The organism is Isoptericola hypogeus (genome assembly GCF_039531145.1).
Classification (GTDB): domain Bacteria; phylum Actinomycetota; class Actinomycetes; order Actinomycetales; family Cellulomonadaceae; genus Isoptericola; species Isoptericola hypogeus.
The window spans coordinates 1,557,621-1,615,291 of record NZ_BAAAPM010000003.1 but is presented as its reverse complement, the minus strand read 5'-3'; the positions used below and the strand labels follow the sequence as shown (position 1 = coordinate 1,615,291).

Here is a 57,671-nt window from a genome sequence, read left to right as displayed (position 1 = left end):
CGTGCGCGCCCACCTCGGCGGCGGCGAGCACGAGGTCGCGGTGGCGGGCGTTCTCCGCGCAGATCACGACGGCGTCCGGACCCCAGGCGAGCGCCTCCTCGTACGTCTCGACGTAGGCGGCGCCGTGCCTTGCGGCGAATCCGCGCCCGCGCAGCTCGTCGGCGGGGGCGGTCGCGAAGTCGGGGTCGGCGGTGAGCAGCTCGACGTCTGTACGGTCGTGCAACAGCGAGATGTACGACGCGGCGTGCTCATGGGCGAACGACAGCACCGCGACCCGCAGCCCGTTCACGCCGGGCTCCCGGCGCTCGTGCGGTCGACGACCGCGAGGGTGGCGCCCGACGGGGGCTCCGGCGTCCCGCCGAGACCGCGCACGCGGGCGGCGGTGTCCAGCGCGACAGGCGCTCCGGACGCGACGGAGGCGAGCGCCGCCTCGGCGAGCTCGACGGCGATCACGCCGTCGACGGCGCTCACCCGTGGGTGCTGGGGATGGTCGTCAGGCAGCGCCGCCGACGACGACGTGAAGGCCCGCGCGACCTCCCGGATCTCGGTGAGGTAAGGGCTCTCCCCCGCGGCTGGCTCGGGCCGCTCCTGCCCGCCCGACGCGACGGCCGCCAGGTCCGTCCGCACCCCGCCCGCGTCCGCGGAGTCGAAGCGCAGCACGCCGTAGTCGCCCGCCACGTGGAACGACGTGGCGAACGTCGTGTGCGACGCACCCCATGACCCTCGGACGTGGCTGATCGCGCCACCCGCGTGCGTCAGGACGACGTGCGCGAGCGCGTGCGGCGCGCCGTCCGCAACCACGGAGCGGCGGGTGGCGAACACCGACGTGATCTCCCCCGCGACCCACCGGGCGACGTCGAGGTCGTGGATCATGAGGTCCAGCACGATGCCCCCGGACTGCGCCTCGTCGGCGAACCAGGGCGACCAGGCGGGAAACGCCCCGCCGCGGGCGAACCGCAGCACGGCCGGGGTACCGACGTCTCCGGCGCGCACGGCGCCACGTAGGACCGCGTACTCGGGGAAGTACCGCACCACGTGGCCCGGGTAGAGCTGACGGTCCGCCGCGCGGGCGGCGCCGAGCAGGGCGGCGGCGTCGGACGCGGTGCGCGCGAGCGGCTTCTCGCACAGCACGTGGCGGCCGGCCGTGAGTGCCGCGGCGGCGACGTCGAGGTGCGTGGATGTGGGGGTGGCGACGTCGACCACGTCGGCCACGTCGAGGAGCTCGTCGAGCGTGCGGGCCACGCGACCGCTGTGCGCGGCGGCGAGCTCGGGCGCGCCGTCGAGCGAGTGGACGACGAGGTCGGCGCCGAGCGCGCGCCACGCGGGCGCGTGCGCATGGGCCATGAGCCCGGACCCGACGAGGCCGACCGTGAGCGGGGACGTGAGCGGGGACGTGAGCGGGGTCGGGCGATCGGGCATCGTGCTCCCTCCGTGGCTCCCGTCATCATCGTCGTGTGACCGGCGTCGCGCTCCCGGGGGGACGACCTCAGGGTGGACGGGCACGGCGAGCACCTAGGCTGACGCGGTGAGTGCGGGGGCGGGTGTGATGTCGGAGCTGCGGGCGCTGCTGCGCCTGGAGGGATTCCGCAAGCTGTTCGCCGTCCGGCTGGTGTCGCAGGCGGGCGACGGCATGTTCCAGGTCGGGCTGGCGTCGCTGCTGTTCTTCTCGCCCGAGTCGGCGGGGACGGCCACCGCGATCGCCGGGGCGTTTGCGGTGATGCTCGCGCCGTTCACGATCGTCGGCCCGTTCGCGGGCGTGCTCCTGGACCGGTGGTCGCGCCGGCAGGTACTCGCGTGGGGCAACGCGGTGCGCGTCGTGATCACGCTCGGGATGGCGGGGTTCATGCTCACCGGCGGCGTGACGTGGTGGATCTACGCCCTCGGGCTGGCCGCGCTGTCCGTGAACCGCTTCCTCCTCGCGGGCCTGTCCGCGGGCCTGCCGCGCGTCGTCGACGGCACGCTGCTGCTCACCGCCAACTCGCTCACGCCGACGCTGGGCGCGGGGGCGGCGTTCGTCGGCGGCGGCGTCGGGTACGTGCTCGGGCTGGGCTTCGAGCCCGGCCGCGTCAAGGACTCCTCGGCCCTCGTGTGCGCCGCCCTGGTCTTCGGCGTCGCGTCGCTGCTGGCGCTGCGGCTGGGGCGCACGCAGCTCGGGCCGGAGCAGCCCGCCGAGGCCGCGATCCGCAGCGAGATCGCCCGCGTCGCCCGCGGCCTGGCCGACGGCGCGCGCTACCTCGTCGCGCGCCGCACGCCGGGGCAGGCGCTCCTCGTCATGGCGGCGCACCGCTTCCTGTACGGGGTGGTGTTCATCGCGTCCATCCTCATCTCGCGCAACCTGCTCGAACCGAGGGACCAGGCGGCCGGCATGGCGACGTTCGGCGTCGTCGTCGCCCTCACCGGCGTCGGCGGGGCGGCCGCGATGGTGCTCACGCCGACGCTGTCGCGGCGCACCGGGCCGCAGGGGTGGATCGCGATCATGCTGCTGCTCGCCGCCGCGAGCCAGCTGCTCATGGTGACGACGCCGGCGCGTCCGGTCGTGCTCGCGGGGGCCGCGCTCCTCGGGCTGGCGGCGCAGGGCGCCAAGATCGCCGTCGACACCATCGTGCAGCGCGACGCCGAGGACGCCTACCGCGGCCGGGCGTTCGCGTTCTACGACGTCCTGTACAACGCGGCGTTCGTCGGCGCCGCCGCGCTCGCCGCGTTCACGCTGCCGGACACCGGGTGGTCACGCGGCGTCTTCGCCGGGCTCGCCGTCGCGTACGTGCTCGTCGCGCTCGTGCTGTGGACGCGCGGTGCGCGCACGCCGTCCGACGTCGCTCCCGCCGGCGCGGGGCTCGCCAGCCCGGCGCCCGGCGCGACGGCGGCCGGCGACGTCGCCACCATCGCCTGACCCCGCGCGGCCAGGAATCGCGCCGCCCGGGCGCCGATGAGTCCGGGCGCGAAAAAGAGTCGTCCCGATCGCGGGAATATCGCAGGATGGCGAATGGTCGTACACAGTACGGTCCGGCCTCCGGGCGACCGCACCGAGGGTGACCGATCCCCGGTTCACGACCCGACACGACGACGTCTGCGCCTGACCGGCGCCGGCAGTCCCATGCCCTCAGCCGGGCGCGCCCGGCCACCGACGTGAGCGGAGACCCACCGTGGCAGCCACCCCATCGACCGATACGACCGCACCACCGGGAACGAACGCCGCGCAGGGCGCCCCATCGGCCGCGCCGGCCGACGGCCACCTGTCCCGGCAGAACTTCGTCGTCATCGCCCTGCTGCTCGGGTCGGGCTTCGTCGTCATCCTCAACGAGACGACCATGGGCGTCGCGCTGCCCGCGATCATGGCCGAGATGCACGTCACCGAGGCGACGGGCCAGTGGCTCACCACGGCGTTCCTGCTGACGATGGCCGTCGTCATCCCCGCGACGGGGTGGCTGGTGCAGCGTCTCGGCACGCGGGGGGCGTTCATCCTCGCGATGTCGTTGTTCAGCGCGGGAACCCTGATGGCCGCCCTCGCGCCCGCGTTCGGGCTGCTCGTCACGGCCCGCGTCGTGCAGGCGTCCGGCACGGCGATCATGATGCCGCTGCTCATGACGACGATCATGCTGCTCGTCCCGCCCGCCCACCGCGGCCGGGTGATGGGCAACGTGTCGATGGTGATCTCCGTCGCGCCCGCCCTGGGCCCGACGATGTCCGGGCTGGTCGTGACGTCGCTCGGCTGGCGCGCGGTGTTCTGGATCGTGCTGCCGATCGCGATCGTGTCCCTCGCCGTCGGCACCGTCCTCGTGCGCGACGTCGCGGACCGCTCCCGCCAGCGCCTGGACGCGCTGTCGCTCCTCCTCGCCACGGTCGCCTTCGGTGGCCTCGTCTACGGGCTGTCGAGCTTCGGCGAGGCCGCGCAGCACGACGTCGCGGTGCCGCCGGCGGCGTCGGTCGGCGTCGGCGTCGTGGTCCTGGCCCTGTTCGTGTGGCGCCAGCTGGTGCTGCAGCGCACCGACGCCGCGCTGCTCGACCTGCGCGTCTTCCGCGCCCCGGGCTTCGCGCTCGGGATCGGGCTCATGGCCCTGAGTTTCGGCACGATGCTCGGCACGTTCATGCTGCTGCCGATCGTCACGCAGAAGGCGATGGGGATGTCGGCCGTGACGACCGGCCTGATCATGCTGCCCGGCGGGCTCGCCATGGGCCTGCTCGGCCCGGTCGTCGGCAACCTGTACGACCGGCACGGGCCGCGCGTCCTCGTCCTCCCCGGCCTGGGCGCGGTGGCGGCGGGGATGGTCGTGTTCGCCCTGCTCTCGCCGTCGACCCCGGTCTGGGTCGTGCTGGCCGGTCACATCGTGGTCAGCCTGGGGTTGGCGCTCGTGTTCACCCCGACGTTCACCTCGACGCTCGGCGGGCTGCAGCCGCGGCAGTACTCCCACGGATCGGCGGTGCTCGGCACCGTCCAGCAGCTCGCGGGCGCGGCCGGCACCGCCCTCCTCATCGCCCTGATGACGGTGCGGTCGATCACGCTCGCCGACGGCGGCGCGTCCGAGGCGGAGGCCATGTCCGGAGGGGCCCGGCTGGCGTTCGTCGCGGCCGCGGTGCTGGCCGTCGCCGCCTTCGCCCTCGCCACGCGGATGCGCAAGCCGGCCACGGTCGAGGCGGGCGTGCCCGCCCACTGACCGTCCCCGTCCCGGCCCCGTCGACGGAGGCCGCCGGCGGGGACCGCCCGGCCGCCGTCACCTCCGGCCGGGCACCCGGGGGGGGNNCCCCGGGCATGTCCCGCCGCGTCAGGACGCGGCTGTCGTGGCCGACGCCTCCCGCGCCGGCGCCGCCGCCACGCGGAAGGCCGGCGCGAGCGCGACCACCCCCAGCGCGAGCACGGCCGGCACGGCGAAGGCCAGGCGCAGGCTCAGCACCTCGGCGACCCCGCCGATCAGTCCGGCACCGACGACGAAGCCCACGTAGTTGAAGAGGTTGACCCGCGCCACGGCCACGCCCGTGCCCTCGGGGTCGAGGCGGCCCGCGACGGAGAACGACAGCGGCACGACCACGCTGAGGCCGAGGCCGGTCAGCGCGAAACCGGCCACGGCCGCCCACGGCCCCGGTGCGAGCGTCACCGCCGCCAGCCCCGCCGCCCCGACGATCCCGCCGACGGCCACGGGCACCACCGGCCCGAACCGGTTGACCTGCCGGTCGGCCGCGAGCCGACCGAGGAGCTGGCACCCCAGGTACGCGGCCAGCCCGAGCGGTGCGACGTTCGCGGGCGCCCCCAGGGCGTCCTGGATGTACTTGGTGGACCAGTTCGACGTCGCCGAGTCCGCGACGTAGACGATGGTCACCGCGAGGCCCACCAGGATCAGCGGCCCCCACGGCGGCCGCGCCGCGGGCGTCGTCGCCTCGCGTGCCGGCTCGCGTGCCGGCTCGCGTGCCGGCCCCCGGGCCGGCTCGGGCACCGGCGCGAACGACGGGCGCCGCTCCGTGACGGCCAGGCCTGGCACGGTCGCGCCGCCGTCCGCCTCACCGCGCCCGCGACCCGCCAGCCCCGCCGCCGCGAGGTCCACGGCGACACCGACCGCGGCCACCAGACCCAGCCCGCCCGCCAGCGACCACCCCAGCGAGTGCGCCAGCACCGCGGCCAGCGAGCCGAGGATGCCGCCCACGCTCCACGCGCCGTGGAACGAGTTGAGCAGGCTGCGGCCGTACCGCCGCTCGACCTCCACGCCCTGCATGTTCATGCTCGCGTCCACCAGGCCGAGGAGCAGCCCCACCGCCGCGACCGTCGGGTAGAGGACGGTGACGCTCGGCGCGAGACCTGCGCCGAGCACGGCGAGCGCCACCAGCGGGCCGCACACGTGCAGCAGCCGTGCGCTGCCCACACGCGGTGCCAGGGCCCCGGCCAGCACGCTTCCCAGCCCGGCCATCACCGGCACGAGCAGGAGGACCAGCGTCAGGGTGCCGTCCGAGATCCCCAGGTCGTCCTGCAGCGTCGGCACCTGGGCGAGCAACCCAGCGAAGCACATGCCCTGCACCAGGTAGAACGCCGCCACGACGAGGCGCGCCCGCGGGTCGCTGCCCCTGACGGTCCCCACGGCAGCTCCCACGGCGCACCCTCCCGAGTCGGCCCCGCACCGGCGCGAAGACCCGGGCGTCACCCTAGGGGCCCGTGGCTCCCGGCAACAGAGCCCCGGCGGATCTCGCCCCGGGAGGGCTCAGCCCTGGCGCGCCTCCCACCAGGCCTTGAGCTCCGCGGTGGCGGCCTCCTCGCCGAGCGGGCCGCGCTCCATGCGCAGCGCCAGCAGATGCTTGTAGGCCGTGCCGACGTCGCGCCCGGGCGCGATGCCGAGGATCGCCATGATCTGCGTGCCGTCGAGGTCGGGGCGGATCGCGTCGATCTCCTCCTGCTCGCGCAGTGCGGAGATGCGGTGCTCGAGGGCGGTGTACGTGTCGGCGAGCCGCTGCGCCTTGCGCTTGTTGCGCGTGGTGGAGTCGGCGCGCGTGAGCCGGTGCAGCCGCTCCAGCAGCGGCCCGGCGTCGGTGACGTACCGCCGCACGGCGGAGTCCGTCCAGGCGCCCTCGCCGTAGCCGTGGAAGCGCAGGTGCAGCTCGACGAGCCTCGCCACGTCCTTGACCACCTGCTTCTCGTACTTCAGCGCGCGCAGCCGCTTGGCCACGAGCTTGGCCCCGACGACCTCGTGGTGATGGAAGCTCACCCCGCCGCCCGGCTCGAACCGCCGCGTCGCGGGCTTGCCGACGTCGTGCAGCAGGGACGCCAGGCGCAGCACGAGGTCGGGGCCGGGCACCGGACCGTCGGGGCCGGTCTCCTGCGCGATCGCCTGCTCGAGCACCGTGAGGGAGTGCTGGTAGACGTCCTTGTGCCGGTGGTGCTCGTCGATCTCCAGGCGCAGCGCCGGCAGCTCGGGCAGCACGTGGTCGGCCAGGCCCGTGTCGACCAGCACCTCGAGGCCGGCCCGCGGACGGTCGGCGAGCAGCAGCTTGGTGATCTCCGCCTGCACCCTCTCGGCCGAGACGATCTCCACGCGGCCCGCCATGTCGACGATCGCGGCACGCGTCGCCGGCTCCACGGTGAAGCCGAGCTGGGCCGCGAACCGGGCGGCCCGCATCATGCGCAGCGGGTCGTCGTCGAACGACCGCTCGGGCGCGATCGGCGTGCGCAGCACACCCCTGGCCAGGTCCTCGAGGCCGCCGAACGGGTCGACGAACGTGAGGTCCGGCAGCCGCACCGCCATCGCGTTGACGGTGAAGTCTCGGCGCGACAGGTCGCCGTCGAGCGTGTCGCCGAACGCGACCACGGGCTTGCGCGACGCCGGGTCGTACTCGTCGCTGCGGTACGTGGTGATCTCGACGACGACGTCGGCCGCGTCCGGTCCGCCGCGGCCGGAGCGCGCGAACCGGCGCGCGCCGATGGTGCCGAACTCCTTGCCGATGTCCCAGTGCGCGTCGCCCCAGCGCGCCAGGATCGCCTGCGTCTCGTCAGGGGTGGCGGACGTCGCGAAGTCGAGGTCGTTGCTCGCCCGTCCGAGGAAGGCGTCGCGCACCGGGCCGCCGACGAGCGCCAGCTCGTGCCCGGCGTCTCGGAAGATCTCGCCCAGCTCGACCGCGGCCGGGGCCATCTCGGTCAGGACGGTGAGGGCGCGGTGCAGGAGGGCCGCAGGGGCAACAGGCTCAGGGGTCGGCACGACGAACGATTCTCCCAGATGCCTCCGCGGCCCGCCGCGCGTCGACCCAGCCCGCCCGGTGCCTCGGCGGCTGGTCCAGCGTCCGCGCACCCGCGGTTCCGGGCCGGCGGTGCCTCGCACGGGCGGCCTCGCGCAATCGGTAGGGTGGGCGCATGTCTTCCCCGGCCCCGGTCCCCGGCCCCCGCCGTGGGCGCCCGGCCGCGCCGGTCCCCGTCCCGCCCGGCGGGCATCCGCTGCGGGTCGACCCGTCCCGCCTCGCGGGTCAGCACGGGTTCTCGTCCCCCGGCATCGTGGGCGCCACGCCGTCGGGCACGACGACTCATCTGCCGGTCGTGGAGGAGACCTCCGCCGGCGGCCTCGTCATCGACCCCACGCCCGACGGCCCGCAGGCCGCCGTGATCGTGCGCCGCAACCGCGGCGGCCGGCTCGAGTGGTGCCTGCCCAAGGGCCACCTCGAGGGTGCCGAGACGCCGGAGCAGGCGGCCGTCCGCGAGATCCGTGAGGAGACGGGCATCCTCGGCACGGTCCGCACCGAGCTCGGCGTCATCGACTACTGGTTCAGCGGGGAGGACCGTCGCGTGCACAAGGTGGTGCACCACTTCCTCCTGCGCGCGGAGGGCGGCACGATCACGGCCGAGGGCGACCCGGACCGGGAGGCCGAGGACGCGCTGTGGGTGCCCGTCGCCGAGCTCCCCGCGCGGCTGTCGTACCCCAACGAGCAGCGGCTCGCGGGGGTTGCCCAGCAGGTGCTCGCCCGCCGGCCGGGCATCGTCGGCCCCGGCGATGCCGGCACGCCCGAGTGAGGCCCGTCGCGTGACCGTGTCCAGGACGGCGGGCGCCCTCGCCGCGCTCGCCGGTCTCCTCGCCGCGCTGCTCGTGACCGCTCTGGTCACCGGCGTGGTCGCGCTGCCGTCGGGCGGAACGCCGGGCACGTCAGACGGCGGTGCGTCGTCCGTCGAGGACGCCGGCACCACGGGGCTGCCGGCCAGCACGCTGGACGGGTCCGCCGAGGCCGCCCCCGCCGCCCCCCAGGACGGCGAGGTGACGGTCGAGCTCCTCGACGCCGTCCCCGCGGTCGCCCGCCCCGGAGACAGCGTGGCGCTCACCGCGCGCGTGACGAACGGGCGGGACACGGCGCTCGAGGGCGCCGACGTGGACCTCGGGGTGCACTGGCGGCCCGTCTCGTCCCGCGACGACCTCGCCGCCTGGGCCGAGGACGACAGCACGACCGTCGCCGCCGAGCAGCTCTCCGAGCCCGTCGACCGGATCGCGCCCGGCAAGTCCACGCGGGTGCGGCTCACGCTGCAGGTCGACATCCTCGACCTCGGGTCCGACGCCGCGTGGGGCCCGCGGGAGATGTCGCTCGCGGTCATGGCCGACGGGACGCCGCTGGACGTCCTGCACACGTTCCTGCTGTTCGCGCCCGACGGCGCGACGCCCGACCCCGTCGGCGTGAGCGTCGTCGCGCCCGTGACCGGCCCTCCCGTCGACGCGCTCGACGCGGAGGCGTACGCCTCCGACCTCGCCGGGCTCACCGCCGACGGCGGCCGGCTCGCGGCACTCGCCGATGCCGGAACGCCATCGGGCGCCTCCCCCGGCGTCTCCCTGGCGGCCGATCCTGCGCTGGTGGCCGCCGCGAGCGCCTCCGCGGACACGGCCACGGCCGCCTGGGCGACGCGGCTCACCGACGGCAGTGCCCCCGACGTCGCCGCGCTCCCCGCCTTCGACCCCGACCTGGGCGCCCTCGCCCACGCCGACCTCTCGGCCGGCGAGACCGCCGCGGCCACCGGTGCCGACGCCGTGCTGCCCGGCCCCTGGCAGACGCCGGAGGCGTGGGACATCACCCTCGCGTGGCCGCAGGGACGGCCCGACGTCGCCACGATGGCCGCCGCCCGCGCCGCCTCCGTCGACCACGTGCTGGTCAGCGACGGCCTCTCCCCCCGTGCCGGGGCGGCCGCCTCGGCGCGCACCGCGGTCGCGACGCCGTCCGGCAAGGTCTCGGCGCTGGTCGCGGACGAGCAGCTGTCCGACGTGGTCGCCGGCATCACCACCGACGCCGACGCCACCCCGACGGAGACCGCCCAGCGTCTCCTCGCCGACACCGCCCTGCTCGCCATGCAGCAGGGGGCAGCGGGAGACGAGGGGCAGGCAGGCGTGCACGTGCTCGCCGCCCTGCCGCGCGGATGGACGCCCGACGTGGCTGCCCTGCACCAGGTGCTCGAGGCGCTCGACGCGGCCGACTGGTCCGACGTCGTCCCCCTGGCCGAGACGATCGACACGCCGGCCACCGACACGCCCCGCGCCGACCTGCCCGACAACGACGTCGACGACGCCGAGCTGGCCCCCTCGGCGGTGCGCGCGCTGGCCGACGCCCACCGGTCCGTCACGTCGTTCGCCACCGTCGCCGCGGACCCGGTCGAGCTCGCCGGCAGCGTGCAGCGCTCGCTCGCGCTGCCGCTCGCGGTCGCCTACCGCGACGACCCGGAGGCCCGCGACACCGCCGTGAGCTCGGCCGTCGCCCGGGCGGACGACCTGCGCCAGGGCATCACCGTCGCCGACCGCGACACCGTCACGCTCATCAGCGACTCCGGCGACCTGCCCGTGCTGGTCCGCAACGACCTGGACGTGGACGCCACGGTCACCGTCGTGCTGCGGCCGGACGACCCGCGGCTGAAGGTCGAGACCCGGCCCACCGTCGTCATCCCCGCCGGACAGTCCAGCAACGTGCCCGTGCAGGTGCGCGCGATCGGCTCCGGCAACGTCGAGATCGAGGTCGAGGTGCTCGCACCCAGCGGGGCCTCCGTGGCCGAGCCCGCCGACTTCGCGGTGCGGGTGCGGGCGGGGTGGGAGACCGTGGGGACCGCCGTCGTCGCCGCCGCGATCGGCGTGCTGTTCGTCGCCGGCATCTGGCGCACCGTCCGACGGGGGCGCTCCCCGCGCCGCACCACCGGCGAGGTCGTCGGGCCCGTCGTGGAGCCGCCCACGCCGCCCGCCGGCATCCCCACCGCCGCCACACCGGGCGCCGACACCCCGCCCGTGCCCGAACCGGCCGCGCCGGCCGAATCCCCCGCACCCACGGCACCCACCGCACCCCCGGAGAACGACCGCGCATGACCCCCGCCCGCCCCGCCGACCCCGACGGCAAGCACCCGCCCCGGCACGCCCGTGCCGGCCGGGGGCGGCGGTCGTCGTCGGCCGCGGGCACCGGGGCCGACGCCAGGGCCGCCGGCTCCGCCGCGGGCGCGGGTCCTGCCGCCGGCGCGCCGGTCGGCGCGGAGCCCGGCGTCACCGAGTCCCCCGGCACCGGGTCCGGCGACGCGCCCGCGAACCCGGACGGGGTCCAGCGCGCCCGCCTCGGCCGCAGCTCGCTGATCATGTCGCTGGGCACGGCGGCGTCGCGCGCGTCGGGCCTGGTCAGGTCCGTGCTGCTCGTCGCGTGCGTCGGGTCGATCGGCACCGTCGCGGACGCGTTCGACATCGGCAACAAGCTGCCGAACATGCTGTTCGCGCTCATCTCGGCGGGCCTGCTGCAGGCGGTCCTGATGCCGCAGATCCTGCGGGCGATGAACGCGCCCAACTCGCGGGTGCGGCTGGACAAGCTCCTCACGCTCTCGGGGCTCGGGCTCCTGCTGCTCACCGCGGTGCTCGTTGTCGCCGCGCCGCTGATCGTGCTCCTCTTCACGGGTGACAACTGGTCGGACGAGGGCCGGCAGCTCGCCGTCGTGTTCGCGTACTGGTGCATCCCGCAGCTGTTCTTCTACGGCCTGTACATGCTGCTCGGCCAGGTCCTCAACGCGCGCGGGCGCTTCGGCGCGTACGGCGTCGCGCCGGTGGCCAACAACGTGGTGTCGCTGGTCGGATTCGGCGCCTTCCTGGTCGTGTGGGGCAGCGCCCCGTCGGGCGGCATCTCGGACCTGGACGCCTGGAGCAGCACCCAGACCACGGTCATGGGGGCCACCGCGACGCTCGGTATCGCCGCGCAGGCGCTCGTCCTCGTGGTGGCGCTGCGCCGCTCCGGCTTCGCCTGGCGCTTCCGCCTCGGCGTGCGCGGCATCGGGCTGCGCGCGGCGAGCCGGATCGTCGGCTGGACGCTGGGCGCCGTCGTGCTGGAGCAGGTCGGCATCGTCTACCTCACGCGGGTGCTCGGCCAGGGCGCCCAGGCGGCCGACCACGCCGCGGGCGAGGCGTTCGCCGGGCCCGCCGCGTACACCCAGGCCATGACGATCTACCTGCTCCCCCACTCGCTGGTCGTCGTCTCGATCATCACCGTGCTCTTCCCGCGCATGACGGCCGCCGTGCACCGCGGCGACCTCGACGGCGTCCGCGCCGACATGTCGCTCGGCCTGCGCTCGGCCGGCATCTTCTCCGTGATCTCTGCAGCGGTGCTTTTCGTTCTCGCGGTCCCGCTCACGGCCACCCTGCTGCCGACGGCGGGCGCGGACGGCATCGCCGCCATCGCCCCCGTGCTGCGGGCGATGGCGGTCGGCATCGTGGCGCTCGGCGCGACGGTCATGGTGCGGCGCATGTACTTCGCGTTCGAGGACGGACGCAGCATCTTCGTCATCCAGGTCATCGCCACCGTCAGCCTCGTCGCGGCGCTGTGGGCGGCCGTGCAGGTGCTGGACCCCGCGTGGTGGGCGGTCGCCGCGGGCGGCGCCTATGCCCTGTCCACCTGGGTGTCCGTGCTGCTGCGCATCGGCGGCATGCGGCGCAAGCTGCAGGGAATCGACGGCCCGCGTGTCATGCGCCTGTACGTGCGCGCGGCGATCGGCGCGGTCGTCGCGGGCGGGCTCGGGTACCTCGTGGTCCGGCTCCTGGACGGCGACGACGTCGCGTCGTGGGGCCACGCCTTGCTGGTCACCGCCGTCGGGGGGACCGTCATGCTGGGCGCCTACGTCGGGTTGCTCAAGCTCCTGCGGGTCCGCGAGCTCGACGACGCGCTCCGGCCCGTGCTGCGGCGCCTGGGCCGGTGACCGGCCGGCGCTTGTCGCGATCCGCCCCCCGTGCCGGGGAGCGACCGGCACCGTCGCCATACCGACACGAGGACCTCATGACACCGCCCCGAGGGTCGGCCTCCGGGGCGCATTGCCGCCCGTACCATGGTCCGATGGACCGGAGGACACCCTCCCCCCGATACCCCACCGAGGAGACCAGGTGAGCACCGCCCATCCCGGCACCGTCATGGTCGATCGCTACCGGCTGTCGCAGCCCGCGGCGTCCGATCTCGCCGCCGCCGAAGCCTGGGAGGCGCACGACCAGATCCTGGACCGTCCGGTCCGGGTCACGTTCATCGACGGCCCGCACGCGTCCGCCGCGCTCGACGCCGCGCGGCGCGCAGCGCTCGTGTCCGACCCGCGCCTGAGCCGGGTGCTCGACGTCGGCACCACCGACCTGGGCACCGGGCCGCGCCACTACATCATCAGCGAGCCGTACCGCGGGTCGTCGCTCACCGAGATCGTCTCGCACGGTCTCGTCGACGCCCAGCAGGCCCGCGCCGTCGTCGGCGAGGCCGCGGCGGCCCTCGAGTCCGCCGCCCAGCGCGGGGTGCACCACCAGGCGGTGCGCCCCGAGGCCGTGCGTGTCGACGGTCACCGGATCGTGGTGACGGGCCTCGGCATCGACGCCGCGCTCGCCGAGCGCGACTCCAGCGACACGGCCCTGGGCGGCGACGCCGCCGCCGCGGCGGACGCCCGCAATCTCGTGGCGCTCGTCTACTACGCGCTCACCGCTCGCTGGGCCGGCGACAGCCTCGACGGGCCGTGGGTCGCCGCCGACGCCGTGCGCCCCCTTCCCGCGCAGACCGACGCCTCCGGAGTGGTGCCGGTCTCCACGCTCGTGCCGCACGTCGACGAGAGCCTCGACACCCTCGTCCGGCGCACCTTCGGCGCCGGCTCGCCCGACGCGCCCACCGGACCCGGCGACGTCGTCGCCGCCCTCGCTCCCTGGGGCGAGGTGTCGGTCGTCGCCGCACTGCCGCAGTTCGTCCAGCCCGCCACCGAGCCTCCTGTCCGCTCGTCGGTGCTGGGCGCCGTCTCCACCGGCGTCTCACGGCCGGGCACGCCTCCGCCCGCGCCGCCCGTGCGTCGTCCGGCGAGCAGCGGACGCATCGCACGTACCGCGGCGGCCGGAGCCGCAGGGGCCGCCGCCGGTGCGGCGGTCGCCGGGGGCGGCACCCAGGCCCTGCCGCCCGTCGGCCGTCCGACGGCTCCGCAGGCGCCGGTCGGCGACCCGCAGGCCACGGCCGCGCTGCCCCCGCAGCCCGGATCCGGCTACCCGTCGACCACGGCGCCCAGCGCCTACGGACAGGGTTACGGTCAGCAGGGTTACGACCAGCAGAGCTACGGCCAGCAGGGCTACGGCCAGCAGACCCCGCCCGCTGCGGGGTACGCGGCCGCCGGCGGCGCGGGCTACGCCATGGCCCAGGCGCAACCGACTGCGGCTCAGGCGCCGGTCGGCACGGCGCACGCCCCCGTGCCGCCGCCCCCGCCGCCGTCGGGCGGCGTCGGCGAGCCGCCGACCAACACCGGTGGCTTCACGTCGACCCCAGCACCCCGACGTCGCGGCGTGAACCCGACGCCGATCGTCCTGGCACTCGTGGTCGTCCTGGTCATCGCCGGCGCACTGTGGGCGGCCAACCGCGCGCTCCAGCCGTTCGCGCCGACCATCGCGGAGAACGCGTCGCCGACGCCCGCGGCCGAGCAGAGCGAAGGTACGGGCGGCGACGAGACGTCCACCGCGCCCGAACCCACCGAGACGCCGGAGGCCCGTCCGGTCATCGCGTCGGGCAACCAGCTCGACCCCGAGGGCGGGGACGATGCGGGCGAGCATCCGGAGGCGGTCGACCTCGCCTACGACGCCGACCCGTCGACGTTCTGGTACACCCGCCAGTACACGTCACAGGCCTTCGGTGGCCTCAAGTCCGGCGTCGGGTACGTCATCGAGCTCGACGAGCCGGCCCCGGTCACCACGATCGAGCTGCGCACCAACTCCGACGGCGGCAACGTCGAGGTCCGTGCGACATCCGGCGACGACCCCACGGGCGGCGAGGTGCTCGCCTCGGGCTCCTTCAGCGGGACCACCACGCTCGAGCTGTCGCAGGAGACGGTCGCCGACTCGTTCGTCCTCTGGATCACGGAGCTGCCGGTGACGAACGGGAAGAACTACCTCGAGCTCAACGAGATCGTCATCTCGTGAGCCCCGCCCGTGCCGGCGCTGCAGCGCGGGCACCCTGGCCACGGGGAACATCGGCACCGCACGAGGTGTTGTGCCCGGTGGCGTCAACGGATTCAGCAGACGAGCAGGAGACAACGTGATCGACCAGGCGACCGCCACCGCAGGTGAGGCGACCGTGCACGACATCGTCATCGTCGGCTCGGGTCCGGCGGGCTACACCGCGGCGGTGTACGCCGCGCGCGCGGGCCTGTCGCCCGTCGTGATCGCGGGCTCCGTCACCGCGGGCGGCGCGTTGATGAACACCACCGAGGTCGAGAACTTCCCCGGCTTCCCCACCGGCATCCAGGGCCCGGACCTCATGGAGGCCATGCGCGAGCAGGCAGAGAAGTTCGGCGCCCGCGTGCTGTGGGACGACGCCGAGACGGTCGAGCTGTCCGGCGACGTGAAGACGGTCGTCACCGGCGGTGGCGAGACCTTCCGCGCCCGCGCCGTGATCCTCGCGACCGGCTCCGCCTACCGCGAGCTCGGCCTCGAGGACGAGAAGCGGCTCTCGGGTCGCGGTGTCTCCTGGTGCGCCACCTGCGACGGCTTCTTCTTCCGCGACCAGCACATCGCGGTGGTGGGCGGCGGCGACTCCGCCATGGAGGAGGCCACGTTCCTGACCCGTTTCGCGTCGAAGGTGACCGTCGTGCACCGTCGCGACGGGCTGCGAGCCTCGAAGATCATGGCCGACCGCGCCGAAGCCGACCCGAAGATCGAGTTCGCCTGGAACAGCGAGGTCGTCGGCATCGCCGGCGACGACAAGGTCTCCGGGCTCGCCCTGCGCGACACCGTCACCGGCGAGGAGCGTCAGCTCGACGTCACCGGCCTGTTCGTCGCCATCGGGCACGATCCCCGCACCGAGCTCATCAAGGGCCAGGTCGACCTCGACGACGAGGGCTACATCCTCGTCGAGGGCCGCTCGACGCGCACCAACCTGCGCGGAGTCTTCGCCTGCGGCGATGCGGTCGACCACACCTACCGACAGGCCATCACCGCCGCCGGCTCGGGCTGTGCGGCCGCTCTCGACGCCCAGGCCTTCCTCACCGAGCTCGCCGACCGTGAAGGTGAGCAGGCCCTTGCCGGGACGCCCTCCACCCCCACGCCCGAAGGTCTTCCCGCCGCCCTCGACGACGCGCTCGACTCCGTCGCGGGCTGACTCACCCACCCCAGACACCGAAGGAGCAACCATGCCTACCGTCGCCGTTACCGACGAGACCTTCAAGGCGGAGGTCCTCGAGTCCGACGTGCCCGTCCTCGTCGACTTCTGGGCCACCTGGTGCGGGCCGTGCCGCATGGTCGCGCCCATCCTCGAGGAGTTGTCGGAGGAGTACGAGGGCAAGGTGAAGATCGTCAAGCTCGACACCGACGCCAACCAGGCGACGACGATGGCCTACGGCATCACGTCGATCCCCACGCTCAACGTCTACTCCGGCGGTGAGCTGGTGAAGTCCGTCATCGGCGCTCGTCCGAAGCGCGCCCTGCAGGAGGAGATCGACGCCGTGCTCGAGCCGAGCGTCTGAGCTCGCTCCCCCCGACGAAGGCCGGGTCGTGTTTCACGTGAAACACGACCCGGCCTTCGTCGTTTCGCACGCTGAGTACCTGAATGGTCGGCGCGGCAGTCACGACCGGCGCGGAGTCATGAGAGGCCCCGGTCGCTCACGGAACCGACCGCGCGGGTTCTCGTACGTGCCTGACCCTCCCCCACCGATCGCTCCGGTCGTTGCTGGCCATGAACGCCAGGTGCGGTCGGCGGCCAACGGGACGACCCGCACACCTTGCGGCGGGCACCGGAGCGGTCGGTCGCGGTCGGCACCGGAGCGCCGGTCCGGATATCGGTCGGAGACATCACCTATGCGTGCGATAGCGTGAATGCACTTTGTAGCCGAATTGCCTGCTCATCGCACTCCTGTTCTCTGCGGTCGTGTCCTCCCCGGTAACGATGGGCTGCGTCGTGTCCGTCACGTGCCGCCGGTCCGCGACATGCCCTCGCGTACGCACAGTCCGCGTCGCGCGCGCTTCTGGGGCCAGCCTCTTCTGACGTCTCTACGACCCCGCGGCGCTCACGTGACCAGCGCCTATACCCAGCGCGATACCAGGCGCCTGCGCGAGATGTCGGCCACCGAGGGCCCGGAGTCTCGTCGAGGCGCCACCGTCGGTCTCAGCGTTGGCCGTCCTCAGCGATCGCCATCCTCAGAGACCGGCAATCCGCAGCGACGGCCGTCCTCAGCGATCGTGGCCGGATGCTCATCGCGGAACTTCGCCGTCATGGACTCCAGGCGATCCGCCCCGAGCCCGGGCATGGGCCGACCTCACGATTTGCGGTCGGCGCGCCAGCCCGTGGTGGAACGGCTCCCCTCCCAGCCGCTCGCTTCTCCCATTCGTGGCGCACCGCGCACCACCACCGACGGATCTCACCCTCCGCCCGAGGCGGCTCGGCCGTGCGGAGGGCCATCGTCATCAGCGCGGCGTCGTTCCACGTGAAACACCCTCGGGCGCGCAACTCCGAGGGACACCAAGCACCACCTATGGCCCGAATCGGGACCCTCTGTGCTCGGCGTCATCCTCGGGGGCGCCCCGCGTCCTGCGACGCCCCCGGTCAAGACGAACTCCGACAGTTCCGGTCTACCTCCCGACCGCCGGTTCCGACGCGGGGCCTGAGTCCAGGTCCAGGTTCGGTTCCGGTTCCCCACGCGGGCCCTGAGGTCCAGGTCCAGGTCCAGGTCCAGGTCCAGGTCCGGGTCTGGGCTCACGATCTCCCCTCCACGTGGTGGATCCTGGGACGCCCTGCACTCCCCCACCGAACCCGAACCGAGCCACTGCTCTCTGGCTGTGTTCGAGTCCCACAGCGTCTGCCACTGGACTTTGCGCGGAAGGATCGGCGCCAACAAGACCTCGCGCACCAATGCCAGGCGTCCGACGCGTAGTCTCGCGCTCGGGTCATCGAGGACGACGTCGCGGCGCACCCGCCTAAGCCGCGAGCACTACGACCTTTCGTCACACCCGGTCGCGGCTACTCACTGCCCGTCGCTGCGACAACCGGACCCCGAGCCGAAACGACTGAAGGGTCGGGTCGTGTTTCACGTGAAACACGACCCGACCCTCCGCCCGTCGTCGATGCTCAGGAACGCAGCAGCCCGGGATCCTGCGGAGCCATTACTTCGAGGATTCGATTGAGATCGTCGACCGACGCGAACTCGACCGTGAGCCGGCCCTTCGTCTTGCCGAGGTTCACCTTGACGCGGGTCTCGAATCGGTCGGACAGCCGCGTCGCGAGCTCGTCCATCGCCTCGCTCCGCTGCCCGGCGCGCGGGGTTCGGCGCGCGGCCTTCTCGGCGTCCCCGCTGGTCAGAAGCGTCACGATCTCCTCCGTCGCCCTGACGGACAGGCCTTCGGAGACGATCCTTTGCGCGAGCCGCTCAATCTCTGCCCCGTCAGAAAGACCGAGCAACGCGCGCGCATGACCCGCGGAGAGCACACCGGCTGCCACCCGTCGCTGTACCAGCGGGGGCAACTTGAGGAGCCGCAGCGTGTTCGAGATCTGCGGACGTGACCGCGCGATTCTGCTTGCAAGCTCCTCGTGAGTGCACCCGAAATCGTCGAGCAACTGGCGGTAGGCGGCGGCCTCTTCCAATGGGTTGAGCGCGGCACGATGCAAGTTCTCCAGCAGAGCGTCCCGGAGCATGTCCGAGTCCTCGGTGGAGCGCACGATCGCGGGGATCGTCTCGAGCCCAGCCGCCTGGGAAGCGCGCCACCGGCGCTCGCCCATGATGAGCTCGTACTGGTCTGCGACCTCCTTGTCAGGTCGCACGACGATCGGCTGCAGCACACCGATCTCGGAGATCGAGTCCACGAGCTCGTCGAGGTCGCCCTCGTCGAATACCGTACGGGGCTGCCAGGTGTTCGGGCGGATGGCAGCGACCGGGACCTCGGCAAAGTAGGCGCCAGGTACCGGGAGCAGGTCGGTTTCACGTGAAACATCGTCCTGAGGGGTCGTGGCGGCATCGCCCGTGCCGACAGCAGCCCCGTTCTCCACACTCGCTTCGTCATCGTCTCGCGCTGGTTCACCGTTCTCGACGCTCAGGTCCCCCTCGGGCACGGCGGTGGCGGGATCCGCGCCCTCCGCCTGAGAGACCGTGATGCGCGTGATCACGCCGAGCGACGAACCAGGGTCCGGGTCGCCGAGTCCAGCCGCAGACCGGAGAGGGCCATGCCCTGCCGGCTCGCCGTCAGGGTGGGCACCGTGAGCGGACACCTCTTGAGAGTCTCTGTCCAGGATTTCGTTCTGTACTGGATCGGCCTCACCGAACTCGGGCCGCGCACCGTTCCCGCCAGTGCGGATCCGTAGCCGGCCGCCCGAGATCGCAGAGTCCCACGACGCGGAGCGCGCCTTCGACTTCCCTGGGCCGTCCGCGCCATCAGGCTCTTCGCTGCCGTCGTCGGGACGCTCCGCTACTGCCGTACCAGTAGCGCTGGTCCCGCTGCCGCTCTTGTCGGACGTGGGGAAGAAGACGTCCACGGGACGCTCGTTCTCAGGTCCCGACGGGATGAGCGCACCCAGTCCGCGGCCCAGGCCCCGCTTCTTCTGACTCATGCTCGTGCCTCCTGAACCGTGGGGCTCTGACGCCCCGTCGTCGTCTGTCCAAGCCGTCGCGTTCGCGCATCGTGGAGCGTCACTGCTCCACGATGGGCCATCACTGCAGGTGAGCGCGCTGCGCCGCGCGCTCGGTGAGCTCACGTGCAGCCTCGAGGTAGGCCAACGCCCCGGTCGAGCCGGGATCGTAGGTCATCACCGTCTGCGCGTGGCTGGGTGCCTCAGAGATCCGCACCGAGCGCGGAACGGTCGTCCGCAGTGTCTGAGCAGGGAAGTGCTCCCTGACCTCAGCCGCAACCTGCTGCGCGAGGTTCGTCCTGCCGTCGTACATGGTCAGCAGGATGGTGGAGACACGCAGCTCACGATTGAGATGCGCCTTGATCAGGTCGATCGTCTTCAGCAGCTGGCTCAATCCCTCGAGCGCGTAGTACTCGCACTGGATCGGGATCAGCACTTCGCGCCCGACGACGAATGCGTTGACGGTGAGAAGACCGAGGCTCGGAGGGCAATCGACCAGGACGTAGTCGATGGGCTCCTCACCTTTGGCCACTCGCTGTTCGAGATACGCATCGAGCGCTCGCCGCAGCCGTGTTTCACGTGAAACAAGCGACACCAGCTCGATCTCGGCGCCCGAAAGGTCGATCGTGGCCGGAACGCCGTAGAGTCCCGGCACGGCAGGGCACTCCTGGATCGTGTTCTCCATCGGTTCGTCATCGATCAGCACCTCGTAGATCGATGGCGTGCCCGCACGGTGCTCGATCCCCAGCGCCGTCGACGCGTTGCCCTGCGGGTCGTTGTCGATGACCAGGACCTTCAGGCCCGATTGTGCTAACCCGGCCGCGAGGTTGACTGTGGTGGTCGTCTTCCCCACGCCACCCTTCTGGTTCGCGACCGTGATGATGCGCGTCCGGTCGGGCTTCGGGAACTGTCGCCCCTGGAGCTCGATCCGTCGCCGGGCGTCGATGGCGAGCTGAGCGGCGAGCGGCGTCGACTCGTCGGCTTCCGGCACCGAAGCGACGAGTGCTGCCCGGTGCCCATCGATGCCCGCCGGCAGTCCCCCGTCGGCCCAGTCCAGGCGGGGCAATGTTTCACGTGAAACAGCCGGACCGGTCGTCGCAACCCCATCGTCCCGGGGAACGTCGTCGACGTGTTCCGTGCTCGTGCTCACGTGCCACTCCTCCGGTTCGTCACCATCTGCTGCCGGACCGTCACGCCCACAATGGCGAGACCCTCCAGACTCCGCGCTCACTCTACGGTGTCAGAACCGGGCACCAGGGGTCGAAACTCCGACCCGTGGACAAACCGAAGCCAGGCGTCGTCACCCACGGGGACACACACCGCATCGTTGCAGGTCACCGCGGGAGATGGCACCCCGAAAATCAGTTACCCCCGGCGCACGCGAAGGATGGTCGTCGGCTCCACACCATCGACTGTGATGCCCTCGAAGATCTCAGGCTCCGACGACTTGAACGACCGCAGCACCTTCCGCGCCGGCTCGATCTCCTGCGCGACGTTGCGCCCCTTCAGGACGACCATCTCGCCACCGCGGCGCACCAACGGAAGACTCATGCGTGCAAGCTTCGACAGCGCGGCCACCGCTCGCGACGTCACGACGTCGACCTCGAAGGCACCGTGATACTCCTCGGCGCGACCGCGCTTGACGAGCACGTTCTCGAGTCCCAACTCGTCGCGCAACTCGAAGAGCCAGGCCGTCCGACGTTCCATCGGTTCGATGAGGTATACCTGCGCGTCGGGGCGCATGATCGCCACGATGATGCCCGGTAGGCCGGCACCGGAGCCCACGTCGCCGATACTCGTCGCCGTCGACAGATGGGGCAGGACAGCAGCGGAGTTCAGCAGGTGACGCTCCCACAGGCGCGGCACCTCGCGCGGACCGATGAGCCCTCTAAGCTCCCCCTCGACCCGGAGCTTCTCCGCGAACGCGGCTATCGCGTCATAGCGATCGCCGAAGAACGCACGGACGGACTCGCTCGATCCCAGGGCGGCGTCGGCCAGCTGATCGGGGTCCTGCTCAGTCATGTCATCCCCTTCGTGTCGGGAGCGTGTCGCGTCCCTCGTCTCCTACGTTCCGCGCCCATGACCTCGTCCCCGCCCTCCGGACCAGCACGAGGGCCCGCCGTTTCACGTGAAACGGCGGGCCCTCGAAACGATGTCACTCAGCCGCGGGCGCGGGCTGAACCACCACATATCGCTCCGGCTCGACGCCGCGCGAGTCGCTCACCAGGCCAGACTCGGCGACGACGTCGTGCACCACCTTGCGCTCGAACGCGTTGAGCGGCTCGAGCTCGAGCTCCTCACCGGACTCGCGCACCTGGGCCACGGCGCGCTCGGCGAGGGCCGTCAGCTCGCTCCGGCGGGTCGCGCGGAAGCCGGCGACATCGAGCATGAGACGGCTCCGCTCCCCCGTCCGCGCCTGCACGGCAAGGCGGGTCAGCTCCTGCAGGGCCTCCAGAACCTCGCCGTCGCGCCCCACGAGCACCGACAATGAGTTCTGCTCCTCCGCGACGACCTCCACCGCGGCTCGGTCGTGCCGGATGTCGAGGTCGATGTCGCCGTCGAGATCGGCAATGTCGAGCAGCTCCTCGAGATAGTCCGCAGCGACCTCGCCTTCCTCCTCGAGGCGGGCGGTGCGGTCGGGATCCTGGTCCACAGGGGTCTGGGTGCTCATGTCCGTCGTCATGTCCCTCTCGGTGCTCAGCGTCGCTTCTGCCGGTTCTTGCGCTTGGGCTGCTCGCGCTGGCCCTTCGGCTTCTCCGGCTCGGGCTCCGGCTCCGCCTCGACGGCGCCCTTGGCCAGGGCCTTGCGGGCCTGCTTCTCCTTCAGCAGCCGCTCAGCCTCCGACCCGGGAGCCGGCATCCGCTTGATCGTGTAGAACTGCTGCCCCATCGACCACAGGTTCGAGATGACCCAGTAGATCAGCACGCCCACGGGGAAGTTGATGCCCGAGATCAAGAAGATCACCGGGAGGATGTACAGCATCATCTTCTGCGTGCTCGCCATCGGACCTTCGAGGGCGGCCTTCGGCATGTTCTTCATGGTGAGCTGTCGCTGCGTGAAGAACATCGTGGCGCTCATCAGGACGATGAGGCAGATGACGACGATCCGCGAGGTCGTGGAATCAGTCGTGCGGAACACGTCGGAGAGCTGTGCGCCGAAGAGCGAAGACGACTCGATGTCCGCGGCGACCTGTTGGTTGATCGGGCCGATCGGATCACGTGAGCCGTCCGCGATTGCGGACATGTAGTTGAGCACCCGGAACAGCGCGAAGAAGATGGGCGACTGCAGCAGGATCGGCAGGCACGACGCCAGCGGGTTGGTGCCGTGCTTGCGGTAGAGCTCCATCGTCTCGCGGCCCATGGCCTCGCGAGATGCCGGGTCCGACTTGCCCTTGTACTTCTTCTGGATCGCCTGCAGCTCGGGCTGCATCGTCTGCATGCCCCGCGACGCCTTGATCTGCTTGAAGAACAGCGGGATGAGCGCGATGCGGATGACGATGGTCAGCGCGACGATCGAGAACACCCAGGCCCAGCCCGGCCCGTCCTGCATGCCGAGCGTCGTGAAAAGTGCGTGGGACCCGTACATGATCCAGGCCACGACCCACTCGAGGGGGTAGAGGATGGTGTCGATCATCCCGAAATGTCTCCTTGGTCGGAAAGTCTGGGATCCCGGTGGCGCCGACCGGGGAGGTCAGTGGCGAGGGGCGCCGCGGTGCTCGTGGTCCGGCGCGTCGTCGTGGACGTGCTTCGGACGAGCCGGCGGGACGTCGTCGACGCCGCCGAGGCTCCAGGGGTTGCACCGCAGGATGCGCCACAGCGCGAGACCGGTCCCCCGCAGCGTCCCGTGCGTGCGGATCGCGATGATCGCGTACTGCGAGCAGGACGGGTAGTACTTGCAGGTAGGGCCGGTCAACGGGGAGACGACCGCCTGATAGACGCGAAGCATCCCGATCAGGACGGTGGTGGGGAGATTTCGCAGGGCCTCGCGCCCGAGCGCGGGCGTGCTCATCGCGCCGCCCCCACGGACGGGTCGACGCGCTCGACGGCGCGCGCAAGGCAACGATCGAGGTCGCGGTCCAGGTCCGCGAACGAGCACCCCGCCGCGGGCGGAAGTGCCCGGACGACGACGCGCGCACCATGCGGCAGCGACGCCAGGTGGCGTCGCGCGGCATGACGGAGCCGGCGCTTCACCTGGTTTCGGTGCACGGCGTTCCCCACGGCCTTGGAGACGACAAGACCGACCTGTGGCGGACCGTCACCCTCGGGGTCGAGGACGAGATGGACCACCACGGTCGATCGACCTGCACGCGCGCCGCGGCGCACCGCCCGTTCGAAGTCGACGGAACGGCGCAGTCGGTGCGCCGCGGGCAGCACGCGTCAGGCAGAGAGCTCGACGCGACCCTTGCGCCGGCGGTTCGCCAGGATGGCGCGGCCGGCACGGGTGCGCATGCGCAGCCGGAAGCCGTGGGTCTTGGCACGACGGCGGGTGTTCGGCTGGAAGGTCCGCTTGCTCACGAGGTACTCCAAGAAACGTCGGGGAGGCACACCGTCAGTTCCTCGACGATGCCGGGCAACAGGTCGGTGTGCATCAGATGACGCAGGGTGCCGACCGACCGCCCCGAGGACCGGCAGCCCGCATGAGGGCGCGCGAAAGGACCTGGAACGGCTGTCCGACGTTACGCCGTCGAGGGGTGCAAGGTCAAACCGGCCCGGGCCGGTCCGCGACGCCGCGACCGACCATCCGCGGACCGGGTTGGCTACGATGGCGAAGACCTCACGCACCTCGGCGCGACGTCGCGCTCCGTGCCCGCTGCGGTCGTCAGCCGCATCGATCGCCCACAGGGTTGTCCACAGCTTCCACAGCATGTGGACAACTGTGTGGACGGGCGACGAGCGTGGCAGACTCACGGCCTCATCGCCAGCCCGAACGACCATTCCGATCGACAAGGACGACGCCCGTGGCCCAGCCGGACGAGAACATCACCGACGTCTGGGCGCACACCCTCGCCACCCTCGAGGCTCGGCCGGACATGACGGCCCGGCAGCTCGCCTTCATCAAGCTCGCCAAGCCCATGGCGATCCTCGACGACACCGTCTTCATCGCGGTCCCGCACGAGCAGACGCGCACCTACCTCGAGACGAGCGTGCGCGACCAGCTCGCCTCCGCGATGGCGTCCACCCTCGGGCGGGACATCCGGTTCGGGATCACCGTCGACCCCGAACTGAGCAGCGACACGCTCACAGGTCCCTCGCAGGACTACACGGCGCCGCCGATGGAGACAGGCGTCGCCGACGAGCCGGACGCACCCGTGCTCCCGCCGAGCCCGAAGCAGTCTGCGGAGCCCACCCGGCTCAACCCGAAGTACATCTTCGAGACGTTCGTCATCGGCTCGTCCAACCGGTTCGCGCACGCGGCCGCCGTGGCGGTCGCCGAGGCGCCGGCGAAGGCGTACAACCCCTTGTTCATCTACGGCGACTCGGGGCTGGGCAAGACACACCTCCTGCACGCCATCGGGCACTACGCCCACAACCTGTATCCCCACGTGCGGGTCCGGTACGTGAACTCCGAGGAGTTCACCAACGACTTCATCAACAGCATCGGCGAGGGCCGCGCGGGCGCGTTCCAGCGCCGGTACCGCGACGTCGACGTGCTCCTCATCGACGACATCCAGTTCCTGCAGGGCAAGGAACAGACGATGGAGGAGTTCTTCCACACCTTCAACGCCCTGCACAACGCCAACAAGCAGGTCGTCATCACCTCCGACGTCCCGCCCAAGCAGCTCAACGGTTTCGAGGACCGCCTGCGGTCGCGCTTCGAGTGGGGCCTGATCACCGACGTCCAACCCCCGGACCTCGAGACCCGGATCGCCATCCTCCGCAAGAAGGCGGCAAGCGAGCGGCTCGACGTCCCTGCCGAGGTCCTGAGCTACATCGGCTCGCGCATCTCCACGAACATCCGGGAGCTCGAGGGGGCGCTCATCCGGGTGACCGCGTTCGCCAACCTCAACAGGCAGCAGGTCGACCTGGCGCTGGCGGAGATCGTCCTCAAGGACCTCATCACCGACGACGACACGGCGGAGATCACCCCGTCGATGGTCATCGCGCAGACAGCCGCGTACTTCGGGCTGACGATCGACGACCTGTGCGGATCGTCACGGTCGCGCGTGCTCGTCACCGCCCGACAGATCGCCATGTACCTGTGCCGCGAGCTGACCGACCTGTCGCTGCCCAAGATCGGGCAGCAGTTCGGCGGCCGCGACCACACGACGGTCATGCACGCGAACAGGAAGATCGCCGGCCAGATGGCGGAGCGCCGCTCCACCTACAACCAGGTGACCGAGCTCACGAGCCGCATCAAGCAGCAGCACCGCGGCTGAACAACGCCACGACGAACGACTCCTCGAACGCCCCGTCCCGGCCCCGATGCGGCCGTGACGGGGCGTTCGTCGTCCAGCAGCTTTCGTTCCCCCGCGCCCCGGACCGCTTTCCACATGTGTACCCACAGCCACAGGCGGGAACTACCGCGTGCCGAGGCTCCTCGTCCCCAGGCCTGTGGAAGGGCGTCGTGGACAACTCGGGCATCGGCGTCCCCTGCGCGATTCACACCTGTGGACAAACTTGTGGACCGGTGTGGACCACGGGCCCGAAATCGTGGACGACGATCCCCAGATCGGTGGACGCCTGTGGGTACAGATCCCGTCGCCCACAGGCCGGCGGAGTTCTCCACACCCCGGCCCCCACCGCCTCCACAGCTCGAACAAAGCTTTGACCTGCGGAAACAGTGGTTCTCCCCAGAATCCACAACCCCTATGACGATGACTACTGATTGATAGAGGAAAAAGACACCGCGCCTTCATCAGGCTGACGGGCCGATCCGCCAGACTGCCGCCCGGCCCGTCCACACACCTCACCGAACGCGTGCCGAGGGAGGCTCGACTCGCGTAGGGTTTGGCACGGACGACGGCCGTCGGAGAACGGGCAGCGGATCCTCGCGGCTCCTGCTCCGCCACGGCGTCGCCCCTACCGACCGACAACTCGAGGAGTGGGATGAAGTTCCGGGTTGAGCGTGACGTCCTGGCGGAGGCCGTGACCTGGACGGCGCGCACGCTTCCCACGCGACCGCCGGCGCCGGTGCTGGCGGGGGTCCGCATCGAGGTGGACACCGCGGGCACGATCGGGCTGTCGAGCTTCGACTACGAGGTCTCCGCGCGCTCGGAGATCCCCGCGGAGGTCGCCGAGCCGGGCACCGTGCTGGTCTCGGGCCGCCTGCTCGCCGAGATCTCTCGCGCGCTCCCGCACAAGCCGGTCGACGTCACCCTCGAGGGCACCAAGGTCGTCCTCACCTGCGGCGCCTCCCGCTTCACGTTGCTGACCATGCCGGTCGAGGACTACCCGGCCCTCCCCGCGATGCCCGAGCTCAGCGGCACCGTCTCTGGGGACGCCCTCACGCACGCCGTCGCGCAGGTCAGCGTCGCCGCCAGCCGCGACGACACCTTGCCGCTGCTCACCGGCGTGCGGATGGAGATCGAGGGCGAGCGCATCACGCTCATCGCCACCGACCGCTACCGGCTCGCGCTGCGGGAGCTCGTGTGGACGCCGGCGACCCCCGGGTACTCCGCCGTCGCGCTGGTGCGCGCCCGGACCCTGACCGACGTCGCCAAGTCGCTCGGCAGCGGCGGCGGCCTGGTCAACGTCGGTCTGTCCACAGGCCAGGGCGTCGACCTCATCGGCTTCGAGGCGGGCGGACGCCACACGACGTCGCAGCTGGTGGACGGCGACTACCCCCCGGTGCGACGGCTGTTCCCGGACGCGACGCCGATCCACGCCGTCGTGGCCACCGGGCCGCTCATCGAGGCCGCGAAGCGCGTGTCGCTCGTGGCGGAGCGCAACACCCCGATCCGCCTGTCGTTCACCGACGGGCAGGTCGTGCTCGACGCCGGTCAGGGCGACGACGCGCAGGCGTCGGAGGCGCTCGAGGCGGTGCTGGTCGGCGAGGACATCCAGGTCGCGTTCAACCCGCAGTTCCTGCTGGACGGGCTCGGCGCGCTCGGTACCGACTTCGTCCGCCTGTCGTTCACGCACCCGAACAAGCCTGTCGAGTTCACCGGGCAGGAGTCGCTCGACGGCGACGACTCGTCGGAGTACCGCTACCTGCTCGTGCCGATCCGCTTCGCCGGCTGAGCGCCCTCGCGCCGCCGTCTGTCGTCACCCCTCCGGGAGGAACCATGGTCAACCACATCGGTCTTGTCGGCCTGGGCAAGATGGGCAATAACATGCGCGAGCGGCTGCGGCGCAGCGGCATCGAGGTCACGGGCTACGACCCGCGGCCCGAGGTCAGCGACGTGGCCGACCTGGCAGCGCTCGTCGCCGCCCTGCCCGAGGGTCGACGGGTCGTGTGGGTCATGGTGCCGGCCGGCGACCCGACGCGCGGCGTCGTCCAGGAGCTCGGCATGCTGCTGGCCGCGGGCGACATCGTCGTCGAGGGCGGCAACTCCCACTACCCCGAGGACCAGGCGCGTGCCGCGGAGCTCGCGACGACCGGCGTCGGGTACGTCGACGTCGGCGTCTCGGGAGGCGTGTGGGGCCTGGAGAACGGGTACGGCCTCATGGCCGGCGGACAGAAGGAGCTCGTCGAGCACCTCATGCCGGTCTTCGACGCGCTGCGGCCCGAGGGCCCGCGCGAGGAGGGCTTCGTGCACGCCGGTGAGGTGGGTGCCGGGCACTTCGCCAAGATGGTGCACAACGGCATCGAGTACGGCCTCATGCAGGCGTACGCCGAGGGGTACGAGCTGCTCGCGGCCAAGGACATCGTCACCGACGTGCACGGCACGATGAAGGCCTGGCAGCGGGGCACGGTGGTGCGCTCGTGGCTGCTGGACCTCATGGTCAAGGCGCTCGAGGAAGACCCCAAGCTGGGGGCCATCGACGACTGGGTCGACGACTCGGGCGAGGGGCGGTGGACGGTCGACGAGGCGATCGACAACGCCGTGCCCCTGCCGGTGATCTCGGCCGCCCTGTTCGCGCGGTTCGCCTCCCGCCAGGAGGAGTCGCCGGCGATGAAGGCGGTCGCCGCGCTGCGTCAGCAGTTCGGCGGTCACGCCGTGCGGCCGGCCGGCCCCGCGTCCCCCGGTGCGGGCCCGCTCGAGCCCCCGGCCTGATCAGGCCCGCAGGAGCCCATGTACGTCTCGCACCTGTCGCTCCTCGACTTCCGGTCCTACGCCGAGGCCGACGTCGAGCTCGAACCCGGCCCCAACGCCTTCGTGGGGCGCAACGGGCAGGGCAAGACCAACCTCGTCGAGGCGATCGGCTACGTGGCCACGCTCGGCAGCCACCGCGTCGCGACCGACACCCCGCTGATCCGCGCGGGGGCCGAGCGGGCGGTGGTCCGGACGCGCATCGTGCGCGGCGACCGCGCGTCGACGGTCGAGCTGGAGATCACGGCCGGCAAGGCCAATCGGGCCCGCGTCAACCGGGGGCAGGCCGGCCGCGCGCGTGACGTCCTGGGGATCCTGCGCACGGTGCTCTTCGCCCCCGAGGACCTCGCACTCGTCAAGGGTGACCCCGACGGCCGGAGACGGTTCCTCGACCAGCTGGTCACCCAGCTCCTGCCGCGGGCGGCCGGACTGCTGAGCGACTACGAGCGCGTGGTGCGGCAGCGCTCGGCCCTGCTGAAGACGCTGCGGGGCGTCCGGCGGGGCGGGCGGACCGCCGACCTGTCCACGCTCGAGGTGTGGGACGCCCGGGCGGCTCAGCTCGGCGCGCAGATCCTGGCCATGCGGATCGCCCTCGTGCAGGCGCTGCGCCCCGAGGTGGCGGCCGCGTACGCGCAGGTCAGCGACGCAGACGGGCACGCCGAGCTGACGTACCGGTCCACCGTCCCGGAGTTCGACGGCTCGGCTCAGTACGGCGCCGGGCGAGGCCGGGCGGCGCCGTCGGCCGCGGACCTCGAGAAGGTTCTGCTCGCCGCGATGACGCACCTGCGGGACCAGGAGGTCGAGCGCGGCGCGAGCCTCGTCGGGCCGCACCGGGACGACCTGGTGCTCACGCTCGGCGGGCTGCCGGCGAAGGGCTACGCGAGCCACGGCGAGTCCTGGTCGTTCGCGCTCGCGCTGCGGCTCGCGTCGTACCGGTTGCTCGGCGGCGGCGCGGGCGCGCCGTCGGACGTGCGGCCGGACCCGGCCGAGGGGACGGCACCGGAGGACGCCTTCTGGGACCCGGATCACGGCACGGACGCCGACCCGGTCCTCGTCCTCGACGACGTGTTCGCGGAGCTCGACGTGCGGCGCCGTGAGCGCCTCGCGGAGCTCGTCGTCCCCGCGCGGCAGGTCCTGGTCACGGCGGCCGTGCCCCAGGACGTACCGGCCGGCCTGCTCGGGGCGCGGTTCGAGGTCACCCCGGGCGAGGTGCGCCGTGCGTCGTGACGGAGCGGACGACGGCGCGGAGCCGTCGGCCGGCCAGGCACCGATGGACGGCGAGCCGGCCGAGGAGGGCGAGGGCGCCACGCCGGGTCGGCGGAGGCGCGAGGGGGACCTGCGACCGGTGGGCGATCGGACCGAGCTGACGCCGGCGGTCGAGGTGGCCCGGGAGGCGCTCAACAGGGCGAAGGCGGCGGCACGGGCGAAGGGCCTGCGCCCCGGATCCCCGGCCCGCCGGTCACCGCTCGCGGAGCCGCACAGCGGCCACAAGGGGCCGGGCGCGCGCGACCCCCAGCTGCTGTCCGAGGTCCTCGGCCGGCTCCTGCGCGACAAGGGCTGGACGGCCGACGTCTCGGTGGGCGGCGTCATCGGACGGTGGCGCGAGGTGGTCGGCGACCAGGTCGCCGACCACTGCCAGCCGGAGACTTTCGAGGACAAGGTCCTGGTGGTGCGCGCCGACTCCACAGCGTGGGCCACGCAGGTGCGGCTCCTCGTCCCCACGCTGCTGCGTCGGCTGGCGGAGGAGGTCGGCGAGGGCGTCGTCGACCAGGTGACCGTCCTCGGCCCCGCCGGGCCGGGCTTTCGCAAGGGCCGCCGATCGGTGCGCGGTCCCGGGCCCCGGGACACGTACGGGTAGCGGACCGCACCCGCAACGACGGCGAGACACGACGGGCCCGACCGGAGATCCGGTCGGGCCCGTCCTGCGTGGCGGGCCGGCGTCAGCGTGGCCCGATCACGCGGTCAGCGCTGCTTCAGCGCTCCTGCAGGCGCCGGCGCAGCCAGAACAGCGTCGCGCCGCCGCCGACGAGCAGCACCGCGATGCCCGCGACCCCGGCCACCGTGGCGCCGGTGGCGGCGAGCTGCGGGCCCTCGGGCGTCGCCCCGGCGACCACGTCACCGCCGCCCATCCCGGGCGGGTTGGCGCACTGCGTCGACGCGGCCGGGTAATCGACCACGGTCACGTAGTCGGGGTTGACCTCGAACCGCACCTGGACGCCGTCACGGGTCCACGCGTAGTTCCCGTCCGTCTCGACGTAGGAGCCGTCGGCCTGCTGCTCCCAGCCCGGCCACTGCAGCGGCTCGGTGTCCGACGCGCCCGGCCACAGCAGGCTCCCGGCGAGCGGCTGGTCGGTCACGACGTAGTCCTCGCCGTCCGGGTTGACGAAGGTGACCGTGAGGGGCGTCTCGTCGTCGACGACAAGGCCCTCGGGCAGCCCGACCTCGTACCCGAGGTACGGGACCTCGGACTCGCAGACCGCGGCGATGTCGCCGGGGACGAGCGCGCAGTCGACGTCCGTGAACGCCTCCGACGAGACGGCGTAGGTCGCCGTGGTCGTCCCGGTCGAGGTATACCCCTCCGGCAGCTCACCCAGCGTGTAGCCCTCGGCGGCCGTGGCGACGATGCCGTCGGCGGTCGACGCGTAGGTCACGGTCTCGCTGTCGGCGGGCAGGCCTACCTCGTCGTTCTCGACGCCGCACAGGTCCGTGACCTGCGGGACCTCGGGCGTCGTGACCGGCAGCTCGACCTCGCAGGCCGCGGTGTCGAAGTCGAAGGTCCACGTGGTCGTCGTGCCCTCGGGCAGCTCGACGCCGTCCTTCGACGTGGCCGTGACGACGACGCTCGAGCGGTCGTCGTTCCACTGCTCGGCGTACGTCACGAGCTCCGAGGTCGGCAGCGTCACTGCGTCCTCGTCGGTGCCGCACACGTCGACCGGCGTCGGTTCGGGGAGCGTCACCGGCTCGGGCGAATCGGTGCCGCAGTCCGGCACCTCGACGAGGTCGCTCAGCTCCTGGTGGACGGAGCCGTCCTGCACCAGCCACCGACCGAGCTTGCCCACCGGGGGCTCGATCGTGCCCGGCCAGCCGGCCCAGACCTCGTCCAGCTTGACGATGTCCTGCTGGACGGCCCAGCCGGGGCCGCAGACGAACTCGGGGAGGTCCTCGACGGGCAGCTCGCCCTTCGTCCAGAACCGCGCGCCGTCGCGGGACGTCACGAAGGTCTGCTGCAGGGAGTTGTCCCAGCTCGCGGGCTCATCCTTCTCTTCCTTCTCGTACACGTAGACCCCGGTCTGGTAGGCCGGGCACGACTCGAGCGTCCCGTCGTCGGACCAGTCGTACTGCGTGCCGTCGTGTCCGTCCCAGGCGTCGACGGAGACGGACCAGGAGGAGCTTCCGACGAGGTCGATCTCGTCGTTGTAGTACGAGCCGCCGAAGTTCGTCTGGATCACGGTCGCGCCGTCGACGGTGACGGTGACCGTGTTCGTCCGTCCGTCCCGGTCGTCGGCGTAGGCCTGGAGGTTCACGGTGAGCGTGTCGCACGTGGCGGACGCTTCGGGGGTGTGGGCGGAGGCGGGCGCCGCGGTGGCGACGAGCATCCCGCCGAGGGCGAGCGTCGACACGGCGACGCCCGCCAGGGTCCTCTTCACGGTTCGGGTGGTCCCTTCGTGGGTGGCGGCGGGCGCACATGGCCCGCGCGGGGAGGGAGGAGCGTCGCATTACTACCACCTTTCACCCGCTAGCGGGTGAACTCTGAAGAATCCGATATAAGGCTGAAATACGGGCAGCCGGGACGCCCGGATCGGACCCGGACCAGAGCCTGTGGACAACCGTGTGGAGAAACCGCGCCCAGGGCCGTGTGATCCTGCATCTCGTGGTGCATCCAGGGCCGTGAATCCGCGGATCCGACCCCCTCGGCAGGTAGACTGGAGCAGTCATTCCGGGTCACGTCACCGGGCGCCCGTGGGCGCTGCCAGACAGCGGCCACGCGGGCGAGGGGCGGCCGACGGTCGCCCCCGTGCCACGCGGCACGTTCGGTGCGTGCCCGGAACCTGTGAGCCGCGCCGTTCGCACGCTTGTGAGGCGCGTCCGCGTGCACGACGACCGAGGAGAAGCCCACCCGTGGCAGACCGAACCGACACGACCCGACCCACCTCTGCCCCCGACGGCAGCCCCGGGGCCGGGGGTGGGTACGACGCCGGGAACATCACCGTCCTGGAAGGCCTCGAGGCCGTCCGCAAGCGTCCGGGCATGTACATCGGCTCCACCGGTGAACGCGGCTTGCACCACCTGGTGTACGAGATTGTGGACAACTCTGTGGACGAGGCCCTCGCGGGCCACGCCGACACCATCCGGGTGACGCTGCTGGCCGACGGCGGGGTGCGCGTCCAGGACAACGGCCGCGGCATCCCCGTGGCGATGCACCCCACGGAGGGCAAGCCGACCCTCGAGGTCGTGATGACGATCCTGCACGCGGGCGGCAAGTTCGGCGGCGGCGGGTACGCCGTCTCCGGCGGTCTGCACGGCGTGGGCATGTCCGTGGTGAACGCGCTGTCCACGCGGTTCGTGTCCGAGGTCAAACGCGACGGGCACCACTGGCGCCAGGAGTACCGCGACGGCGGCGAGCCGGTCACCGAGGTGGAGCGCCTGGACCCGCTCGGCCCGGACGAGAAGACCGGCACCACCCAGACCTTCTGGGCCGACGGCGGCATCTTCGAGACCACCGAGTACGACTTCGAGACCCTGCGCTCCCGCTTCCAGCAGATGGCGTTCCTCAACAAGGGGCTGCGCATCACCCTGGTCGACGAGCGCGCCGGCCACACGGTCGCCGACGACGAGGTCACCGGGGCGCACGTCGCCACGGACGACGTCGTCGCGGACGACGGCGCGGACGAGGACGGCTCCCCCGCGCCGACCGGCGGCGCAGCGTCGGGCGCGCGCAAGGTGACGTACCTCTACGAGAACGGCCTCACCGACTATGTCGCCCACCTCAACGCGGCGAAGAAGACCGAGCTCGTGCATCCGGAGATCATCGACGTCGAGTCGGAGGACACCGAGCGCAAGATCTCCGTGGAGATCGCGATGCAGTGGACCAACGCCTACAGCGAGTCGGTGCACACCTACGCCAACACGATCGCGACGACCGAGGGCGGCACGCACGAGGAGGGCTTCCGCGCGGCGATGACCACGCTGGTCAACAGCTACGCGCGCGAGAAGGGGATCATCAAGGAGAAGGACGAGAACCTCACGGGCGACGACATCCGCGAGGGCCTGACCGCCGTCATCTCCGTCAAGCTCGGCGAGCCCCAGTTCGAGGGCCAGACCAAGACGAAGCTCGGCAACACCGAGGCCAAGACCTTCGTGCAGCGCGTCGTCCGGGAGAAGCTCACCGACTGGTTCGACTCCCACCCGACCGAGGGTCGCGACGTGATCCGCAAGGCGATCCAGGCGTCGCAGGCGCGCATGGCGGCGCGCAAGGCGCGCGAGGCCACGCGCCGCAAGGGGATCCTCAGCTCGGGCGGGATGCCCGGCAAGCTCAAGGACTGCCAGTCGAACCGCCCTGAGGACTGCGAGATCTACATCGTCGAGGGCGACTCCGCCGGCGGCTCCGCGGTCCGCGGGCGCAACCCGCACAACCAGGCGATCCTGCCGCTGCGCGGAAAGATCCTCAACGTCGAGCGCGCACGGCTGGACCGGGCGCTGTCGAACGCCGAGGTCCAGGCGCTCATCACCGCCTTCGGCACCGGCATCGGCGAGGACTTCGACCTCGCGAAGCTGCGCTATCACAAGATCGTGCTCATGGCCGACGCCGACGTGGACGGCCAGCACATCTGCACCCTGCTGCTCACGCTGCTGTTCCGGTACATGCGGCCGCTCATCGAGCACGGGCACGTCTTCCTCGCGCAGCCGCCCCTCTACCGCCTGAAGTGGTCCAACGCGCCGCACGACTACGTGTACTCGGACCGCGAGCGGGACGCGTTCCTGCAGCAGGGCCTCGCGGCGGGCAAGCGGATCCCCAAGGAGAACGGGATCCAGCGGTACAAGGGCCTCGGCGAGATGGACTACACCGAGCTCTGGGACACCACGATGGACCCGGAGCACCGCACGCTGCTGCAGGTCACGATGGACGACGCCGCAGCGGCGGACGAGATCTTCTCGGTGCTCATGGGCGAGGACGTCGAGTCCCGCCGCAGCTTCATCCAGCGCAACGCCAAGGACGTCCGCTTCCTCGACATCTAGCGGAACGCCATCGGTGTACAGATCGATCGCGCGCCGATGTACAGCGACATTCGAGGACGACGGATCGCGCCCCGGCGGCGCAGGACAGGAAGAAGGTAGACGGTGACGGACGAGACTCCCGGCCCCGACATGACGGACGGCGTTCCCGGCGACGAGGCGCCCGAGATGACCGACGCCCAGCCGGACACCGCGCTCGCGGTGCACCACGGCCGCATCGAGCAGGTCGACCTGCAGCTCGAGATGCAGCGCAGCTACCTCGACTACGCGATGAGCGTGATCGTGGGCCGCGCGCTGCCGGACGTGCGCGACGGCCTCAAGCCGGTGCACCGGCGCGTGCTGTACGCGATGTACGACGGCGGCTATCGCCCCGACCGGGCGTTCTCGAAGTGCTCGCGCGTCGTCGGCGACGTCATGGGCAAGTTCCACCCGCACGGCGACACGGCCATCTACGACACGCTCGTGCGCCTCGTCCAGGACTGGGTGCTGCGGTATCCGCTGGTCGCCGGGCAGGGGAACTTCGGTTCGCCGGGCAACGACCCGGCCGCCGCCCCGCGGTACACGGAGTGCCGGATGGCGCCGCTCGCGCTCGAGATGGTCCGGGACATCGAGAAGAACACCGTCGACTTCCAGGACAACTACGACGGCCGCACGCAGGAGCCCGTCGTCCTCCCGGCGCGCTTCCCCAACCTGCTCGTCAACGGCTCGGCCGGCATCGCCGTCGGCATGGCGACGAACATCCCCCCGCACAACCTGCGCGAGGTCGCCGAGGGCGTGCGCTGGCACCTGGCGCACCCGGACGCCTCCCGCGAGGAGCTGCTCGCGGCGCTCATGCAGCGCATCAAGGGCCCCGACTTCCCCACGGGTGCGCAGATCCTGGGCACCAAGGGCATCGAGGAGGCGTACCGCACCGGGCGCGGCTCCATCACGATGCGCGCCGTCGTCAACGTCGAGGAGATCCAGAACCGGATCTGCCTCGTCATCACCGAGCTGCCCTACCAGGTCAACCCGGACAACCTGGCGAGCAAGATCGCGGACCTCGTCAACGACGGCAAGATCGCCGGCATCGCGGACATCCGCGACGAGACCTCGGGCCGCACCGGCCAGCGCCTCGTCATCGTGCTCAAGCGCGACGCGATCGCCAAGGTCGTGCTCAACAACCTGTACAAGCACACGCCGCTGCAGTACTCGTTCGGCGCCAACATGGTCGCCCTCGTCGACGAGGTGCCCCGCACGCTCAGCCTCGACGCGTTCGTCCGGCACTGGACGACGCACCAGATCGAGGTCGTGCGCCGGCGCACGGAGTACCTGCTCTCCGAGGCCGAGCGCGAGATCCACATCCTGCGCGGCTACCTCAAGGCCCTGGACGCGCTCGACGAGGTCATCGCCCTCATCCGCCGCTCCCCCGACGCCGACCAGGCCCGCACCGGCCTGATGGAGCTGCTCGACGTCGACGAGCAGCAGGCGAACGCCATCCTGGCCCTGCAGCTGCGCCGCCTGGCAGCGCTGGAGCGCCAGAAGATCATCGACCAGCACGCCGAGCTGGAGCGACGGATCGAGGACTACCAGGACATCCTGGCCAAGACGGAGCGGCAGCGCTCCATCGTGCGCGAGGAGATGGACGACATCGTCGAGCGCTACGGCGACGAGCGCCGCACGACGGTGCTGCCGTACGACGGCGACATGTCGGTCGAGGACCTCATCCCCGAGGAGGAGGTCGTCGTCACGATCACGCGCGGCGGCTACGCCAAGCGCACCCGCTCCGACAACTACCGCGCCCAGCGTCGCGGCGGCAAGGGCGTGCGCGGTGCGGCGCTGCGCGAGGACGACATCGTCGAGCACTTCTTCGTCACGACGACGCACCACTGGCTGCTGTTCTTCACGAACCTGGGGCGCGTCTACCGGGCCAAGGGGTACGAGCTGCCCGAGGGCGGCCGTGACGCCAAGGGCCAGCACGTGGCGAACATGCTCGCCTTCCAGCCCGGCGAGCGCATCGCCCAGGTGCTCGACCTGCCGGACTACGAGGCGGCCGACTACCTGGTCCTCGCCACGCGGCGCGGGCTCGTGAAGAAGACCCGCCTCGGAGAGTACGACTCTCCGCGCTCGGGCGGCCTCATCGCGATCAACCTGCGAGAGGACGACGCCGGCACGCCGGACGAGCTCGTCGCAGCGCGGCTGGTCAACGCGGACGACCACCTCATGCTGGTCTCCCGCAAGGGGCAGTCGATCCGGTTCCCCGCCGACGACGACACCCTGCGCCCCATGGGCAGGGCGACGTCGGGCGTGACCGGTATGAAGTTCCGCGACGCCGACGAGCTCCTCAACGCCGACGTCGTGACACCGGGCACGGACCTGTTCGTCGTGACGGAGGGCGGGTTCGCGAAGCGGACCAGCATCGACGAGTACCGCGTGCAGGGGCGCGCCGGGTTCGGCATCAAGGTGGCGAACCTGGTCGAGGCTCGTGGAGACCTCGTGGGGGCACTCGTGACCGAGGCCGACGACGAGGTGCTGGTCATCATGGAGCGTGGCAAGATCGTGCGCTCCGCGGTGGCCGAGGTGAACCTCACCGGCCGCACCACGCAGGGCGTCACGTTCGCCAAGCCTGACAAGGGAGACCGCATCATCGCCGTCGCCCGGAACGTCGAGCGCCGGGAAGTCGACGAGGCGACCGACGACGAGTCGGTTAGCGTGGACGGGCAGGCCGCCGACGAGCACGAGAGCAGCGGGGACGAGGACTGATGACGGAGAACACCGCGTCGACCCGGACGTCGGGCACCACGTCGACCACGTCGGCGTCGCAGCCCGGGGTCGAGTCGGAGATCGACGACCAGACGCACCGCAAGAACCCGGTCCCGGCTCCGCCGACCGGATCGAACGGGGCGAACCGTCCCGGCGCACCGGCGCCGGGCCCGACAGGCGGCGCGGCCGGCTCGAGCTCCTCGACCGGGGCGTCGCCCGTCAAGGACGGCGCCGTCAAGGCCGCCGCGGCGGCGCTCGCGGCGGCGAAGAGCGCCGCGAAGAAGGTCCAGTCCGTGATGCCGGACCCTGGCTCCCGCGCGTCGGAAGGCGAGGGCGCGGCGTCCGCGGCCGGCACCCCGCGGGCTGCAGCCTCCGACGATCCCCGGCCGGAGATGCACTACTCGAGCGGCGGGGTGCACCCCGCCGGTGTGGGCGTCGGCGTGGCCGGGGCGGCGTCGGGCACCGTCCGCGACGCCGGCCCGCGTCGTGTGCGGTTGTCGATCTCTCGCGTGGACCCGTGGTCGGTCATGAAGCTCGCCTTCCTGCTCTCGGTGGCGATCGGCTTCATGACGGTGGTCGCGACGATGGTCGTCTGGTACGTGCTCAACGACATGGGCACGTTCGCCACCGTGCAGGACTTCCTGCAGAACACGGTGGGCCCGCAGACGGTGAACATCGTCCAGTTCATCGCGTTCGACCGCGTGGTCTCGACGTCCGTGCTCATCGCCATCGTCAACGTCGTGCTGCTCACGGCGATCGCCACCATCATGGCGATCCTGTACAACATCACCGCGGCTCTGGTCGGCGGCGCGCACCTCACGCTGACCGACGAGTGACCGTTCTGGTGACCGGGACCGACGTCACACCTCGTGGTGCCGGCCACGGTTTGGGAACGGGCCTGTCGGTGCGGTAATGTTCCGTGCTGCACGCGCTCCCGCGGGAGCGCGCTCGGGGCTATAGCTCAGACGGTTAGAGCGCTTCCCTGATAAGGAAGAGGTCGGAGGTTCAAGTCCTCCTAGCCCCACTCCTGGCCGACAGGCCCGGGCCCGACCAGGCACGGCCTTGCCGGCCGTGACGAGGAGCTGATCATGAAGAAGCTGTTCGTCCTCCTGCTCGCGCTGGGCGCGGGCTACGTCGTCTGGCGCCGGCTCAACGAGGACGCGGCCGACCGGGACCTGTGGTCCGAGGTCACCGACACCATCGACTGAGCCGTCCTCGCTCGTCCAGGCGCAGCCGGGGGCCATGGCGCAATTGGTAGCGCACCTGCTTTGCAAGCAGGGGGTTAGGGGTTCGAGTCCCCTTGGCTCCACCACACGACACGAGACCCTGCACCACCCGACGGTGGTGCAGGGTCTCGTCGTTGCAGGGGGCTGGCGGCGTCAGCTCGCCGTGTCGCCGCCGGCGACGTCCTTCGGCGTCGGCGTGCCGTTCTCCTTGGGCGTGGTGCTACGGCTGCGCGCCTTCTTGGCGGCCTCCGCAGCCTTGTCGACGGCCTCGGTCGCCTTGTCCTTGGCCTTGTCGACCGCTTCGCTGACCTTCTCGGTGACCTCCTCCGCGGCCTCACGACCCTTGTCCGCGACCTCGCGGCCACGGGCGACGGCGTGGCCGGCCGCCTCCCCGACCGCCTCGGCGGCGTCCCCGGCGGCGTGCTTGGCGTCCCGGGCGGCGCCGTCGTAGTCGGGCCGCGACGCCTGCTCCCACGGCTCGGCCCACGGGTCGTTCTGCGGCTGCGCGCGCCGCCAGAAGGCGTAGCCGGCGGCGGCCCCGCCGAGGAGCAGCAGGGTCCAGAACAGGCCCTTGCCCTTGCCGGAGCTCTTCTCGGCCTCCTTGGCGGCCTTCTCAGCGGCCGCCTGGGCCTTCGCCGCCTCCTTCGCGGCCTTCTTGGCCGCCTTCTTGCCCGCCCGCCCGGCCTTCTCGGCCGCGTCGCGCGCGGCGTCCGCCGCGGCCACGCCGGCAGCCCCGGCGACCGCGCCGGCCCGGGTCGCGGCGTCGTTGAACGCGGCGACGACGCGCGGGAGGTAGTCGTCCACGATCTTGTCGTGGGCGGAGTCGACCATCGGCGCCGCCTTGTCGGCGGCCTTCTCGATCCGGGGGGCGGCGGCGAGCACGCTCTCGCGCCACGCCTTCTCCGCCCGGGGCACGAGCCACTCGAGGAACGAGTCGACGCGGGGTTCCGCCCAGTCCTTGGCCTGGACCGCGGCGTCCTTGGCGCCGTCGGCCGCACGGCCCCCGACGCCGACCAGCACGGCCGCGGCCTCGGTCGCGGTGTCCTTGATCTTGTCGCTGTCGACCTTCTCGCTGAGCGAGGAGGCCAGCTTGGAGTTGGAGTCCTTGATGTCCTTGACGCTGTCGCTGACGCTCTTTCGCACCATGGACCCACTCTGCCACCAGGTCTGCCGCGGTGCAGCGGCACACGCGCTCGCGCCGGGAGGTTCCGGCGAAGGGAACGGTGAGAGGATGTGGGCATGTTCGCAACCCTCCACACCACCGCCGGCGACATCCGCATCGAGCTGCTGCCGAACCACGCGCCCAAGACCGTCGACAACTTCGTGGGCCTCGCCAAGGGCACCAAGACGTGGACGGACCCGCGCACCGGCGCCGAGCGCAACGACCCGCTGTACGACGGCGTGATCTTCCACCGCGTCATCGACAGCTTCATGATCCAGGGCGGCGACCCGCTGGGCACCGGCACCGGCGGCCCCGGCTACGCGTTCGAGGACGAGATCCACCCCGAGCTCGGGTTCACCGAGAAGTACCTCCTCGCGATGGCCAATGCCGGCAAGCGGCGCAACCCCGTCACGGGCGAGCTCGAGGGCACCAACGGCTCGCAGTTCTTCATCACCACCTCCGAGACGCCGTGGCTCACCGGCAAGCACACGATCTTCGGGAAGGTGGCCGACGACTCCTCGCGCGCCGTCGTCGACACCATCGGCACCGCGGCGACGCGGCCGGGAGACCGCCCCGTCGAGGACATCGTCATCAACAGCGTCACGATCGAGGACTGACCGGACCTCAGCGCCGAAGGTCGGGGTCGGCGGACGGCGTCGTCGAGGCCGTATCTTTCCCGAAGTGGAGCGCCCCCCAGGGCGCGTGAACGCGGCCGAGACGACGCCGTTCGTCGACCACGACCCCTCACAGCCGCATGGAGGGCTGAGCCATCTCGACACCCCAGCCGCCCGGCCCGCAGCCGGCCGGCGCACCGCCCGTCTGCCCCCGCCACCCCGATCGGGTGTCGTACGTCCGCTGCCAGCGCTGCGGGCGGCCCACGTGCCCGGAGTGCCAGCGGCCCGCGGCCGTGGGGATCCAGTGCGTCGACTGCGTCGCGCAGGCGTCGAGGTCCGTGCCGACCACCCGCACGGCCTTCGGCGGCGCCGTCCGCGGCGGACGACCGGTCGTCACGCTGACGATCGTCGGGCTCTGCGTGGTGAGCTGGGTGCTCCAGCTGGCCACGGGCGGGGACTGGACACAGCGGTGGGCGTTCGCGCCGTCGGTCGGGCTGGACGAGCCGTGGCGCTTCCTCACCGCCGCGTTCCTGCACTCGACGAGCCCGCTGCACATCCTGTTCAACATGTACGCGCTGTGGCTGACCGGCCCGTTCCTCGAGCAGGCGTTCGGGCGGGGGCGCTTCGCCGCGCTGTACGTGCTGTCCGCAGTCGGCGGGTCGGTGGGCTACCTGCTCCTCGCGACGCCGACGTTCGGCGGGGGCTGGAACTCGGCGGTGGTCGGCGCCTCGGGCGCGGTGTTCGGCCTGTTCGGCGCCATCATCCCGGTGCTGCGGAAGATGGGGCGCAACGCGACGCAGATCGTGGTCCTCATCGCCATCAACATGGCGATCCCGTTCTTCGTCCCCGGCATCGCCTGGCAGGCGCACCTGGGAGGCCTCGCCGTCGGGCTGCTGATCGGCGCCGGGTACGCCTGGGCGCCGCGGGAACGTCAGCAGCTGGTGGCGTGGGCGCTGCCCGCGGTGGTCGGCGTCGTCCTCGTCGCCGCCACGGCCTGGAAGTACGCGTCGGTGGGCATGCTCTGACCGTTGTCCACAGGGTTGCTCACACCTGTGGAACTACAGCCGTGGGACTCCGGTCGCGCCCCAAGGGCGGCCCGGCGCTACTTCCAGCGCGTGGTCAGACCGAAGCCGGCGATGATGAGGACGAAGCCGACCGCGAGGTTCCAACCCTCCAGGGCCGGGATGGGCAGGCCGAGCCCGGGCGCGGTGAGGTAGTACAGGACGATCCAGGCCAGACCGGCGAGCATGAGGCCGAGCATCGTCGGCACGAGCCAGCGAGGGTTGGCGCCCTGCGGCTTGGCCACCTTGGCCACGGCCGGCGTCGACGACGACGCGGCCTTCTTCTTGCGGGACTTCGACTCGGGCACGGGACGGGCTCCTGTCCGGGCGGGCTGAGCGGCGGCCGGAGGCTGGGCGCCTGCGACCGTCGGAGGGTGCGTCGACTAGCGTAGTCGTCAGCGGGCCCAGCCCGGGACCGATCCGCCGTAGACAGTACGCAGACAGAGGGGGTGGCGCATGAACCGACGGCTGCGCTCCACCCTGTCGGTGGCGAGCGTGCTCGCCACTGCCGGCCTGCTGTTCACCGCCAGCGCCCAGCTCGCGGACACCGGCGACGGCCGCCAGCCGCAGGATCTCGCTGAGCTCGTCACCGACGAGTCCGACCGCGTGAGCACCCTCACCGACCGCATGAACTCCCTCGAGGCCGAGATCGAGGACCTCGGGGAGCAGGTGAACACCGACCTGCCCGTCCGCGGACCGGACCTCGCCGCGCGGGAGTCCGTCGTCACCGGCTCGCGCCCGGTCACCGGGCCCGGCCTCACCGTCTCCCTCGACGACGCTCCCGCGTCCAGCCAGTCGATCGCGGGGGTGCGCGCCGACGACCTGGTGGTGCACCAGCAGGACATGCAGCACGTCATCAACGCGCTGTGGGCCGGCGGCGCCGAGGCCATGACCCTGCAGGGCGAGCGGGTGACGGCGACGTCGGCGTTCCGCTGCTCCGGCAACATCCTGCTGCTGCACGGCAAGGTCTTCTCGCCGCCGTACGTCATCGAGGCCGTCGGCGACCCGGACGACCTGCAGGCGGCGCTCGACGCCTCCCCCGGCGTCGCCGTCTACCAGCAGTATGTCGACTGGGTCGCGCTCGGCTGGGCCGTCGGGCAGTCGGACGACCTCGAGCTGCCCGCGTACACGGGGAGCTCCGAGCTCAAGCACGCGACCGCCCCCGCCGGCACGGACGTGTTCTCGTGACGACGACGGCGTCCAGGCCGGCGCCGCCCGGGCACGCGCGGCCGGGCCGGCGCCGCGGCGTCGGCAGCGCCGTGGTCGGCGTGCTCGGGGAGCTGTGCATCACCGCCGGCGTGCTGCTCGGCCTGTTCGTCGTGTGGCAGCTCTGGTGGACGGACGTCCAGGCGGACCGGGTGCACCAGCAGGTCCTGTCCGAGCTCGACTGGCCCGACCCGGGCAGCGGGCAGTCGGACGCCGGCCCCGCCGTCGCGCCCGAGCGTCGTGGCGAGCCCCCGGTGCTGAAGGAGCCCGCGACCGGCGAGGTCTTCGCCAAGCTGTACGTGCCCCGCTTCGGCGACGACTACGTGGAGCCGATCGCGCAGGGCGTCGACAAGGCGACGATCCTCGACCGGCTCGGCATCGGCCACTACCCGGGCACCGCCATGCCCGGCGACCTGGGGAACTTCTCCACCGCCGGGCACCGCACCACGTACGGCAAGCCCTACCACCAGGTCGCGGACCTGCAGGAGGGCGACCCGCTCGTCGTACGGACGGCCAAGACCTGGTACCTCTACCGCGTCACGACGCACGAGATCGTCTACCCGTGGGACGTCGAGGTCATCTCGCCGATCCCGGGCCTCGAGCCCGGCGAGCCGGTGCCCGAGCTCACCCAGCGCCTGCTGACGATGACCGCCTGCCACCCCATGTACTCCGCCGCGCAGCGCTACATCGTGCACGGCGAGCTGGACTACTGGGCGCCCGTGAGCAAGGGTGTGCCGGCCGAGCTGCTCGACGCCGGCATCCTCACGGAGGGCGTCGACGGCGGTGACGCCGGCGCCGGTGTCCGACGTGGCGACGACGGGAAGGTGGCCTGATGTACGGCCTGCTGTGGCGCGCGCTGCCCGGCCCCGCCTGGCTCCGGGTGCTGATCCTTCTGGTATTCGCGGCGGCGGTGGTCGCCGCGTGCTTCGAGTGGGTCTTCCCCTGGGTCTCCGAGTACCTCCCGATGAACGACAACACCGTCGAGGCGAGCACACGATGAACGACACGACCGACAGCACCGACACGACGGGCACGCCGGCGCAGCCCGGGGGGCCGCGCATCCTCGTCGTCGACAACTACGACTCGTTCGTCTACACGATCGTCGGGTACCTCGACCAGCTCGGCGCGCGCACCGTCGTCGTCCGCAACGACGCCGTGCCCGACCCGGACGCCGACGGCGTGTACCGCGACGCGGACGGCGCACCCTTCGACGGGGTGCTCGTGTCCCCCGGCCCCGGGACGCCGAAGGAGGCGGGCTCGTCGGAGGACGTGATCCGCGCCTGCGCCCGGTCGCGCACGCCAATGCTCGGCGTCTGCCTGGGCCACCAGGCGCTGGCCGAGGTGTACGGCGCCACGGTGTCGCACGCCCCCGAGCTCATGCACGGGAAGACGAGCCTCGTGGAGCACGACGGCGACGGCGTCCTCGACGGGCTCGCATCGCCGTTCACCGCTACGCGGTACCACTCGCTGGCCGTGCTGCCCGAGACGGTGCCCGCCGAGCTGGAGGTCACCGGCGCCACCGCGAGCGGCGTCGTGATGGGGCTGCAGCACCGGGAGCTCCCGCTGCACGGCGTCCAGTTCCACCCAGAGTCCGTGCTCACCGAGGGCGGCCACCGGCTGCTCGCGAACTGGCTCGCCGTCTGCGGCGACGACGGCGCCGTCGAGCGCTCGCGCGGCATGGCGCCGCTGGTGCACCAGGGCTGACACTCATCGCTGGTCGAGCCTGTCGAGACCCTGTGGTTTCGACAGGCTCAACCAGCGGGGGTTTCGACAGGCTCAACCAGCGGGGGTTCGACAGGCTCAACCAGCGGGGGTTTCGACCGGCTCAACCAGCGGGGGTTTCGACCGGCTCAACCCGCCGTCGGCGCCGTCACTCCTCGTCGTCGCCGAGCCCGCCGAACAGGCCGGCCGCGTCGTCGGTGGGGTCGTCCGACGGGGTGGGGGTGTCGGTCGGGGTCCCGCCGACGCCGCACGTGGCGGGATCGCCAGGGCCCTCGGAGACGGTGAAGTCCACGTTGGACCCCAGCTCGACCTGCTCGCCCGCACGCGGGCTCTGGTCGATGATCACGCCCTCGCAGACGGTGTCCGACGCCGCGGACGAGGGCCTCGGGGTGAGGCTCCAGCCGCCGATGTCGTCGATCGCCTCCGCCTGGGTCTTGCCGACCACGTCGGGCACGGTCGTCAGCTCCGGCGGGGGCTCCTCGGCGATGACGACCTCGACGCGGCTGCCCTGCGTGACGTTCCCCGCCTCGGGGCTCTGGGAGATGACCGTGCCCGGGTCGCCCTCGTCGCTCTCCTCGGTGGTGAACGACCCGGTCAGGCCGAGCTCGGTCAGGGCGTCGTCCGCCTCGTCCTGTGTCATCCCGGTCAGGGACGGCAGCTCGACCTGCCCGGTGGAGACGATGAGGTCGACGGACTCGCCCTCGTTGATGGCCTGGCCCGGCTCCGGGTCGGTGGTGACGACGTCACCCTCGGACACGCTGCCGCTGTTGCGCTGCGACACGCTGCCCACCACGAGCCCGGCGTCGGTGATCGCCTGCTCGGCGTCGTCCCGGGACATGCCGGTCACATCGGGCACGCCGCCCTCGATCGCCTCCGGCCCGGCGGCGAACGTCACGACGACGGTGGTCCCCCGGTCGACGGTCTGGCCGCCGGATGGGCTCTGGCCGAGGAACGTGCCCTCGTCCTCGTCCGACTCGGTGTCGGTCTCCTCGTCGTAGACGAGCCCGGCGTCCTCGATCTCCCGCTGGGCCTCTGCCGGCGTGACCGTGGCGACGAGCGTCGGCACCTCGACCTGGTCGGCGGTGCCGTCGGGTCGCATGATCAGGAACGTGATGATCGCGGCGAGCGCGAGCACCCCGATCGTGATGAGCGTCCACATGAGGCCCTTGCGGCTCTTCTTCCCCTCCTCGGCGGGCGTGCCGCCGGGCGGGGTCGTCGGCGCGACGGCGCCCGTCGTGCCCCACGGCGAGGCGGGGTCCATGACCTGCGTCGCGCTGCCGGCGCCCATCACCTGCGTGGCCGCGGCCCCGGCCGCGGCGGCGCCGATCAGCGGCGCCGTGACGTCGCCGCCGCGCAGCGCCGACTCGAGGTCGGCGCGGAACTCCGCGGCGGTGGAATAGCGGGTGTCGCGGTCCTTGGCGAGCGCCTTGAGGGTGATGCGGTCGAGCACCTCCGGCACGTCGGAGGCCAGCTCGCTGGGCCGCTGGGCGGCCTGTCCGACGTGCTGGTAGGCGACGGCGACGGGAGAGTCGCCGATGAACGGCGGGCGCCCCGTGAGCAGCTCGAACAGCACACAGCCCGTGGAGTACAGGTCGCTGCGGGTGTCCACCGTCTCGCCCCGCGCCTGCTCGGGCGACAGGTACTGCGCCGTGCCGATGACGGCGTGCGTCTGGGTCATCGTCGCCGCGGAGTCCGCCATGGCCCGCGCGATGCCGAAGTCCATCACCTTGACCGCGCCGGTGGGCGTGATCATGACGTTGGCGGGCTTGATGTCGCGGTGCACGATGCCGGCCTGGTGGGAGTACTCGAGCGCGCTGAGCACGCCCGCAGTGATCTCCACGGCCTCCTCGATCGGCACGGCCGCGCCGTCCTGCAGGATGTCGCGGACGGTGTGGCCCTCGACGTACTCCATGACGATGAAGGGGACGTGCGACGTCGCGCCCTGCGGGTCGGTGTGCGTGTCCTCGCCGGTGTCGTAGACGGCGACGATGGCGGGGTGGTTGAGGGCGGCGGCGGACTGCGCCTCGCGGCGGAACCGGGCCAGGAAGGACGGGTCGCGCGCGAGGTCGGACCGCAGCACCTTGATCGCGACCGTGCGGCCGAGGCGCGTGTCGTGCCCGATGTGCACCTCGGCCATGCCGCCGCGGCCGATGAGCTCACCGACCTCGTAACGGCCCGCGAGTACCCGGGGCATGTTGTCCACCACTCAGTCGTCCTTCTCGGTCGTGGCCGCGCGCGAGGCGCGCGACGGGTCTCGGAGCATCATCCCAGGTTCCGGTCGGGCCGCGAGACCGGGTGTGACCAGGAGCGCGGCGGCCGCCGCGCCGGCGTCGGGCGCGGCGATCGCCTGCACGAGCGTCGCGAGCAGCAGCACGACGAGCAGGCCGACGAGCGCGAGCAGCGGCCACGAGAGGCGCCCCAGCGGCCCGAAGCGGCGCCCCGTCGTCGTGGAGGTGCGGCGCGGGCCGCCCTCCCCGGCGGACGGCGTCGCCGGGCCCGTCGCGGACCGGGTGCGGACCTCGGCCGGCCGTCGCGCGTCGGACGAGCGGGGGTCCCCGGCGGCGCGCCGGGTCACCGGTCGACGCTGGTCCTGGGTGCCGGCGCGCACGTCGCGCCGCAGCGGGTAGGCGCGGCCTGTGGGCTTATCCACCGGGGTCGGGAACGGGTCCTGCGCCGCCTGCCCGGCGTCGGCCGGCTCGTCGGCGGGCGCGGGCGCCGAGGCGGGGCGGTCCGGGGGCGCGACCGACCCGATCGGAGGGAACGGCGGCGAGCTGCCGGCGTCGGCGGGAGTCGCGTGCGCGGGGACGGCGCGCGGCGGCCGGGCGCCGGCGCGGGTCGACGCGGCGCGCCGCGCCGAGCGTGACCTCGCGCCGAGCGGGTCCTGCGCGATCTCCCGGGCGAGCACGTCCAGCTCGTCGGCGAGGGCGGCCGCGGACGAGGGACGCTTGCCGGGGTCCTTCTCGAGCATCCGCTCGATGAGGGAGGCGAGCCCGGGGTGCACGTGCGAGGGCAGCGGCGGCACGATCGAGTTGACGTGCGCCACGGCGATGTCGACCGGCGTCGACCCGGTGAAGGGACGCCGGCCCGCGGTGGCCTCGTAGGCCACGACGCCCAGCGCGTACAGGTCGGAGGCCGCCGTGGCGGCCTGCCCGACGGCCTGCTCCGGCGACAGGTACTGGGCGGTGCCCATCACCATGCCGGTCGCCGTCATCGGCGCCTGGTTGGCGGCGATCGACACCCCGAAGTCGGTGATCTTCACGCCGCCGCCGTGCTCCAGCAGGATGTTCCCGGGCTTGACGTCCCGGTGCACGACCTTCGCCAGGTGCGCGTGGTGCAACCCGCGCGACGTGGCGGCCAGGATCGGCAGGAGCTTGCGCGGCGCGACGACCGGCTCGCGCTCGAGCAGGTCGGCGAGCGGCTCGCCCAGCACCAGCTCCATCACGAGGAACCCGGCGCCGTCCTGCTCGCCGTAGTCGTACATCTGCGCGATGTTCGGGTGCGAGAGGGCGGCGCTGTTGCGGGCCTCCGTGCGCAGGCGGCGCAGGAAGTCCTCGTTGCCGGTGTACTCCTCGCGGAGCACCTTGACCGCGATCTCGCGCCCCAGGTAGGTGTCGTCGGCGACCCAGACCTCGCCCATGCCGCCGATGGCGATCCGGCGCGTGAGCCGGTAGCGGTCGCCGAGCGCGAGCCCCGTGGACGGCCTCATCCGTTGAGCACCGCTTCCATGACCGCGCGCGCGATCGGCGCGGCGACGGCGCCGCCGGTGGCCTCCGAGGTACCCACCGTGCCGCCGTTCTCGACGACGACCGCCACCGCGACCTGCGGGTCCTCCGCGGGGGCGAAGCCGGTGAACCACACGTGCGGAGGCAGGTCGGTCCCGTGCTGCGCGGTGCCGGTCTTGCCCGCCACGGTCACGCCTGAGATCTGCGCCGACGTGCCCGAGCCGGACTCGACGACGCTGACCATCATGTCCGTGAGCTGGGCGGCGGTCTCGCTCGAGATCGGCTGGTCGAGCCGGCTCGGCTCGTTCTCCTGCACGACCTCGAGCTGCGGGTCGCGGATGGTGTCGACCGAGTACGGCGCCATCATGTCGCCGTCGTTCGCGATCGCGGCCGATGTCATCGCGACCTGCAGCGGCGTGGTCCGCACGTCCCACTGTCCGATGGCGGACTGCGCGACTAAGGCGTCCTCGAACCCCGGTTCCGGGTAGATGCTCTCGACCGTGCTGAACGGTACCTCGAACGGCGCGTTGAACCCGAACGCCTCGGCCTGGTCGTACAGGGCCTCGCTGCCGAGGTCGACGCCGAGCTCGGCGAACGCCGTGTTGCAGGAGATCCGCAGGGCGTCGGCCAGGCTCATCTCCCCCGAGGCGGCGCAGGACGTGCCGCCGTAGTTGCCGATCTTCCGGTCGGTGCCGGGAGGCTGGTACGTGTCGGGCGCGTCGATGACGGTGTCCGCGTCGTAGTCGCCGCTCTCGAGCGCCGTGGCGGCCGTGACCAGCTTGAACGTGGAGCCCGGAGGGTAGGTCCAGTTCGTGGCGCGGCTCAGCAACGGATCGTCGTCGGCGTTGGCGAGCTTCGTGTACGCGTCGTTCGCGGCCTGGGAGTCGTGCGTCGCGAGGTCGTTCGGGTCGTAATTCGGCTTGGACACCATCGCGAGGATCTTGCCGGTGGACGGCTCGACGGCGACGACGGCGCCGCGCTGGTCGCCGAGGGCGTCCCACGCCGCCTGCTGCGCCGCGGCGTCGATGGTGAGCTCGACCGACGAGCCCTGCGGGTCCGTCCCCGTGAGGGTGTTCCGCAGGCGGTCCATCCACAGGGCGTCGGCGCTGCCGGACAGGAAGTCGTTCTCGGTGTCCTCGATCTTCGACGTGCCGCTGACCACGGAGAAGTACCCCGTCAGCGAGGAGTACAGGCGGCCCTGCGTGTACTCGCGCTGGTAGCCGAACTGGTCGTCGACCGGGGTCGACTGCGCGATGGCCTCGCCGTCCACCACGATGGGGCCGCGGTCGGTGCCGAACTGCGCCCAGATCTTGCGGACGTTGCGGTTGTCGTCGTTGAGCTCGTCGGCGTGGAAGAACTGGATCCACGTGGTCGAGACCATGAGCGCCAGGAACATGACCATGACGACGCTCGCCAGCCGGCGCAGGGTCGTGTTCACAGGTGCTCACCTCCTCGATGCTGGGACGGCCGGTCGACGACCTCCGTGGGATGGGACGACGGCGCCGGGCCCGCGGGGGCGTCCGACGCCGAGCGTCGGACCGGCGTCCCCGCCGCGGGGGTCCCCGCGGCCGGGGTGCTGCCGGGTTCGTACCCGCCGACGACGATGGGGTCGTGCAGCGCGCCGCCGGGCGCGACGGTGCCGCGCATCGGCAGCGCCGACGGGCGACGCGCGTTGTCGGAGATGCGCAGCAGCAGGGCGATCACGATCCAGTTCGCCAGCAGCGACGAGCCGCCCTGCGCCATGAAGGGCAGGGTCAGGCCGGTCAGCGGGATGATCCGGGTGATGCCGCCGATCACGACGAACACCTGCAGCGCCATGACGAACGCGAGGCCGCCGGCCAGCAGCTTGCCGAAGCCGTCGCGCACCGCGAGCGCGGTGCGCAGGCCGCGCTGCACGACGATCAGGTACGCCATCAGGATCGCGAGCAGGCCGGTGAGGCCCAGCTCCTCGCCGAGCGACGAGTAGATGAAGTCGGAGAAGGCGTAGGGCACGAGGTACGGGTCGCCCTCGCCCCAGCCGGTGCCGAACAGGCCGCCCGCGGCCAGCGCGAACGTGCCCTGCACGATCTGGTACGACCGGCCCGTGTTGTACAGCTCGGCGTCGAACGGGTGCAGCCAGACGTCCATGCGGGCCGCGACGTGCGGGAACACGCTCGACGCGACCAGCGCGCCGGCCGCGAACAGCACCAGGCCGATGAGGATCCAGCTGAACCGCGCCGTCGCGAGGTACAGCATCGCGACGAACAGGCCGAAGAACAGCAGCGACGTGCCGAGATCGCGCTCGAAGACGAGGACGGCCAGCGAGGCCGCCCACACGATGATGATCGGCCCGAGGTCGCGCAGCCGGGGCAGCTGCAGGCCCAGGAACTTCTTGCCCGCCAGGGCGAGGGTGTCCCGGTTGGTGACCAGGTAGCCGGCGAAGAAGATCGCGAACGCGATCTTCGCGAACTCGGCGGGCTGCAGCGAGAACCCGGCGATGTTGACCCAGATGCGTGCGCCGTTGATCTCGGTGCCGATGCCCGGCAGCAGCGGGAGCAGGACCAGGACGAGGCCGACGATCATCGCCGTGTAGGTGAGCCGGCGGATCCATCGGTGGTCGCGCAGGAACCAGATGATCAGCACGGCGACGAGCGCGCCGAGGGCCGTGTACATCAGCTGCGCCCAGGCGTTGGCGCCGTTCATGTCCGCGAGCTCGAGCCGCAGGATCATCGCGAGGCCGAGCCCGTTGAGGAGCACGACGGCCGGCAGGATCACCTGGTCGGCCCACGGCGCGCGGATCCGCAGCACGACGTGCGCGCCGAGCGCGACGGCGGTGAGCATCCCGCTCTTGAGGAAGAAGCCGTCGGGCAGCGCGCCCGTGATGCTGTGCCCCACCATGGCGAACGCGGTGATGCCCGCCGCGAGGGCGAGGACCAGCAGGAACAGCTCGGCGACGCGGGCGGGGCGGCGTTCGGTCGGGGTGACCGTGCGCTCGGGCGTCTCGACGGCGCTCACCCCTTCGCACCCCCGTCCGACGTCGCCTTCGCGGGCGCCTGCTCGTCGGCACCGGCCTGGCTGTCGCCGGCGGGCCGCGACTCGCGGTCGGACGGCGTGGGCGTGGGGGTCGGAGTCGGGGAGGGCGTGGGGGTGGGCTCGGGCTGCGCCTCGGCGATGAGCCGGTCGGCGCGCTCGCTCGCCTCGGCCTCGGAGGACGCGCGGATGGACCCGTCGAGCTGGTCCACCCAGTAGTCCGGCAGGTCGTCGACGGGCGTGCCGGTGAGCTCCACCGGCGTGGAGAGCGTGATCGGCCCCGCGCTGGCGGGGATGCCCCGGTACACGGCGACCTCGCCGTCCGCGACGCCCACGTAGTACTGCTGCTGCGTCCAGCCGTAGGCCCACCACAGCCCGTACCCGACGCCGCCGACCACGACCAGGACGACGAGGACGACCAGCCAGGGCCGCCGCTTGCGCCGGGGGCGCGCGTCGTCGTCGACGGCCTCGTCCTCGTCGTCGTCGGGACCGCTGGTCACGACGCCCGCGGGGTCGTCGGTCGCGTCGGGCGCCGCCTGGTCGTCGGGCGCGGCCGTGAGGTGGGCGGGGAGGTCGCCGGCGGCCGCGGCCCCCACGACCAGCGGCGTCGAGGCACCGTCCGAGGTCGCGGCCTCGGCGGGCGTCGCCTCGCCGTCGGCGTCCACGACGTCGGCCACGATGACGGTGACGTTGTCGGTGCTGCCGGCGGTCATGGCGATCGTCACGAGCAGCTCGGCGGCGTCGTCGGGCGACGCGGACTCGACGAGCACCTCGGTGATCTGCTCGGGCGACACGAAGCCGGACAGGCCGTCCGAGCACAGCAGCCACCGGTCGCCGGCGCGTGCCTCGCGCACCGACATGTCGGGGGTGAGGTCGACGTCGAAGTCGCCCAGCACCCGCATGACGACGTTGCGCTGCGGGTGGTGCTCGGCCTCGTCGGGAGAGATGCGCCCGGTGTCCACCAGGTGCTGGACGAACGTGTGGTCGACCGTGACCTGGGTGAGCCGCCGGTCGCGTAGAAGGTACGCGCGGGAGTCGCCGAGGTGCGCCATGGCGAGGGTGGTTCCCGTGTGCAGCAGCGCCGTGACCGTGGTGCCCATGCCCGCCAGCTCGGGGTCGGCCTCGCTGGCGCGGACCAGGTCCTGGCGCGCCTGCTCCACGGTGTGCTCGAGGTCGGACAGCGCCTGGTCGGGGCCGTGCTGGAGCTCGTCGAGCGGTGCCAGCGCGGCGATCGCCAGGCGCGACGCGATGTCACCGCCCGCGTGCCCGCCCATGCCGTCGGCGACGACGAGCAGGTGCGGCCCCGCGTAGGCGGAGTCCTGGTTGGACGAACGCACCAGGCCGACGTCGGACCGCGCGGCGTAGCGCAGGGTGAGGGTCACGGGGTGATCATCCCTGGAGCTCGACGACGGACCGGCCGATCTGCACGCCGACGCCCGGCGCGAGCGGGATCGGTCCCGCGACCTTGGTGTCACCCATGAAGGTGCCGTTGGTGGAGCCCAGGTCCTCGACGAACCACTGGTTCCCCTGCGGGAAGATGCGCGCGTGCCGCGACGACGAGTAGTCGTCGTCGAGCACGAGGGTGCAGCCCGGCGCGCGCCCGATGAGGATCGACGCCGTCGACAGGGGCAGGGTGGTGCCGGTGAGCGGCCCCGCCGTCACGACCAGGCGGGTCGGACCTCCGCGCTGCTTCTTCGCCGGCGCCGCGGGGGCTGCCGGGCCGGCGGCGGCCGCCGCGGGTGCGGCCGCCTCTTCGGCACGACGGCGCTCCGCCCGAGACTGTTTCGGCGCGCCTCGCGCGGCGAGGTCGCGGCGCAGCACCGCGACGGCGGTGAGCACGAACACCCACAGCAGCACGAGATAGCCCAGCCGCAGCAGGGTGAACGTCAGCTCGTCCATCCTCGGGAGATCACCAGTCCTCGGTCTGCTGGCCGGCGGCGGAGCCGGTCCAGAACATGATGCGGGTCCGGCCGATCGTCAGGGTGTTGCCGTCGAGCAGCGTGGCCGCCGGCACCTGGTGGCCCTCGACGAAGAGCCCGTTCGTGGAGCCCAGGTCGGTGGCGACGACGCCGTCGGACGTGACACGGATCTCCAGGTGGCGGCGAGAGACGCCGGGGTCGTCGACGACGATGTCGGCCTCGGCGTCGCGGCCGATGACCGTGACGGGTCCGGTGAGCAGGTAGCGCTGCCCGTCGATGTCGATGAGCGGGTGCCGCGTCGACGGCGCCGCGGAGGTGGCCGGCGCGACGTTGCCGCGCACCGTGGCCGAGCGGAGCTGGAACCGGCCGCCGGCGAGGTCCTCGTGCTCCTCGAACGACACGCTGACCGGGCCGACGAACGCGTAGTGCTGCGACGCCGCGTACTCCGTCAGGTTGGTGGCGAGCTCGTCCGCCATCGTCTCCGCGCCCCACTCGTCGATCTGGGAGAAGTCCCCCGGCGACAGCTCGATCGTGAACTCGTTGGGCACGACCGTGCGGTCGCGGCCCACGACGGCGGCGCGGTCGTCGACCTCGCGGCGCAGCCGACTGGCGAGCTCCACAGCCTTGAGCTCGCTGTTGCGACCGACCTTCGCGAACGCGTTGTTCATCATGCGCTCGACACTCTTCTCGAAGCGCTCCAGGGCGCCCATGCCACCTCCTCCCGTCGGCCCGAACGTCCGCGGGCAGACTATCTAGATCGTAGGCAGCGCCGCAGCACCACCTTCCCGCGCGGTGTGGATTTCCTGCGAACGCTCGGCGCAGAACCGGGACCGGCCGGGCGTGGCGGGGCGTCGTCAGGACGGCCGCGCCGGCCCGGCCTGAGGCGATTGGGGGCCACCCCCGGCGCCGTGCTAATCTTCTGCGGCACGCGCGAGTGGCGGAATAGGCAGACGCGCACGGTTCAGGTCCGTGTGCCCGAAAGGGCGTGGGGGTTCAACTCCCCCCTCGCGCACGTGAAGAGAAGGTCCCGGTCAGTTCTCCTGACCGGGACCTTCTGCGTTGCCGGGGAGGTGCCCTGCTGCTGCCGACCTTGAGGCAGACCTGCAGGTCAGCGGGCCGTGGCGACGTCGGATCACCACGCCTGGTGGGTACGTTTCAGATTCTTCTTCAGAAGGTGTCGATCGGGGCTCGGGCCGTTCGACCTTGGAGTGAAGGCACCGAGACGGCACCCCGACAGGAACGGAACCATGGCACGCGAACTCGTCTACACCGGATTCATCACGCTTGACGGCTCCGTCGATTCTCCCGGCGGAACGGCCGAGGGCCACCCCGGGGGCGGGTGGGTGTTCGACACCGACTTCGTCCCCGAGGCGTACGCCCTGAAGGGCGAAGAGCTCGAGGAGACGACGGCACTGCTGTTCGGTCGACGCAGCTACGAGGCGTTCTCGAACGTCTGGCCCGCGTCCGCCGATCACGCGGAATACAAGGACCTCCCGAAGTTCGTCGCGTCGTCGACGCTCGACGACGCCGCTCTCGTCGAGGAGTGGGGACCGACGACGATCTTGCGCAGCACCCAGGACATCGCCGATCTCAAGCAGACCGACGGCGGGGCGATCTTCATCCACGGCAGCGCCGAGCTCGCGCTGCGCCTGGGCGAAGCGGGGCTCATCGACCGCTACAACCTGCTGATGTTCCCGTACCTGCTCCCGGGCGGCAAGACGATCTTCGGCGAGCGCGGCGCCGACCGTCGCACCCTGTCGTTGCGCGAGTCCGCGACGTACGCGAACGGCGTGGTGAAGCTCGTCTACGACGTCCGACGCTGACATCTCGGCGGCCGTCGCCCTGGGACGTGGGTTGCGTCCGGGTTCGGCATCAGCGTCGGAAAGCTGTCGGAAGGTCCCGGTCAGGCTCTCCCGGCCGGGACCTCCCGTGTTCTGCCGGGATTCGTCCGGGGTCCGTGGGGCAGCCCGGCAGGCTCCCATTCTCAGCCGCGCTGCGGTCGGTAGACCTGCATGACGACGCTGCTGGGGAACGGTGTGGTCTCGACCAGCCCTCCCTGGAGAGGCCCCGGCTCGTCGAGCCGGGGCCGTCGTCGTCCTGGGGCTTGGCGGAGCCGGCCCCTGGCGTCTCGACACGGCCGCTCGCTCCTGACGCGCCGAGGGATCGGTGGCAACCTTTCGCCCGCGGGCGGCGTCTGTGTTCCGTGACTTCACGACGAAGGCGGTGGACATGACGAGCGACAGCGCCCCCGTGCTCCTCGGCGAGGTGGCCGACGAACGGGTCCGGATCGTGGCGGCGGGCAGGACGCCGGCGGAACGCTTCACGGCGTTCGCGGCGGCGAACACCCCCGCGCTCTCCCGGATCGCGTACCTCCTGTGCGGCGACGAGCATCGCGCGGGCGACCTGGTCCAGCTCGCGCTCGAGCGGACCTATCTGGCGTGGGGGCGGGTCGGCGACGGCGACCCCTTCGCCTATGCGCGACGCGTCATCGCGACCGCGCGCATCGACGGCTGGCGGCGCACGCGCCGCGACGTGCTGTCGGACCCGGTGGACCTGCGCCCGGCGCCCGTGCCCGACGGGACGCGCACGGTCGTGGACCGCGACGAGCTCGTGCGGGCGCTGCGGAGGCTGCCCGAGGCGCAGCGCCGCGTCGTCGTCCTGCGCTACCTGCTCGACCGCTCGGAGGTGCAGACCGCCGACGAGCTCGGGATCTCGGTCGGCGCGGTGAAGTCCGGCGGGTCGCGCGGTCTGGCGAGGCTGCGCGAGCTGCTGGGTGCGGACGGCACGACCGGCGCGAACGACACGACGCGGACGAGGAAGGGGACGGTCCGATGACCCTCCAGGACGACTTTGTGGCGGAGCTTCAGCACGCGGCCGACCGGGTGGGCCCGGTCGCCGGGCTCGACGGCCTGGCGATGGGACGCCGCGCGGTGCGGCGTGGGCGGGCGCGGCGTGGCGCGCTGACGGGCGTCGGGGTGCTCGCCGCGGTGGGCGCGGTCGCGGGCGTCAGCCTGCTGACCGGGCCGACGGACGTCGGTCCCGCGGCGTCCGACGTGCCGTCGGGCTGGACGCCCGTCGCCGTCGGCGGGGTACGCCTCGCGGTGCCGCCCGGCCTCGAGCCGAGCGCCGACGGCCTCTGGGAGGATGACCAGGACGAGGGGGAACAGAGCTTCGTGCAGGTCCAGCCGGGCGAGGACCTGCCGCTCGTGCCACCGGGCTCCGCCCTCACGCCGACCGACGTCCGGATCCCCGGCGCGGTGTCGGCGGAGTATGTCACCGAGGACGACTCGGACATCCCGGGCGTGGCGCAGGAGTTCCTCGGGAGGCTTCAGGTCGTCCGCGAGTCCGGCGACGTGGTGCAGGTGACCCTGGTCTGGGGGACGGTCGACGAGGGCGAGGAGATGTTCGCCGACCTCGTCCGCTCGGTGTCGGTGGACGAGGAGTCCGCCCCCCTGCCGTCGCCTGAAGGAGTTTCGGAGCTGCAGCAGCTCGAGGGGTTCGCGGCCGGCGTCCCGGACGGCTGGAAGGAGGCCGGGTTCGCCGGGCTGGAGTACGCGGTGCCGCCCGGATGGGTGGATGACGACACGACGACCGACGCGTTCCCCGCCGGATCGGCGTTCCGGGCGGAGAGCGGCGACGGCACTGCGGCGCTCACCATCCTGCAGGCGGCGGACGCCGCGGGCTGGCCTGACTCGATCGCACCCTCGAACCTGTATCCCGCGTCCACGTTCCCGCTCGACGGCGCCGACGTGGTCCAGGTGGAGCCCCGGTCCGCCGACGACCGTCGCACCACCACGACGCGAGTGCGGCGCGAGGACGGGCGTGCGTACATCGTCACGACGGAGACGCCCGACACGTCCGACGGCCGCGCGCTGACCATGCGACTCCTGGGGACGCTCGGCCTCGCTGCCGGGTCGGCGGCCGTCCCGGGCCCGGACGACCTTCCGCTGCTCCCGACGTCGGAAGTGCCCCCGGGGTGGGTCGAGGTGCACGGCTCCGAACTGCGCCTCGCGGTGCCGCCCCGATGGACGGAGGTCCTGACGCCTGACGGGGCCGGCTGGTCCTCCGACCCGGACGACGGGCAGCCCGAGGAGACCGTCGACGTCTCCACGGCGACGCTCGGCGACGGTCCCGGCATCGTCCCCCCGCCCTACGGGTACCGGTACGACGTCCCGGGCGCCGAGCACGCCGTCGTCCAGGTCGGGGAGCAGCCCGGGGCCGACGGCGGGACGAGCTTCCTCGGCACCGTGGAGCTCTACCGCGGCGACGAGGTCGTGGTGCTCGAGTACTCGGGGCCGTTGCACGGCGACTCGGAGGAGCGGTTCGGCCAGCTCGTCCGGTCTCTCCGGCTCGCCGGGAGCTGACGCCTC

Annotated in this window: 49 protein-coding genes and 3 tRNA genes (1 of these 52 only partly in view); 29 read left to right on the top strand and 23 right to left on the bottom strand. The window is 72.2% G+C overall.

Annotation, left to right across the window (positions count from 1 at the left end; all coding sequences use genetic code 11):
• Both ABD254_RS09550 and ABD254_RS09545 read right to left on the bottom strand, forming a co-directional pair.
• Positions 1-289: the 5' portion of a Gfo/Idh/MocA family protein gene (locus ABD254_RS09550; protein WP_344247908.1), read on the bottom strand. 752 nt of this gene lie to the left of the window's left edge; only the first 289 of its 1,041 coding nucleotides appear in the window; its start codon is at positions 287-289; its stop codon lies beyond the left edge, outside the window.
• Positions 286-1,419, bottom strand: a complete 1,134-nt coding sequence (locus ABD254_RS09545; protein WP_344247906.1) for a Gfo/Idh/MocA family protein — start codon at positions 1,417-1,419, stop codon at positions 286-288. The genes ABD254_RS09550 and ABD254_RS09545 overlap by 4 nt, the downstream gene beginning before the upstream one ends.
• A 127-nt stretch (positions 1,420-1,546) precedes the next feature.
• On the opposite strand from ABD254_RS09545, the gene ABD254_RS09540 reads away from it, so the two are divergent.
• Positions 1,547-2,890 (top strand): MFS transporter, encoded by a 1,344-nt coding sequence (locus tag ABD254_RS09540; RefSeq protein ID WP_344248533.1) that lies wholly within the window; start codon positions 1,547-1,549, stop codon positions 2,888-2,890.
• 253 nt (positions 2,891-3,143) lie between these two features.
• Positions 3,144-4,652: an MDR family MFS transporter gene (locus ABD254_RS09535; protein ID WP_344247904.1), complete on the top strand. Its 1,509-nt coding sequence runs from the start codon at positions 3,144-3,146 to the stop codon at positions 4,650-4,652.
• Between the two features lie 108 nt (positions 4,653-4,760).
• On the opposite strand, the gene ABD254_RS09530 is transcribed toward ABD254_RS09535, so the two are convergent.
• Together ABD254_RS09530 and ABD254_RS09525 are read right to left on the bottom strand one after the other, a co-directional pair.
• Positions 4,761-6,062 carry an MFS transporter gene (locus ABD254_RS09530; RefSeq protein ID WP_344247902.1) on the bottom strand — a complete coding sequence of 434 codons (1,302 nt, stop codon included), beginning with the start codon at positions 6,060-6,062 and terminating at the stop codon, positions 4,761-4,763.
• 120 nt (positions 6,063-6,182) lie between these two features.
• Positions 6,183-7,670: a CCA tRNA nucleotidyltransferase gene (locus tag ABD254_RS09525; protein WP_344247900.1), complete on the bottom strand. Its 1,488-nt coding sequence runs from the start codon at positions 7,668-7,670 to the stop codon at positions 6,183-6,185.
• Between the two features lie 152 nt (positions 7,671-7,822).
• Between ABD254_RS09525 and ABD254_RS09520 the strand changes: the two genes are divergently transcribed.
• The 6 genes from ABD254_RS09520 to trxA all read left to right on the top strand — a co-directional run bounded on the left by ABD254_RS09520 (position 7,823) and on the right by trxA (position 16,405).
• Complete coding sequence (locus ABD254_RS09520) at positions 7,823-8,473, top strand: NUDIX hydrolase (RefSeq protein WP_344247898.1); 651 nt, start codon at positions 7,823-7,825, stop codon at positions 8,471-8,473.
• A 10-nt stretch (positions 8,474-8,483) separates the two neighbouring features.
• Positions 8,484-10,784: a DUF6049 family protein gene (locus tag ABD254_RS09515; RefSeq protein ID WP_344247896.1), complete on the top strand. Its 2,301-nt coding sequence runs from the start codon at positions 8,484-8,486 to the stop codon at positions 10,782-10,784.
• Complete coding sequence (murJ, locus tag ABD254_RS09510; RefSeq protein ID WP_344247894.1) at positions 10,781-12,643, top strand: murein biosynthesis integral membrane protein MurJ; 1,863 nt, start codon at positions 10,781-10,783, stop codon at positions 12,641-12,643. Before ABD254_RS09515 ends, murJ begins: the two co-directional genes overlap by 4 nt.
• Positions 12,644-12,824: 181 nt before the next feature.
• A complete protein-coding gene (locus tag ABD254_RS09505) occupies positions 12,825-14,864 on the top strand; it encodes a protein kinase family protein (protein WP_344247892.1) in 2,040 nt (679 codons plus the stop codon).
• Between the two features lie 115 nt (positions 14,865-14,979).
• Positions 14,980-16,041 (top strand): thioredoxin-disulfide reductase, encoded by a 1,062-nt coding sequence (gene trxB, locus ABD254_RS09500; protein WP_425553697.1) that lies wholly within the window; start codon positions 14,980-14,982, stop codon positions 16,039-16,041.
• A gap of 31 nt (positions 16,042-16,072) precedes the next feature.
• A complete protein-coding gene (trxA, locus tag ABD254_RS09495; protein WP_344247890.1) occupies positions 16,073-16,405 on the top strand; it encodes a thioredoxin in 333 nt (110 codons plus the stop codon).
• A gap of 1,598 nt (positions 16,406-18,003) precedes the next feature.
• Here trxA and ABD254_RS09490 read toward each other — a convergent pair.
• From ABD254_RS09490 to rpmH, 8 genes are all read right to left on the bottom strand, one after another.
• Positions 18,004-19,476 carry a ParB/RepB/Spo0J family partition protein gene (locus ABD254_RS09490; RefSeq protein WP_344247888.1) on the bottom strand — a complete coding sequence of 491 codons (1,473 nt, stop codon included), beginning with the start codon at positions 19,474-19,476 and terminating at the stop codon, positions 18,004-18,006.
• A 100-nt stretch (positions 19,477-19,576) separates the two neighbouring features.
• Positions 19,577-20,518 carry a ParA family protein gene (locus tag ABD254_RS09485; RefSeq protein WP_425553736.1) on the bottom strand — a complete coding sequence of 314 codons (942 nt, stop codon included), beginning with the start codon at positions 20,516-20,518 and terminating at the stop codon, positions 19,577-19,579.
• A gap of 341 nt (positions 20,519-20,859) precedes the next feature.
• Positions 20,860-21,516, bottom strand: a complete 657-nt coding sequence (gene rsmG, locus ABD254_RS09480; RefSeq protein WP_344247884.1) for a 16S rRNA (guanine(527)-N(7))-methyltransferase RsmG — start codon at positions 21,514-21,516, stop codon at positions 20,860-20,862.
• Positions 21,517-21,649: 133 nt separating this feature from the next.
• On the bottom strand, positions 21,650-22,165 hold the full coding sequence (locus ABD254_RS09475; protein ID WP_344247882.1) for a Jag family protein: 516 nt from the start codon (positions 22,163-22,165) through the stop codon (positions 21,650-21,652).
• 26 nt (positions 22,166-22,191) lie between these two features.
• Positions 22,192-23,127 carry a membrane protein insertase YidC gene (gene yidC / locus ABD254_RS09470; RefSeq protein ID WP_344247880.1) on the bottom strand — a complete coding sequence of 312 codons (936 nt, stop codon included), beginning with the start codon at positions 23,125-23,127 and terminating at the stop codon, positions 22,192-22,194.
• Positions 23,128-23,184: 57 nt separating this feature from the next.
• On the bottom strand, positions 23,185-23,502 hold the full coding sequence (gene yidD / locus ABD254_RS09465) for a membrane protein insertion efficiency factor YidD (RefSeq protein ID WP_344247878.1): 318 nt from the start codon (positions 23,500-23,502) through the stop codon (positions 23,185-23,187).
• On the bottom strand, positions 23,499-23,867 hold the full coding sequence (rnpA, locus tag ABD254_RS09460; protein WP_344247876.1) for a ribonuclease P protein component: 369 nt from the start codon (positions 23,865-23,867) through the stop codon (positions 23,499-23,501). The genes yidD and rnpA overlap by 4 nt, the downstream gene beginning before the upstream one ends.
• A gap of 3 nt (positions 23,868-23,870) precedes the next feature.
• Positions 23,871-24,008, bottom strand: coding sequence for a 50S ribosomal protein L34 (rpmH, locus tag ABD254_RS09455; RefSeq protein ID WP_068205264.1), 138 nt, complete (start codon positions 24,006-24,008; stop codon positions 23,871-23,873).
• A gap of 443 nt (positions 24,009-24,451) precedes the next feature.
• On the opposite strand from rpmH, the gene dnaA reads away from it, so the two are divergent.
• The 5 genes from dnaA (at position 24,452) to ABD254_RS09430 (ending at position 30,545) form a co-directional block, all read left to right on the top strand.
• Complete coding sequence (dnaA, locus tag ABD254_RS09450) at positions 24,452-25,870, top strand: chromosomal replication initiator protein DnaA (protein ID WP_344247871.1); 1,419 nt, start codon at positions 24,452-24,454, stop codon at positions 25,868-25,870.
• A gap of 670 nt (positions 25,871-26,540) precedes the next feature.
• Positions 26,541-27,674 (top strand): DNA polymerase III subunit beta, encoded by a 1,134-nt coding sequence (gene dnaN, locus ABD254_RS09445; RefSeq protein WP_344247870.1) that lies wholly within the window; start codon positions 26,541-26,543, stop codon positions 27,672-27,674.
• Positions 27,675-27,718: 44 nt separating this feature from the next.
• On the top strand, positions 27,719-28,651 hold the full coding sequence (gene gnd, locus ABD254_RS09440; protein ID WP_344247869.1) for a phosphogluconate dehydrogenase (NAD(+)-dependent, decarboxylating): 933 nt from the start codon (positions 27,719-27,721) through the stop codon (positions 28,649-28,651).
• A gap of 18 nt (positions 28,652-28,669) precedes the next feature.
• Positions 28,670-29,914 carry a DNA replication/repair protein RecF gene (gene recF, locus ABD254_RS09435; protein ID WP_344247867.1) on the top strand — a complete coding sequence of 415 codons (1,245 nt, stop codon included), beginning with the start codon at positions 28,670-28,672 and terminating at the stop codon, positions 29,912-29,914.
• Complete coding sequence (locus ABD254_RS09430) at positions 29,904-30,545, top strand: DciA family protein (protein WP_344247865.1); 642 nt, start codon at positions 29,904-29,906, stop codon at positions 30,543-30,545. The genes recF and ABD254_RS09430 overlap by 11 nt, the downstream gene beginning before the upstream one ends.
• A gap of 115 nt (positions 30,546-30,660) precedes the next feature.
• Here the strand turns inward: ABD254_RS09430 and ABD254_RS09425 are convergent, their stop codons facing one another.
• Positions 30,661-32,334, bottom strand: a complete 1,674-nt coding sequence (locus ABD254_RS09425; RefSeq protein ID WP_344247863.1) for a hypothetical protein — start codon at positions 32,332-32,334, stop codon at positions 30,661-30,663.
• Between the two features lie 556 nt (positions 32,335-32,890).
• On the opposite strand from ABD254_RS09425, the gene gyrB reads away from it, so the two are divergent.
• The 6 genes from gyrB (at position 32,891) to ABD254_RS09395 (ending at position 38,972) form a co-directional block, all read left to right on the top strand.
• Entirely contained in the window at positions 32,891-34,924 is a 2,034-nt protein-coding gene (gyrB, locus tag ABD254_RS09420) for a DNA topoisomerase (ATP-hydrolyzing) subunit B (protein WP_344248531.1), read from the top strand.
• Positions 34,925-35,053: 129 nt separating this feature from the next.
• Entirely contained in the window at positions 35,054-37,660 is a 2,607-nt protein-coding gene (gene gyrA, locus ABD254_RS09415; RefSeq protein ID WP_425553735.1) for a DNA gyrase subunit A, read from the top strand.
• Entirely contained in the window at positions 37,660-38,496 is an 837-nt protein-coding gene (locus ABD254_RS09410; protein ID WP_344247861.1) for a DUF3566 domain-containing protein, read from the top strand. Before gyrA ends, ABD254_RS09410 begins: the two co-directional genes overlap by 1 nt.
• Positions 38,497-38,610: 114 nt before the next feature.
• A tRNA-Ile gene (locus ABD254_RS09405) sits at positions 38,611-38,684 on the top strand.
• Between the two features lie 64 nt (positions 38,685-38,748).
• Positions 38,749-38,868, top strand: coding sequence for a DLW-39 family protein (locus ABD254_RS09400; RefSeq protein WP_344247859.1), 120 nt, complete (start codon positions 38,749-38,751; stop codon positions 38,866-38,868).
• Positions 38,869-38,896: 28 nt separating this feature from the next.
• A tRNA-Ala gene (locus ABD254_RS09395) sits at positions 38,897-38,972 on the top strand.
• A gap of 67 nt (positions 38,973-39,039) precedes the next feature.
• Here ABD254_RS09395 and ABD254_RS09390 read toward each other — a convergent pair.
• Complete coding sequence (locus ABD254_RS09390; RefSeq protein WP_344247858.1) at positions 39,040-40,032, bottom strand: hypothetical protein; 993 nt, start codon at positions 40,030-40,032, stop codon at positions 39,040-39,042.
• Between the two features lie 93 nt (positions 40,033-40,125).
• On the opposite strand from ABD254_RS09390, the gene ABD254_RS09385 reads away from it, so the two are divergent.
• Positions 40,126-40,665, top strand: a complete 540-nt coding sequence (locus tag ABD254_RS09385) for a peptidylprolyl isomerase (protein ID WP_344247856.1) — start codon at positions 40,126-40,128, stop codon at positions 40,663-40,665.
• Positions 40,666-40,792: 127 nt separating this feature from the next.
• Here ABD254_RS09385 and ABD254_RS09380 read toward each other — a convergent pair whose 3' ends face one another.
• Positions 40,793-41,011 (bottom strand): hypothetical protein, encoded by a 219-nt coding sequence (locus tag ABD254_RS09380; RefSeq protein ID WP_344247854.1) that lies wholly within the window; start codon positions 41,009-41,011, stop codon positions 40,793-40,795.
• Here ABD254_RS09380 and ABD254_RS09375 point away from each other — a divergent pair.
• Positions 41,001-41,687: a rhomboid family intramembrane serine protease gene (locus ABD254_RS09375; RefSeq protein WP_344247852.1), complete on the top strand. Its 687-nt coding sequence runs from the start codon at positions 41,001-41,003 to the stop codon at positions 41,685-41,687. The two genes, ABD254_RS09380 and ABD254_RS09375, sit on opposite strands and share 11 nt — an antisense overlap.
• 77 nt (positions 41,688-41,764) lie before the next feature.
• Here ABD254_RS09375 and ABD254_RS09370 read toward each other — a convergent pair whose 3' ends face one another.
• Positions 41,765-42,031 carry a cell division protein CrgA gene (locus ABD254_RS09370; RefSeq protein WP_344247850.1) on the bottom strand — a complete coding sequence of 89 codons (267 nt, stop codon included), beginning with the start codon at positions 42,029-42,031 and terminating at the stop codon, positions 41,765-41,767.
• A gap of 148 nt (positions 42,032-42,179) precedes the next feature.
• Here ABD254_RS09370 and ABD254_RS09365 point away from each other — a divergent pair, with 148 nt between their 5' ends.
• From ABD254_RS09365 to ABD254_RS09350, 4 genes are read left to right on the top strand one after another with little or no spacing between them, the layout of a single operon-like run.
• Positions 42,180-42,911, top strand: coding sequence for a DUF881 domain-containing protein (locus ABD254_RS09365; RefSeq protein WP_344247848.1), 732 nt, complete (start codon positions 42,180-42,182; stop codon positions 42,909-42,911).
• Positions 42,908-43,762: a class E sortase gene (locus ABD254_RS09360; protein WP_344247846.1), complete on the top strand. Its 855-nt coding sequence runs from the start codon at positions 42,908-42,910 to the stop codon at positions 43,760-43,762. Before ABD254_RS09365 ends, ABD254_RS09360 begins: the two co-directional genes overlap by 4 nt.
• Positions 43,762-43,929, top strand: a complete 168-nt coding sequence (locus ABD254_RS09355; protein WP_344247844.1) for a hypothetical protein — start codon at positions 43,762-43,764, stop codon at positions 43,927-43,929. Before ABD254_RS09360 ends, ABD254_RS09355 begins: the two co-directional genes overlap by 1 nt.
• Positions 43,926-44,633 carry an aminodeoxychorismate/anthranilate synthase component II gene (locus tag ABD254_RS09350; protein ID WP_344247843.1) on the top strand — a complete coding sequence of 236 codons (708 nt, stop codon included), beginning with the start codon at positions 43,926-43,928 and terminating at the stop codon, positions 44,631-44,633. The genes ABD254_RS09355 and ABD254_RS09350 overlap by 4 nt, the downstream gene beginning before the upstream one ends.
• 166 nt (positions 44,634-44,799) lie before the next feature.
• Here the strand turns inward: ABD254_RS09350 and pknB are convergent, their stop codons facing one another.
• The 7 genes from pknB to ABD254_RS09315 are packed head-to-tail and all read right to left on the bottom strand — an operon-like array spanning position 44,800 to position 54,011.
• Complete coding sequence (pknB, locus tag ABD254_RS09345; RefSeq protein ID WP_344247841.1) at positions 44,800-46,845, bottom strand: Stk1 family PASTA domain-containing Ser/Thr kinase; 2,046 nt, start codon at positions 46,843-46,845, stop codon at positions 44,800-44,802.
• A 12-nt stretch (positions 46,846-46,857) separates the two neighbouring features.
• Entirely contained in the window at positions 46,858-48,357 is a 1,500-nt protein-coding gene (locus tag ABD254_RS09340) for a serine/threonine-protein kinase (RefSeq protein ID WP_344247839.1), read from the bottom strand.
• Complete coding sequence (locus ABD254_RS09335) at positions 48,354-49,811, bottom strand: peptidoglycan D,D-transpeptidase FtsI family protein (RefSeq protein ID WP_344247837.1); 1,458 nt, start codon at positions 49,809-49,811, stop codon at positions 48,354-48,356. Before ABD254_RS09335 ends, ABD254_RS09340 begins: the two co-directional genes overlap by 4 nt.
• Complete coding sequence (locus ABD254_RS09330; protein WP_344247835.1) at positions 49,808-51,367, bottom strand: FtsW/RodA/SpoVE family cell cycle protein; 1,560 nt, start codon at positions 51,365-51,367, stop codon at positions 49,808-49,810. Before ABD254_RS09330 ends, ABD254_RS09335 begins: the two co-directional genes overlap by 4 nt.
• On the bottom strand, positions 51,364-52,764 hold the full coding sequence (locus ABD254_RS09325) for a PP2C family protein-serine/threonine phosphatase (protein ID WP_344247833.1): 1,401 nt from the start codon (positions 52,762-52,764) through the stop codon (positions 51,364-51,366). Before ABD254_RS09325 ends, ABD254_RS09330 begins: the two co-directional genes overlap by 4 nt.
• A gap of 7 nt (positions 52,765-52,771) precedes the next feature.
• Complete coding sequence (locus tag ABD254_RS09320; RefSeq protein ID WP_344247831.1) at positions 52,772-53,281, bottom strand: FHA domain-containing protein FhaB/FipA; 510 nt, start codon at positions 53,279-53,281, stop codon at positions 52,772-52,774.
• 10 nt (positions 53,282-53,291) lie between these two features.
• Positions 53,292-54,011, bottom strand: coding sequence for an FHA domain-containing protein (locus tag ABD254_RS09315; RefSeq protein ID WP_344247829.1), 720 nt, complete (start codon positions 54,009-54,011; stop codon positions 53,292-53,294).
• A gap of 218 nt (positions 54,012-54,229) precedes the next feature.
• Here ABD254_RS09315 and ABD254_RS09310 point away from each other — a divergent pair.
• The 4 genes from ABD254_RS09310 to ABD254_RS09295 all read left to right on the top strand — a co-directional run bounded on the left by ABD254_RS09310 (position 54,230) and on the right by ABD254_RS09295 (position 57,665).
• A tRNA-Leu gene (locus tag ABD254_RS09310) sits at positions 54,230-54,313 on the top strand.
• Positions 54,314-54,548: 235 nt separating this feature from the next.
• Positions 54,549-55,124, top strand: coding sequence for a dihydrofolate reductase family protein (locus tag ABD254_RS09305; RefSeq protein WP_344247827.1), 576 nt, complete (start codon positions 54,549-54,551; stop codon positions 55,122-55,124).
• Positions 55,125-55,530: 406 nt separating this feature from the next.
• On the top strand, positions 55,531-56,136 hold the full coding sequence (locus ABD254_RS09300) for a SigE family RNA polymerase sigma factor (RefSeq protein ID WP_344247825.1): 606 nt from the start codon (positions 55,531-55,533) through the stop codon (positions 56,134-56,136).
• Positions 56,133-57,665: a hypothetical protein gene (locus tag ABD254_RS09295; protein ID WP_344247823.1), complete on the top strand. Its 1,533-nt coding sequence runs from the start codon at positions 56,133-56,135 to the stop codon at positions 57,663-57,665. Before ABD254_RS09300 ends, ABD254_RS09295 begins: the two co-directional genes overlap by 4 nt.
• Positions 57,666-57,671: the final 6 nt, after the last annotated feature.

Coding starts and splice junctions, on each gene's coding strand:
- ABD254_RS09545 (WP_344247906.1), bottom strand. CDS start 1,419: ATGCCCGATCGCCCGACCCCGCTCACGTCCCCGCTCACGTCCCCGCTC.
- ABD254_RS09540 (WP_344248533.1), top strand. CDS start 1,547: ATGTCGGAGCTGCGGGCGCTGCTGCGCCTGGAGGGATTCCGCAAGCTG.
- ABD254_RS09520 (WP_344247898.1), top strand. CDS start 7,823: ATGTCTTCCCCGGCCCCGGTCCCCGGCCCCCGCCGTGGGCGCCCGGCC.
- murJ (WP_344247894.1), top strand. CDS start 10,781: ATGACCCCCGCCCGCCCCGCCGACCCCGACGGCAAGCACCCGCCCCGG.
- trxA (WP_344247890.1), top strand. CDS start 16,073: ATGCCTACCGTCGCCGTTACCGACGAGACCTTCAAGGCGGAGGTCCTC.
- ABD254_RS09490 (WP_344247888.1), bottom strand. CDS start 19,476: ATGAGTCAGAAGAAGCGGGGCCTGGGCCGCGGACTGGGTGCGCTCATC.
- rsmG (WP_344247884.1), bottom strand. CDS start 21,516: ATGACTGAGCAGGACCCCGATCAGCTGGCCGACGCCGCCCTGGGATCG.
- ABD254_RS09475 (WP_344247882.1), bottom strand. CDS start 22,165: ATGAGCACCCAGACCCCTGTGGACCAGGATCCCGACCGCACCGCCCGC.
- yidC (WP_344247880.1), bottom strand. CDS start 23,127: ATGATCGACACCATCCTCTACCCCCTCGAGTGGGTCGTGGCCTGGATC.
- yidD (WP_344247878.1), bottom strand. CDS start 23,502: ATGAGCACGCCCGCGCTCGGGCGCGAGGCCCTGCGAAATCTCCCCACC.
- dnaN (WP_344247870.1), top strand. CDS start 26,541: ATGAAGTTCCGGGTTGAGCGTGACGTCCTGGCGGAGGCCGTGACCTGG.
- gnd (WP_344247869.1), top strand. CDS start 27,719: ATGGTCAACCACATCGGTCTTGTCGGCCTGGGCAAGATGGGCAATAAC.
- recF (WP_344247867.1), top strand. CDS start 28,670: ATGTACGTCTCGCACCTGTCGCTCCTCGACTTCCGGTCCTACGCCGAG.
- gyrA (WP_425553735.1), top strand. CDS start 35,054: ATGACGGACGGCGTTCCCGGCGACGAGGCGCCCGAGATGACCGACGCC.
- ABD254_RS09410 (WP_344247861.1), top strand. CDS start 37,660: ATGACGGAGAACACCGCGTCGACCCGGACGTCGGGCACCACGTCGACC.
- ABD254_RS09400 (WP_344247859.1), top strand. CDS start 38,749: ATGAAGAAGCTGTTCGTCCTCCTGCTCGCGCTGGGCGCGGGCTACGTC.
- ABD254_RS09390 (WP_344247858.1), bottom strand. CDS start 40,032: ATGGTGCGAAAGAGCGTCAGCGACAGCGTCAAGGACATCAAGGACTCC.
- ABD254_RS09385 (WP_344247856.1), top strand. CDS start 40,126: ATGTTCGCAACCCTCCACACCACCGCCGGCGACATCCGCATCGAGCTG.
- ABD254_RS09365 (WP_344247848.1), top strand. CDS start 42,180: ATGAACCGACGGCTGCGCTCCACCCTGTCGGTGGCGAGCGTGCTCGCC.
- ABD254_RS09355 (WP_344247844.1), top strand. CDS start 43,762: ATGTACGGCCTGCTGTGGCGCGCGCTGCCCGGCCCCGCCTGGCTCCGG.
- ABD254_RS09350 (WP_344247843.1), top strand. CDS start 43,926: ATGAACGACACGACCGACAGCACCGACACGACGGGCACGCCGGCGCAG.
- pknB (WP_344247841.1), bottom strand. CDS start 46,845: ATGCCCCGGGTACTCGCGGGCCGTTACGAGGTCGGTGAGCTCATCGGC.
- ABD254_RS09340 (WP_344247839.1), bottom strand. CDS start 48,357: ATGAGGCCGTCCACGGGGCTCGCGCTCGGCGACCGCTACCGGCTCACG.
- ABD254_RS09320 (WP_344247831.1), bottom strand. CDS start 53,281: ATGGACGAGCTGACGTTCACCCTGCTGCGGCTGGGCTATCTCGTGCTG.
- ABD254_RS09315 (WP_344247829.1), bottom strand. CDS start 54,011: ATGGGCGCCCTGGAGCGCTTCGAGAAGAGTGTCGAGCGCATGATGAAC.
- ABD254_RS09305 (WP_344247827.1), top strand. CDS start 54,549: ATGGCACGCGAACTCGTCTACACCGGATTCATCACGCTTGACGGCTCC.
- ABD254_RS09300 (WP_344247825.1), top strand. CDS start 55,531: ATGACGAGCGACAGCGCCCCCGTGCTCCTCGGCGAGGTGGCCGACGAA.
- ABD254_RS09295 (WP_344247823.1), top strand. CDS start 56,133: ATGACCCTCCAGGACGACTTTGTGGCGGAGCTTCAGCACGCGGCCGAC.